This window comes from Antarctobacter sp. (genome assembly GCF_965277915.1).
Classification (GTDB): Bacteria; Pseudomonadota; Alphaproteobacteria; order Rhodobacterales; family Rhodobacteraceae; genus Antarctobacter.
This window is the reverse complement of the sequence record NZ_OZ255849.1, coordinates 4,862,501-4,916,972: the sequence shown is the minus strand read 5'-3', so window position 1 is coordinate 4,916,972 and position 54,472 is coordinate 4,862,501. Positions and strand designations below refer to the sequence as shown.

54 protein-coding genes, 2 tRNA genes, 2 rRNA genes and 1 pseudogene (2 of these 59 cut by a window edge) are annotated in these 54,472 nt (G+C 63.3%); 27 read left to right on the top strand and 32 right to left on the bottom strand.

Annotated features, from left to right (window positions below):
• Nucleotides 1–505, bottom strand: partial view of a LysR substrate-binding domain-containing protein gene (locus ACQY5B_RS24895; RefSeq protein WP_420326881.1) — the 5' portion only. The gene continues 407 nt to the left of window position 1, outside the view; the window shows 505 of its 912 coding nt (coding positions 1–505); it begins with the start codon at nt 503–505; its stop codon lies beyond the left edge, outside the window.
• Between the two features lie 107 nt (nt 506–612).
• On the opposite strand from ACQY5B_RS24895, the gene ACQY5B_RS24890 reads away from it, so the two are divergent.
• Nucleotides 613–1,161, top strand: a complete 549-nt coding sequence (locus ACQY5B_RS24890; protein WP_420326882.1) for a DUF6647 family protein — start codon at nt 613–615, stop codon at nt 1,159–1,161.
• Nucleotides 1,162–1,238: 77 nt separating this feature from the next.
• Here the strand turns inward: ACQY5B_RS24890 and nusG are convergent, their stop codons facing one another.
• Nucleotides 1,239–1,772 carry a transcription termination/antitermination protein NusG gene (nusG, locus tag ACQY5B_RS24885; protein ID WP_305972271.1) on the bottom strand — a complete coding sequence of 178 codons (534 nt, stop codon included), beginning with the start codon at nt 1,770–1,772 and terminating at the stop codon, nt 1,239–1,241.
• Between the two features lie 146 nt (nt 1,773–1,918).
• Nucleotides 1,919–2,122: a preprotein translocase subunit SecE gene (secE, locus tag ACQY5B_RS24880; protein WP_305972272.1), complete on the bottom strand. Its 204-nt coding sequence runs from the start codon at nt 2,120–2,122 to the stop codon at nt 1,919–1,921.
• A gap of 310 nt (nt 2,123–2,432) precedes the next feature.
• Here secE and ACQY5B_RS24875 point away from each other — a divergent pair, with 310 nt between their 5' ends.
• Nucleotides 2,433–2,852: a hypothetical protein gene (locus ACQY5B_RS24875; RefSeq protein ID WP_420326883.1), complete on the top strand. Its 420-nt coding sequence runs from the start codon at nt 2,433–2,435 to the stop codon at nt 2,850–2,852.
• 143 nt (nt 2,853–2,995) lie between these two features.
• On the opposite strand, the gene ACQY5B_RS24870 is transcribed toward ACQY5B_RS24875, so the two are convergent.
• Nucleotides 2,996–3,071 (bottom strand) — tRNA-Trp (locus ACQY5B_RS24870).
• A 464-nt stretch (nt 3,072–3,535) separates the two neighbouring features.
• On the opposite strand from ACQY5B_RS24870, the gene ACQY5B_RS24865 reads away from it, so the two are divergent.
• Complete coding sequence (locus tag ACQY5B_RS24865; protein ID WP_305971657.1) at nt 3,536–3,757, top strand: hypothetical protein; 222 nt, start codon at nt 3,536–3,538, stop codon at nt 3,755–3,757.
• A 50-nt stretch (nt 3,758–3,807) separates the two neighbouring features.
• Complete coding sequence (locus tag ACQY5B_RS24860) at nt 3,808–4,029, top strand: hypothetical protein (RefSeq protein WP_305971657.1); 222 nt, start codon at nt 3,808–3,810, stop codon at nt 4,027–4,029.
• A gap of 216 nt (nt 4,030–4,245) precedes the next feature.
• Here the strand turns inward: ACQY5B_RS24860 and tuf are convergent, their stop codons facing one another.
• The gene (tuf, locus tag ACQY5B_RS24855) at nt 4,246–5,421 is read right to left on the bottom strand and encodes an elongation factor Tu (protein WP_420326874.1); all 1,176 of its coding nucleotides are present in this window, start codon (nt 5,419–5,421) and stop codon (nt 4,246–4,248) included.
• Nucleotides 5,422–5,555: 134 nt separating this feature from the next.
• Complete coding sequence (locus ACQY5B_RS24850) at nt 5,556–6,119, bottom strand: hypothetical protein (protein ID WP_305971659.1); 564 nt, start codon at nt 6,117–6,119, stop codon at nt 5,556–5,558.
• A 119-nt stretch (nt 6,120–6,238) separates the two neighbouring features.
• Here ACQY5B_RS24850 and ACQY5B_RS24845 point away from each other — a divergent pair, with 119 nt between their 5' ends.
• A complete protein-coding gene (locus ACQY5B_RS24845) occupies nt 6,239–7,609 on the top strand; it encodes a cytochrome P450 (protein ID WP_420326884.1) in 1,371 nt (456 codons plus the stop codon).
• A 36-nt stretch (nt 7,610–7,645) separates the two neighbouring features.
• Here ACQY5B_RS24845 and ACQY5B_RS24840 read toward each other — a convergent pair whose 3' ends face one another.
• The 4 genes from ACQY5B_RS24840 to ACQY5B_RS24825 all read right to left on the bottom strand — a co-directional run bounded on the left by ACQY5B_RS24840 (nt 7,646) and on the right by ACQY5B_RS24825 (nt 10,191).
• Nucleotides 7,646–8,221, bottom strand: a complete 576-nt coding sequence (locus tag ACQY5B_RS24840) for a cob(I)yrinic acid a,c-diamide adenosyltransferase (protein WP_420326885.1) — start codon at nt 8,219–8,221, stop codon at nt 7,646–7,648.
• A 1-nt stretch (nt 8,222) separates the two neighbouring features.
• Nucleotides 8,223–8,423: a twin transmembrane helix small protein gene (locus ACQY5B_RS24835; RefSeq protein WP_043137474.1), complete on the bottom strand. Its 201-nt coding sequence runs from the start codon at nt 8,421–8,423 to the stop codon at nt 8,223–8,225.
• A gap of 63 nt (nt 8,424–8,486) precedes the next feature.
• Nucleotides 8,487–9,317, bottom strand: coding sequence for an SDR family NAD(P)-dependent oxidoreductase (locus ACQY5B_RS24830; RefSeq protein ID WP_420326886.1), 831 nt, complete (start codon nt 9,315–9,317; stop codon nt 8,487–8,489).
• Between the two features lie 67 nt (nt 9,318–9,384).
• On the bottom strand, nt 9,385–10,191 hold the full coding sequence (locus tag ACQY5B_RS24825) for an SH3 domain-containing protein (protein WP_306043528.1): 807 nt from the start codon (nt 10,189–10,191) through the stop codon (nt 9,385–9,387).
• Between the two features lie 135 nt (nt 10,192–10,326).
• Here ACQY5B_RS24825 and ACQY5B_RS24820 point away from each other — a divergent pair, with 135 nt between their 5' ends.
• From ACQY5B_RS24820 to ACQY5B_RS24800, 5 genes are all read left to right on the top strand, one after another.
• Nucleotides 10,327–12,750, top strand: a complete 2,424-nt coding sequence (locus ACQY5B_RS24820) for a DNA topoisomerase IV subunit A (RefSeq protein WP_305971664.1) — start codon at nt 10,327–10,329, stop codon at nt 12,748–12,750.
• A gap of 304 nt (nt 12,751–13,054) precedes the next feature.
• A complete protein-coding gene (locus ACQY5B_RS24815; protein ID WP_420326887.1) occupies nt 13,055–14,275 on the top strand; it encodes a YjgN family protein in 1,221 nt (406 codons plus the stop codon).
• Nucleotides 14,275–15,390, top strand: coding sequence for a M48 family metallopeptidase (locus tag ACQY5B_RS24810; protein ID WP_420326888.1), 1,116 nt, complete (start codon nt 14,275–14,277; stop codon nt 15,388–15,390). Before ACQY5B_RS24815 ends, ACQY5B_RS24810 begins: the two co-directional genes overlap by 1 nt.
• Nucleotides 15,391–15,789: 399 nt before the next feature.
• Nucleotides 15,790–16,548, top strand: a complete 759-nt coding sequence (locus tag ACQY5B_RS24805) for an electron transfer flavoprotein subunit beta/FixA family protein (protein ID WP_305971667.1) — start codon at nt 15,790–15,792, stop codon at nt 16,546–16,548.
• Entirely contained in the window at nt 16,548–17,474 is a 927-nt protein-coding gene (locus ACQY5B_RS24800) for an electron transfer flavoprotein subunit alpha/FixB family protein (protein ID WP_420326889.1), read from the top strand. The genes ACQY5B_RS24805 and ACQY5B_RS24800 overlap by 1 nt, the downstream gene beginning before the upstream one ends.
• A 71-nt stretch (nt 17,475–17,545) precedes the next feature.
• Here ACQY5B_RS24800 and ACQY5B_RS24795 read toward each other — a convergent pair whose 3' ends face one another.
• On the bottom strand, nt 17,546–18,376 hold the full coding sequence (locus ACQY5B_RS24795) for a DUF6473 family protein (protein ID WP_420326890.1): 831 nt from the start codon (nt 18,374–18,376) through the stop codon (nt 17,546–17,548).
• 144 nt (nt 18,377–18,520) lie between these two features.
• Between ACQY5B_RS24795 and ACQY5B_RS24790 the strand changes: the two genes are divergently transcribed.
• Nucleotides 18,521–19,396 carry a 3-hydroxybutyryl-CoA dehydrogenase gene (locus tag ACQY5B_RS24790; protein ID WP_420326891.1) on the top strand — a complete coding sequence of 292 codons (876 nt, stop codon included), beginning with the start codon at nt 18,521–18,523 and terminating at the stop codon, nt 19,394–19,396.
• Between the two features lie 79 nt (nt 19,397–19,475).
• On the opposite strand, the gene ACQY5B_RS24785 is transcribed toward ACQY5B_RS24790, so the two are convergent.
• From ACQY5B_RS24785 to ACQY5B_RS24755, 7 genes are read right to left on the bottom strand one after another with little or no spacing between them, the layout of a single operon-like run.
• Nucleotides 19,476–20,354 (bottom strand): lysophospholipid acyltransferase family protein, encoded by an 879-nt coding sequence (locus ACQY5B_RS24785; protein ID WP_420326892.1) that lies wholly within the window; start codon nt 20,352–20,354, stop codon nt 19,476–19,478.
• A 46-nt stretch (nt 20,355–20,400) separates the two neighbouring features.
• Nucleotides 20,401–20,679, bottom strand: coding sequence for an HPr family phosphocarrier protein (locus tag ACQY5B_RS24780; RefSeq protein ID WP_305971672.1), 279 nt, complete (start codon nt 20,677–20,679; stop codon nt 20,401–20,403).
• 34 nt (nt 20,680–20,713) lie between these two features.
• Nucleotides 20,714–21,112, bottom strand: coding sequence for a PTS sugar transporter subunit IIA (locus ACQY5B_RS24775; RefSeq protein WP_420326893.1), 399 nt, complete (start codon nt 21,110–21,112; stop codon nt 20,714–20,716).
• Complete coding sequence (gene rapZ, locus ACQY5B_RS24770; protein WP_420326894.1) at nt 21,109–22,038, bottom strand: RNase adapter RapZ; 930 nt, start codon at nt 22,036–22,038, stop codon at nt 21,109–21,111. The genes ACQY5B_RS24775 and rapZ overlap by 4 nt, the downstream gene beginning before the upstream one ends.
• Nucleotides 22,039–22,040: 2 nt before the next feature.
• Nucleotides 22,041–22,457 (bottom strand): HPr kinase/phosphorylase, encoded by a 417-nt coding sequence (locus tag ACQY5B_RS24765; RefSeq protein WP_420326895.1) that lies wholly within the window; start codon nt 22,455–22,457, stop codon nt 22,041–22,043.
• Between the two features lie 9 nt (nt 22,458–22,466).
• Nucleotides 22,467–24,185, bottom strand: coding sequence for a sensor N-terminal transmembrane domain-containing protein (locus ACQY5B_RS24760; RefSeq protein ID WP_420326896.1), 1,719 nt, complete (start codon nt 24,183–24,185; stop codon nt 22,467–22,469).
• 3 nt (nt 24,186–24,188) lie between these two features.
• On the bottom strand, nt 24,189–24,890 hold the full coding sequence (locus ACQY5B_RS24755) for a response regulator transcription factor (protein ID WP_305971677.1): 702 nt from the start codon (nt 24,888–24,890) through the stop codon (nt 24,189–24,191).
• A gap of 341 nt (nt 24,891–25,231) precedes the next feature.
• Between ACQY5B_RS24755 and ACQY5B_RS24750 the strand changes: the two genes are divergently transcribed.
• Nucleotides 25,232–26,830: a phosphoenolpyruvate carboxykinase gene (locus ACQY5B_RS24750; protein WP_420326897.1), complete on the top strand. Its 1,599-nt coding sequence runs from the start codon at nt 25,232–25,234 to the stop codon at nt 26,828–26,830.
• A gap of 112 nt (nt 26,831–26,942) precedes the next feature.
• Here the strand turns inward: ACQY5B_RS24750 and ACQY5B_RS24745 are convergent, their stop codons facing one another.
• Complete coding sequence (locus ACQY5B_RS24745; protein WP_420326898.1) at nt 26,943–27,440, bottom strand: lactoylglutathione lyase family protein; 498 nt, start codon at nt 27,438–27,440, stop codon at nt 26,943–26,945.
• A gap of 102 nt (nt 27,441–27,542) precedes the next feature.
• Between ACQY5B_RS24745 and ACQY5B_RS24740 the strand changes: the two genes are divergently transcribed.
• On the top strand, nt 27,543–28,433 hold the full coding sequence (locus ACQY5B_RS24740; RefSeq protein WP_420328566.1) for a LysR family transcriptional regulator: 891 nt from the start codon (nt 27,543–27,545) through the stop codon (nt 28,431–28,433).
• A 148-nt stretch (nt 28,434–28,581) separates the two neighbouring features.
• Nucleotides 28,582–29,127 carry a DUF3859 domain-containing protein gene (locus ACQY5B_RS24735; protein ID WP_420326899.1) on the top strand — a complete coding sequence of 182 codons (546 nt, stop codon included), beginning with the start codon at nt 28,582–28,584 and terminating at the stop codon, nt 29,125–29,127.
• A 46-nt stretch (nt 29,128–29,173) separates the two neighbouring features.
• On the opposite strand, the gene ACQY5B_RS24730 is transcribed toward ACQY5B_RS24735, so the two are convergent.
• The 5 genes from ACQY5B_RS24730 to pobA all read right to left on the bottom strand — a co-directional run bounded on the left by ACQY5B_RS24730 (nt 29,174) and on the right by pobA (nt 33,170).
• Nucleotides 29,174–30,004 carry a 3-oxoadipate:acetyl-CoA acetyltransferase gene (locus tag ACQY5B_RS24730; protein WP_420326900.1) on the bottom strand — a complete coding sequence of 277 codons (831 nt, stop codon included), beginning with the start codon at nt 30,002–30,004 and terminating at the stop codon, nt 29,174–29,176.
• A gap of 110 nt (nt 30,005–30,114) precedes the next feature.
• Nucleotides 30,115–30,735 carry a protocatechuate 3,4-dioxygenase subunit alpha gene (gene pcaG, locus ACQY5B_RS24725; RefSeq protein ID WP_420326901.1) on the bottom strand — a complete coding sequence of 207 codons (621 nt, stop codon included), beginning with the start codon at nt 30,733–30,735 and terminating at the stop codon, nt 30,115–30,117.
• 61 nt (nt 30,736–30,796) lie between these two features.
• Nucleotides 30,797–31,525, bottom strand: a complete 729-nt coding sequence (gene pcaH, locus ACQY5B_RS24720) for a protocatechuate 3,4-dioxygenase subunit beta (RefSeq protein WP_420326902.1) — start codon at nt 31,523–31,525, stop codon at nt 30,797–30,799.
• Nucleotides 31,526–31,537: 12 nt separating this feature from the next.
• Complete coding sequence (gene pcaC, locus ACQY5B_RS24715; RefSeq protein WP_420326903.1) at nt 31,538–31,951, bottom strand: 4-carboxymuconolactone decarboxylase; 414 nt, start codon at nt 31,949–31,951, stop codon at nt 31,538–31,540.
• Nucleotides 31,952–32,000: 49 nt separating this feature from the next.
• Nucleotides 32,001–33,170 (bottom strand): 4-hydroxybenzoate 3-monooxygenase, encoded by a 1,170-nt coding sequence (gene pobA / locus ACQY5B_RS24710; protein ID WP_420326904.1) that lies wholly within the window; start codon nt 33,168–33,170, stop codon nt 32,001–32,003.
• A 93-nt stretch (nt 33,171–33,263) separates the two neighbouring features.
• Between pobA and pcaQ the strand changes: the two genes are divergently transcribed.
• From pcaQ to ACQY5B_RS24685, 5 genes are all read left to right on the top strand, one after another.
• Nucleotides 33,264–34,187, top strand: a complete 924-nt coding sequence (gene pcaQ, locus ACQY5B_RS24705) for a pca operon transcription factor PcaQ (protein ID WP_420326905.1) — start codon at nt 33,264–33,266, stop codon at nt 34,185–34,187.
• 181 nt (nt 34,188–34,368) lie between these two features.
• Complete coding sequence (locus ACQY5B_RS24700; RefSeq protein ID WP_305971688.1) at nt 34,369–34,869, top strand: type III secretion system chaperone family protein; 501 nt, start codon at nt 34,369–34,371, stop codon at nt 34,867–34,869.
• 151 nt (nt 34,870–35,020) lie between these two features.
• A complete protein-coding gene (locus ACQY5B_RS24695) occupies nt 35,021–36,418 on the top strand; it encodes a tannase/feruloyl esterase family alpha/beta hydrolase (protein WP_420326906.1) in 1,398 nt (465 codons plus the stop codon).
• Nucleotides 36,419–36,478: 60 nt separating this feature from the next.
• Nucleotides 36,479–37,291 (top strand): pyrroline-5-carboxylate reductase, encoded by an 813-nt coding sequence (proC, locus tag ACQY5B_RS24690; protein ID WP_420326907.1) that lies wholly within the window; start codon nt 36,479–36,481, stop codon nt 37,289–37,291.
• On the top strand, nt 37,284–37,622 hold the full coding sequence (locus tag ACQY5B_RS24685; protein WP_420326908.1) for a tRNA-binding protein: 339 nt from the start codon (nt 37,284–37,286) through the stop codon (nt 37,620–37,622). The genes proC and ACQY5B_RS24685 overlap by 8 nt, the downstream gene beginning before the upstream one ends.
• Here the strand turns inward: ACQY5B_RS24685 and ACQY5B_RS24680 are convergent.
• A complete protein-coding gene (locus tag ACQY5B_RS24680) occupies nt 37,619–37,864 on the bottom strand; it encodes a hypothetical protein (RefSeq protein ID WP_420326909.1) in 246 nt (81 codons plus the stop codon). The genes ACQY5B_RS24685 and ACQY5B_RS24680 overlap by 4 nt on opposite strands.
• Nucleotides 37,865–37,964: 100 nt before the next feature.
• Between ACQY5B_RS24680 and ACQY5B_RS24675 the strand changes: the two genes are divergently transcribed.
• On the top strand, nt 37,965–39,083 hold the full coding sequence (locus tag ACQY5B_RS24675; RefSeq protein ID WP_420326910.1) for a beta-ketoacyl-ACP synthase III: 1,119 nt from the start codon (nt 37,965–37,967) through the stop codon (nt 39,081–39,083).
• Here ACQY5B_RS24675 and ACQY5B_RS24670 read toward each other — a convergent pair.
• On the bottom strand, nt 39,047–40,357 hold the full coding sequence (locus tag ACQY5B_RS24670; protein ID WP_420326911.1) for an MFS transporter: 1,311 nt from the start codon (nt 40,355–40,357) through the stop codon (nt 39,047–39,049). The genes ACQY5B_RS24675 and ACQY5B_RS24670 overlap by 37 nt on opposite strands.
• A gap of 272 nt (nt 40,358–40,629) precedes the next feature.
• Nucleotides 40,630–41,217, bottom strand: a complete 588-nt coding sequence (locus ACQY5B_RS24665; RefSeq protein ID WP_420326912.1) for a thymidine kinase — start codon at nt 41,215–41,217, stop codon at nt 40,630–40,632.
• Nucleotides 41,218–41,421: 204 nt separating this feature from the next.
• Between ACQY5B_RS24665 and ACQY5B_RS24660 the strand changes: the two genes are divergently transcribed.
• Nucleotides 41,422–41,880: a hypothetical protein gene (locus ACQY5B_RS24660; protein ID WP_305971696.1), complete on the top strand. Its 459-nt coding sequence runs from the start codon at nt 41,422–41,424 to the stop codon at nt 41,878–41,880.
• Nucleotides 41,881–41,938: 58 nt separating this feature from the next.
• Here ACQY5B_RS24660 and rimO read toward each other — a convergent pair whose 3' ends face one another.
• On the bottom strand, nt 41,939–43,300 hold the full coding sequence (gene rimO / locus ACQY5B_RS24655; RefSeq protein WP_420326913.1) for a 30S ribosomal protein S12 methylthiotransferase RimO: 1,362 nt from the start codon (nt 43,298–43,300) through the stop codon (nt 41,939–41,941).
• 42 nt (nt 43,301–43,342) lie between these two features.
• Here rimO and ACQY5B_RS24650 point away from each other — a divergent pair, with 42 nt between their 5' ends.
• Nucleotides 43,343–43,591 (top strand): hypothetical protein, encoded by a 249-nt coding sequence (locus tag ACQY5B_RS24650; protein ID WP_420326914.1) that lies wholly within the window; start codon nt 43,343–43,345, stop codon nt 43,589–43,591.
• A 29-nt stretch (nt 43,592–43,620) separates the two neighbouring features.
• Here the strand turns inward: ACQY5B_RS24650 and ACQY5B_RS24645 are convergent, their stop codons facing one another.
• Entirely contained in the window at nt 43,621–44,214 is a 594-nt protein-coding gene (locus ACQY5B_RS24645) for a GcrA family cell cycle regulator (protein ID WP_305971699.1), read from the bottom strand.
• A 118-nt stretch (nt 44,215–44,332) separates the two neighbouring features.
• Here ACQY5B_RS24645 and ACQY5B_RS24640 point away from each other — a divergent pair, with 118 nt between their 5' ends.
• From ACQY5B_RS24640 to ACQY5B_RS24620, 5 genes and pseudogenes are all read left to right on the top strand, one after another.
• On the top strand, nt 44,333–45,142 hold the full coding sequence (locus ACQY5B_RS24640) for an ABC transporter permease (RefSeq protein WP_420326915.1): 810 nt from the start codon (nt 44,333–44,335) through the stop codon (nt 45,140–45,142).
• Nucleotides 45,143–45,264: 122 nt separating this feature from the next.
• Nucleotides 45,265–45,915, top strand: a complete 651-nt coding sequence (locus ACQY5B_RS24635; protein ID WP_420326916.1) for an OmpA family protein — start codon at nt 45,265–45,267, stop codon at nt 45,913–45,915.
• 9 nt (nt 45,916–45,924) lie between these two features.
• Nucleotides 45,925–49,293 carry a caspase family protein gene (locus ACQY5B_RS24630; protein WP_420326917.1) on the top strand — a complete coding sequence of 1,123 codons (3,369 nt, stop codon included), beginning with the start codon at nt 45,925–45,927 and terminating at the stop codon, nt 49,291–49,293.
• 112 nt (nt 49,294–49,405) lie between these two features.
• A pseudogene (locus tag ACQY5B_RS24625) lies at nt 49,406–50,527 on the top strand (IS3 family transposase).
• Nucleotides 50,528–50,791: 264 nt separating this feature from the next.
• Nucleotides 50,792–51,979 carry a recombinase family protein gene (locus ACQY5B_RS24620; protein ID WP_424976726.1) on the top strand — a complete coding sequence of 396 codons (1,188 nt, stop codon included), beginning with the start codon at nt 50,792–50,794 and terminating at the stop codon, nt 51,977–51,979.
• On the opposite strand, the gene ACQY5B_RS24615 is transcribed toward ACQY5B_RS24620, so the two are convergent.
• From ACQY5B_RS24615 to ACQY5B_RS24605, 3 genes are all read right to left on the bottom strand, one after another.
• Nucleotides 51,936–52,012: transfer RNA gene (locus ACQY5B_RS24615), tRNA-Met, on the bottom strand. The two genes, ACQY5B_RS24620 and ACQY5B_RS24615, sit on opposite strands and share 44 nt — an antisense overlap.
• A gap of 98 nt (nt 52,013–52,110) precedes the next feature.
• A 5S ribosomal RNA gene (gene rrf, locus ACQY5B_RS24610) occupies nt 52,111–52,225 on the bottom strand.
• Nucleotides 52,226–52,413: 188 nt separating this feature from the next.
• Nucleotides 52,414–54,472 (bottom strand): 23S ribosomal RNA (locus tag ACQY5B_RS24605) (it continues 796 nt past the right edge of the window).

The following is a 54,472-nucleotide window of genomic DNA, read 5'->3' as shown; positions in this document are numbered from 1 at the left end:
GACTGATGACTGGATAGCGGTGCGATTCCATGATCGGCTCTGTCCGCACACCGGGCGTCAGGTCATCCGCCCACTGGATCACCACATCCGCGTCATTGCTGGCAAAGTCGGTGGACGGCGCCCCTTCGGAGACCCGCAGGCGCAGCCGGTCGCCAAAGGAAAGACGATTCAGCCTTGGCACCAGCCAGCGTGCCGCGAACCCCGGCGTGCAAAGCACCCGAAACGGCCTCCGACCCGCCTCGCATACGGAACGGGTCGACTCCGCGACGCCGTCGAGAAAGACGGTCAGGCTCTGGGCATAACCATGCCCGGTGAGCGTCAGCGACAGCTCGTTTCCACGCCGCTCAAACAGCTGTGTATCCAGATGCCCCTCCAGTGCGCGTATCTGGTGACTGATGGCCGAGGGCGAAAGGCACAGCTCTTCGGCTGCTTTCTTGAAACTCATGTGGCGCGCCGCCGCCTCGAAGGCACGGACCGCCGCGAACGGGGGAAGCTTGCGTCCCATCGCGCGTGAATTCCTTTCAATCGCAGTTGAAAATTCACCTTTTGCGTCGTCCCGACCGAGATCCTACCATTTTTTGCATCAGATCCCAAATTCCGGCGGAGGCTTCCATGTCCTTCACACTGCGCCCCGGCGCACGCGTCGCGTGTGTCCTCTCTCTCCTTTTGTCATTGCCGCCCCTGACCGAGGCCAGCGCGAATGCACGGGCCGAACCGCTGGCCTGGCGCCACGCGGAAACGACATCGGACCTGGTGACACACCTGGAAGACTGGCTGGACGCCCGGACGGAGTTGCCAGGACGCGGTACACCCCCGCAAATCCGGGTGATCGGCGAAACCCGGGCAAGAAACCTCCTTACCCGGCCCGCATCTCGAAAGGGCGGCCGGACACGGGGCCTTTACGATCCCGAAAGCGGCACAGTCTACCTCATCCGGCCATGGGACCCCCGCAATCCCTTCGATGCCAGCGTCCTGCTGCATGAGCTTGTCCATCATCGCCAGGCAAAAGCGGGGCATTGGTACTGCCCCGGTGCACAGGAATTGCCGGCCTATCGCCTGCAGGACGCCTGGCTGCACGAGATGGGGCTGGCGGCGGACGTCAACTGGATTGCCGTCGTGCTGGAGGCAAGCTGCCCGCGCCGCGACATTCACCCCGACTGACAATCACGCCGCCCGAAAACGCGAAAAGCGCGGGACACAGGCCCCGCGCTTTTCGAACTTTGACCGGGTGTCCGGCCTCAGACCTCTTTCGAGACCTGTGTGAATTCCAGTTCCACCGGGGTTTCGCGGCCGAAGATCGACACCGACACGCGCAGGCGCTGGTTGTCGTCGTCCACGCCTTCGACCATCCCGTCGAAGCCCTCGAAGGGACCGTCGTTGACCTTGACCTTTTCGCCCACCTCAAAGTGGATGAGCGTGCGCGGCGTATCCTCGTTCTCCTGCACGCGGCCCAGGATCGCCTCGACCTCGGCATCGCGCATCGGCATCGGGCGGCCTTGCGGGCCAAGGAAACCGGTGACGCGGTTGATCGAGTTCACCAGGTGATAGCCCTGGTCCGACATCTCCATGTGCACCAGGACATAACCGGGCATGAAGCGGCGTTCGGTTGTCACCTTCTTGCCGCGACGAACCTCGATCACCTCCTCGGTCGGCACCAGAACCTCGTCGATCTGGTCCTCGAGCCCTTGCTCCTCGACCGCTGTCCGGATCTGTTCGGCAATCTTCTTCTCGAAGTTCGAGAGGACGCTGACCGAGTACCACCGCTTTGCCATGAGTTACCTTCGATTGTTGAAGCCCCGCACGGGCGTGCCCGAAACAAAAAGGGGCGCGCAACTCCCGTGCGCGCCAACCCTATCGCGGCTCATTATCGGCCTTTGCCGTGTATTGCAAGCGCTTCCCGTCCGTTGTGCGGCGCGGCTCAGGCGCCACCGACCACGGACAGCAGGGTTTGCAGACCAAACCGGATCCCCATGTCGACCAGCGCAAAGAAAATCGCCGTAAGCGTGGCCATGATGAACACCATGACGGTGGTCAGGAAAACCTCGCGCCGGGTCGGCCAGACGATCTTGGCCACTTCGGCCCGGACCTGCTGGATGAACTGAAGCGGATTGGTGGTTGCCATGCTGTTTCTTCCCGTACGTGCGGTGGTTTGCGAGGAAATACGCGGAGAGAGCCATGAATACAAGGCCCGCGCACCGATTGGCGACGCTGGCATAGGGGTCACGCCGGCGTGAGATTTGATGGGAATGTCGTGATGGAACCGGCACGCCCGCTCAACGTTCCGCGTCCGCGCTGCAATTTCCATGACAACCCCCTGTCAAAAAACATGTTTTCCGGATGGAACGGGACGCTCCCCACCCCGTTGATTGCCCAGAACCGCCAGGGCGGCACGCCTTGGCAAAACATGGATCACGAGTAAGGAGTCAGACACGATGACACGCTTTATCACTGCAACCGCCCTTGCAACCGTCGTCGCCACCGGCGCCATCGCGCAATCGCAGGTCGAGACGCAGACCATCGAAAAGTTCTTTCCGAACGTGAATGTCGAAACGCTGACCGAGCTTCAGGTGACGCAGCTGACCAACATCGCCGCGAGCGGCGAGTCGGTGTCCGAGAAACGCGCGCAGATGCGCGCCCTGCTGACCGATGTGAACTTTGAACCGGTGGACTCGGTCGACGTGGACGTCACCACCGGCCTGACCGAGTTCGAGCGTTCGCAGATCAATCTCTACGCGCCGGAACTTGATGTCTCGTCCCTGACCGAGATCGAGATCCAGCGCCTGCAGACCGCGATCACCAGCGGCGACAACAGCGAGATCGACAAGGTTGCGCGCCAGATCATGGCCAACTGATCCGCGCCACCGCTGTTTGAAAGAAGGGGCTGCCGAAAGGCGGCCCCTTTTTTGCGTGCGGGTACGAGTTGTGCGCCCATATGCAGCCGCGCACCACCGCAGGTACAAGTGACGCGCCGGTCCGTCGATGATGTCCGGAAGTTTGGCAGGGGCAGCAGGGTTCGAACCCGCGACCTACGGTTTTGGAGACCGTCGCTCTACCAGCTGAGCTATACCCCTTCAGGCCGTGCCGTGGGGTACGCCAACCCGACAGCGAAATCAAGGGGCCTCGACGCGGGTTTTTCATTCGATTTCCGGGGGTGTGCCATGTTCCAGGCATCTCGCGCGATCACGCCCTGCAGAGAATCCTGAAACATTCGCCCGAGAGTCGGCCAAAACGCGGTGTTCAACATCATGTGAACCCGCTTTTTCGGCCCCTTCTGACCGCCCGCCTCACGCCCCGCGGCGAGCGTGTGAGGGCCTTGAAACCCAGCGTTTTCTGACCCGCACCATTGCCGTGCACTCACGCACAAAACCCTGTCTACTCAACTGTTTTTCAAGAACAAATCGGCGTGACGAAACGCGATCATCCTGTGAGTTCAAATCCGCCAGCCCCTGCCCCAGATAGTCCGGTGTCGGACAGACAGACCGGCGCCAACACAGGGCGGGCCACCCGCCAAACCGTCAACAGAAAGGACACTGACATGAAAACCCTGATCGCATCCGCCCTCGTCGCAACCGCAGCCCTGACCGGTGCCGCGAACGCCATGACCGCCCCCCAGTTGGACAGCGAAGCCAAGTACGTCCTGCCCGGCGCCGATTTCTCGGGCCTCAGCGCAGCCGAAGTGCTCGCCATCAACAACGCTCTCAAGAGCGGAGACAGCAACAGCGAGAAGCAGGCCCTCATCCGCGCTTTCCTGAACTGATCGCCCCTTGGGCAACCACGACAACAACCGTCAACAGAAAGGATACTGACATGAAAACCCTGATCGCATCCGCCCTCGTCGCAACCGCAGCCCTGACCGGTGCCGCGAACGCCATGACCGCGCCCCAGCTGGACAGCGAAGCCAAGTACGTTCTGCCCGGCGCCGATTTCTCGGGCCTCAGCGCAGCCGAAGTGCTCGCCATCAACAACGCTCTCAAGAGCGGAGACAGCAACAGCGAGAAGCAGGCCCTCATCCGCGCTTTCCTGAACTGATGCGCAAGGATGCCCGGCTCTGCCAAGCGCCTCACTCCCGGGCGACTGGCAGAGCCGCTCCACGCGAAAAAGCCGCCCGGACCCCGGGCGGCTTTTAAATTTTGCGGGTTCTGCTTGATCGCGAGTGCCGCCCCACACAAGGACAACACGCAAGGAAAAAGGGCGCCCCGTTCGGGGCGCCCTTCCCTGATTTTGAGCCGAGTGGCGGCGGGCGCCTTACTCGATGATCTTGGAGACGACGCCCGAACCCACGGTGCGGCCGCCTTCGCGGATGGCGAAGCGCAGGCCGTCTTCCATCGCGATCGGCGCGATCAGCTCGACGTTGAACTTCAGGTTGTCGCCCGGCATCACCATCTCGGTGCCCTCGGGCAGTTCAACCGTGCCGGTCACGTCGGTGGTGCGGAAGTAGAACTGCGGACGGTAGTTCTTGAAGAACGGCGTGTGACGGCCGCCTTCTTCCTTGGTCAGGATGTAGACCTCGCACTCGAACTTGGTGTGCGGCTTGACCGAGCCCGGCTTGCAGAGAACCTGGCCACGCTCGACGCCGTCACGGTCGACACCACGCAGCAGCGCGCCGATGTTGTCGCCGGCTTCGCCGCGGTCCAGCAGCTTGCGGAACATTTCAACGCCCGTGCAGGTCGTCTTCGAGGTGTCGCGGATGCCCACGATCTCGATTTCGTCACCGACGTTGATCACGCCACGCTCGACACGGCCGGTCACAACCGTACCGCGGCCCGAGATCGAGAACACGTCTTCGATCGGCATCAGGAAGGGCTGGTCGACGGCACGCTCCGGCTGCGGGATGTACTCGTCCACGGCGGCCATCAGTTCCTTGATCTTCTCTTCGCCGATTTCCGGGTCACGGCCTTCGAGAGCGGCCAGCGCCGAACCGGCGATGATCGGAACGTCGTCGCCCGGGAAGTCGTACTCGGACAGCAGTTCGCGGACTTCCATTTCCACGAGCTCCAGCAGCTCCTCGTCGTCGACCTGGTCGACCTTGTTCAGGAACACGACCATGGCGGGGATGCCGACCTGGCGGCCCAGCAGGATGTGCTCGCGCGTCTGCGGCATCGGGCCGTCAGCGGCGTTCACAACCAGGATCGCGCCGTCCATCTGGGCGGCACCGGTGATCATGTTCTTGACGTAGTCGGCGTGGCCGGGGCAGTCGACGTGCGCATAGTGGCGGTTGTCGGTCTCGTATTCCACGTGCGCGGTCGAGATGGTGATGCCGCGGGCCTTCTCTTCCGGCGCGCCGTCGATCTGGTCGTAGGCCTTGAAGTCACCGAAGTACTTGGTGATCGCCGCCGTCAGCGTCGTCTTGCCGTGGTCAACGTGACCAATGGTGCCGATGTTGCAGTGCGGCTTGCCGCGTTCAAACTTTTCCTTTGCCATCTCTCAGACGCCTCACGTTAGAGGGGGCCGCCGACGCGCCCCGAGTTTCATCGCGCGCCGTTTATTGAGTCGGGCAGCGAAAATCAAGCACCTAGTGGGCCCTGGCCCGTGTCGGGCCAAGGCCGGGACCTGTCTCAGCAGGCCCCCTGCACGCGCTTTGCATTGGCGGGCGGCGTATAGTCCTCGGTGAACCAGTCGTCGCTCTCCTGCATCTCGCGCAGCCATTTCTCCATGTCCAGCGCGGCGGCTTCGGCCAGCTTCTGCATCTGCTCTTCACGGGTCAGCTGCAGGCGCGATTCGAAGACCTGGATGACCATGATGTCATGCGCCTTGTTGTTCATCTTGACGCAGTTGCCATCGTCAAAGACCGTCACCGCGACATGCAGGGCCGATTTGCCCGGCACCACCGGCGGCGGCAGCGAATAGGCGATGACCTTGATGCCGAGGTGATAAAGACGCTCGCCCTCGAACCGGGTAAAGCGCTGTTGCATCGCACCGTCCACGGTTTCGATCCATTCCTCCGGCGTCGCGTCGCGCGACACCAAGAGCTTGGCCGGCTCGGGTTTTTCGGTCACGACGGCAACATAGCCCAGCGAGAAATCCCCCAAAGGCTCTGTCGGGCCGGCGAGGTCCTTCGTGGCATCCGTGCAGGCGGCCAACCCCAGGGCCAGCAGCAATACGGCAGCGATCCGGATCATAGACATCCCTCCTTGTCGGCGCTTGCGATAACGCGCCACCCGTCTGCGTGCAATCGGACGGGGGTTTTGTCGACCCCCACGCGGCCCCTATCTTTGCAACAGCGACCGTGGAGCCACAGATGACCCGATCATCCCCAGCACAGGATCCGGACCGCCTGCCCGTCCGTGTCCCGCTTGTCACCCGCCCGCTGGGCCTGTGGGACAGCCTGCGGGCCACGCGCGAAAACGTGCTGTCGATCATCCCCGAGGTGGCGCTGCAACGCCGGATCGTTTCCGGCAGAACCGGTCGGCGCTGGCACATGGTGATGGACCCCGGGGCGATCCGGCGGGTCCTGCTGGAGAATCTCGACACCTATCCCAAGTCCCTGGTGACAAAGAACCTTCTGCGTCCGGCCGTTGGCGATTCCCTGTTCATCGCCGAGGGCGCGCACTGGCGGTGGCAACGGCGCACGGCCGCCCCCGCCTTTTCGCATCGCAACGTGCTCAACCTTGCCCCGGTGATGACCCGCGCCGCGGAGCGGTCCGTCGCAAGGATCGCGGAGGCCGGGCCGCGTGCCGTCGAGATGATGCAGGAAATGGTCACCACCACGTTTGACGTGATTTCGGATGTCACGTTTTCGTCAGGCGAAGGCTTTCAGCGCGACGCCGTCCATCAGGCCATCGACGCCTATATCTCGGAGGCTGGCAAGGTCTCGCTTTTCGACGTTCTGGGCTTTCCCGACTGGGTGCCGCGTCCGGGCCGCCTGCGGGCCGGCGGCGTGACCGAGATGCGCGATGTGGCCGACCGCGCCATCCAGCGCCGTATCGACGAAGGCCCGGGCGACGTGCCGGACCTGCTCGACCTGCTGCTCGCGGGTGAAGATCCGGAGAGCGGGCGCAAGATGAGCCTGCCAGAGCTGCGCGACAACCTGCTGACCTTCATCGTGGCCGGGCACGAAACGACCGCCCTGGCGCTTTCCTGGGCGCTCTATCTCATGGCTTTCGACCAGGAAGCGCAGGATCGCGCCCGGGCCGAGGCGCAGGCCGTGCTGTCGGATGGCCTGGCCCGGGGCGAGGATGTCCCGCGGCTGACCTTTACCCGGCAGGTGGTGGACGAGGCGCTGCGGCTATACCCGCCCGGCGGGCTGGTGTCGCGCACGGCACTGGCAGAGGACAGGCTGTGCGGCACGCGCATCCTGCCGGGCGACACGGTGATGCTGCCGATCTACGCGCTGCACCGGCACGACGCACTGTGGGAGGATCCGCAGGCCTTTCGGCCGGACCGTTGGGCCGGGGACAGGCCGGACCGCTATGCCTATCTGCCTTTCGGAGACGGCCCGCGCATCTGCATCGGGGCCAGTTTCGCCCTGCAGGAGGCCGTGATCATCCTGTCGACCCTGCTGGCCAATTTCCGGTTCACACCCGTGAAGGGGCGCGATCCGAAACCCGTGATGATCCTGACCCTGAGGCCTGAAGGCGGCGTCTGGCTGGAGGCAGAGCGGGTTCTCTAGACACACGCTCCACCAAGCTCGCAAAGGACACCGGTCTTACGACCGGTTCGCGCCCGGAACCCACAAGACATCCGCCTTGCCGTCGTCATTGGCGATCCGCGACGCAACAAAGAACCAGTCGGACAGGCGGTTGAGGTATTTGACCGCTTCCGGGTTCACCGTCTCCATAGTGGCCAGTTCCACCACGAAACGTTCCGCCCGGCGGGCCACCGTCCGACAATGGTGCAGATGCGCCGCAAGGGCCGTGCCGCCGGGCAGGATGAAGCTCCGCAGCGGCTCCAGCCGTGCGTTCATCCCGTCGATTTCGGTCTCAAGCCGCGTCACCTGGCTCGCGTCCATGCGCAGCGGCGGATATTCCCGCTCGGCGTCCTTTTCCATGTCGGGCGTGCACAGGTCCGCGCCCAGGTCGAACAGGTCGTTCTGGATGCGGCTCAGCTGGCCCTCTAGCTCCCCTTCGGCCTGCAGACGTGCCAGCCCGACGACCGAATTCAGCTCGTCCACCGTGCCATAGGCCGTCACCCGCGTGGAAAACTTCGCCACGCGCGCGCCATTGCCCAGCGCGGTTTCCCCGGCATCGCCGGTCTTTGTGTAGATCTTGCTCAGAACAACCATGTCATTTCCCCCGGATCCAGACGAACGCCAGGATCAGAATCACCGCGATGAACTGCGCCGCGATCCGCCAGCGCATCACCTTGTTTGCGTGTTTCCTGTTGAATTCTCCACCCTTGGCAAAGGTCCCGATGCCGAAAAGCAGAATGCCGAGCACCACCAGAACGGCGACACCGACGACGATGAACAATGGATCCTTGGCCATGATATCTCCCGGGTTTTGCGTCTCACATAGCGGACATGTTCGAAAAGGCGACAGGGCGTAGAGTCACCCCTTGGCCACCAGCCAGTCCATCGCCCGGGTCGGCAACAGACGCCGCAAGCCACCCATCAACCAGGTCGCGGTGGTGATGTAGTAGCGCGGGCGCGGGCGCGGGCTTTCCAGAGCGTGGACCAGTTTCGCGGTCACCGCCGATGGCGGCAGTTCAAAGGTATCCGGCCCGCGATCCTCGTACAGGCGTTTCAGCAGCTTCGACTCGTACTGGGCCCTGCGCGGGCTGGTCTGCCAGTCGATCCAGCGTTCGAAATGCGGGATCGCGTTGACCCGGATCCTTGACGTCACCGGCCCGGTGTTCAGCGTGACCACATGGATCGGCGTGTCGCGCATCTCGATTCTCAGGGTGTCGGTCAGGGCTTCGGTGGCGTGCTTGGTGGCATTGTAGGCGGACCGCCACGGCGCCACGACAAGGCCCAGAACCGAACCGTGATTGACGATCCGCCCATGCCCCTGCGCCCGCATGACGGGGATCACCCGCCGCGTCAGGTCATGCCAGCCAAAGACATTCGCCTCGAAGATCTCGCGCAGCGCCTGGACCGGCAGATCCTCCGAGGCGCCCGGCATGGCATAGGCACCATTGTTGAACAGCGCGTCCAGCGTACCGCCCGTGGCGGCCAGGACCTCGTCCAGAGCGGAGGAGACGCTGGCGGGGTCAGTGTAGTCCAGCCGCGGGCTTTCGAACCCCTCGGCGCGCAGCCTTTCGCAATCCGCCTCTTGCCGGCAGGCGGCAAAGACACGCCAGCCGCGCGCCTTCAGCCCGTGCGCCGCGTCGTACCCGATGCCAGAGGAACAGCCGGTGATGAGAATGCTGCGTGTCGTCATGGGCGCGATTTAGGACAGGCCGACGGCAAATGAAAGCGCGTCCGACCAGCGCGCCCCAGCCCGCAACCTAGTCCGCCGCCTCGAGGAAATCGTCGGACATCCAGCCGGTCGCCTCGTCAAGCCCACTCAGCACCCGCAGCCTGACCCAGCCATCGCCGGTGTCGTCCAGCACCTCGACCTCGTCGCCCTCGAACAGCTGGGTGATCACATCATAGCTGGTCGCCGGTCCATCGCGCAGGTTCACCCGCGTGCCGGTCACGATACGCAGGTCACGCTCGTCCGGCGCCACCACGGGCGCCGCGCCATCGCCCACCCGCGATCCCAGCGGCGCACCATCGCCCAGGCCCGCGATCTGCGGAATCGGGTCTTCCGGCCCAACGGACTCGGGGATTACGCCCGGCCCCAGCGCATCCGCTAGCGAACGCGCGAGTTCATCAGCCGGCTCCGCCGCATCGGGCGCTGGCGGCGGTGTGTTGTCCTTGACGATCGCATCGGCCAGTGCGGCGGCGATCTCGTCCTCTGGGTCGGGACTCGCGGCCTCCGGCGCGGGGGTCACGACCTGCGATGCGGGATCGGCAACCTCCGGCTCGGGCTCGGGCGCGCGGACGGTCTTGGACGGCAGCGGATCGCGCGGCGCAAGCGAGCTGACCCGCGGCTCTGCGGCGGGTTCCGGCGCGGGATCGGGGCGGCGCGCGGTCAGGGAATTGTCCAGCGGGCGTACCTGCGGCGTGCTCGGTCTCACGTCCGCCAGGATGGTAACGCCATGCTCTCCGGGTTCGAAATCGCTGCCCCCCGAGAGCTGCCACCAGGCCACGCCCAACAGCAGAAAGGTCATCAGCATCGTGCCGCGGACAATCATTCCCCAGGTCTCCATTCAGTCACCGCCCCACCGACCGGGCGGCATCGTCCGTTGATAGCCGATTTGACGCGCCCCTCGTAGGGTCTTCGGCGCTGTTTTTTCCCATCCGGCGGCTTGCCGCTGCGATGTGGCGCAGGTATCACCACATCTATGGACGAGGACGCCGATATCCCCAACATGCCCGAACGCGATCAAGCAGAGCCATTGCGGCGCGCCATCGGCGACCGTTACCTGACCTATGCGCTCAGCACGATCATGCACAGGGCGCTGCCCGATGCCCGCGACGGGTTGAAGCCGGTGCACCGGCGTATCCTGTATGCAATGCGCAGGCTGCGGTTGAGTTCCACCGGAGGCTTCCTGAAATCCGCCAAGATCAGCGGCGACACCATGGGGGATTTCCACCCGCACGGCGACGCGGCGATCTATGACGCGATGGCGCGCCTGGCGCAGGATTTCACCATTCGTTACCCGCTGGTCGACGGCCAGGGCAACTTTGGCAACATCGACGGCGACAACCCGGCTGCCTCGCGCTACACCGAGGCGCGCATGACCATCATGGCCGAGGCGCTGCTCGAAGGGCTGGACGAAAACTCCGTCGACTTCCGGCCCAACTACGACGGCCGCCTGATGGAACCCTCGGTCCTGCCGGCCTCCTACCCCAACCTGCTGGCCAATGGCTCTTCGGGCATCGCGGTGGGCATGGCGACCAATATCCCGCCGCACAACATCGTCGAGCTGATCAATGCCTCCCTGCACCTGATCAAGTCTCCGAACGCGGTGGACGACACGCTGCTGCAATATGTCCCCGGCCCCGATTTCCCGACGGGCGGCGTCATCGTGGAACCGCCCGAGAACATCGCAACGGCCTATCGCACCGGCCGCGGCAGCATCCGGCTGCGCGCCCGCTGGCACATCGAGGATCTTGGCCGCGGCACCTGGCAGGTTGTCGTGACGGAAATCCCGTACCAGGTGCAGAAGTCCAAGCTGGTCGAACGCATCGCGGAACTGATCCAGACCAAGAAGGTGCCGATCCTCGCCGACGTGCGCGACGAAAGCGCCGAGGACATCCGCATGATCCTGGAGCCGAAGTCCAAGAACGTGGACCCGGATGTCCTGATGAACATGCTGTTCCGCAACTCGGACCTCGAAATCCGGTTCTCGCTAAACATGAACGTGCTGATCGACGGCGTGACGCCCAAGGTCTGCTCGCTCAAGGAGGTGCTGCGCGCCTTCCTCGACTTCCGGCGCGAGGTGCTGATCCGCCGGTCGAAACACCGGATGGCCAAGATCGACAACCGGCTGGAGGTGCTGGAGGGGCTGATCGTCGCCTTCCTGAACCTCGACCGGGTGATCGACATCATCCGCTACGACGATGACCCCAAGGCCGCCCTGATGTACGAGGACTGGTCCAAGCCGCACCAGGACACCGTCGTCCGCGCCACCGATGAGCGCGACTATGTTTCGCCGCTGGCGGGCATCGACGTCAAATCGCTGGACCTGCGCGAAGACCCCGAGGCCATCGCGCGCGGCGTGCTGGCCGATGACGGTACGGACGGCAAGGTGCCCGCACGTTTCGTTGGCCGGTCCGAGGGGCTGTCGGACGTGCAGGCCGAGGCGATCCTCAACATGCGCCTGCGCAGCTTGCGCCGGCTGGAAGAGCTGGAACTGGTCAAGGAACGCGACGCCCTGATGGAAGAGCGCGCGGGCCTCGAGGATCTTCTGGACAGCGAGGACCTGCAATGGTCCCGCATCGGCGAAGAGCTGAAAGAGGTGAAGAAGAAGTTCGGCAAGGGGCTGGACCGCGGTGCGCGCCTGACCTCGCTGGCCGAGGCGGCAGAGGCCGAGGAGGTCCCGCTGGAGGCGATGATCGAGCGCGAGCCGATCACCGTGGTCTGCTCGCAGATGGGTTGGATCCGTGCCATGACCGGCCATATCGCGCTGGACCGCGAGCTGAAGTTCAAGGACGGCGACGGCCCTCGCTTCATCTTCCACGCGGAAACCACCGACCGCCTGCTGGTCTTTGCCTCGACGGGACGGTTCTACACGGTCTCGGCGGCCAACCTGCCCGGCGGGCGCGGCATGGGGGAACCTCTGCGCCTGATGGTTGATCTGCCGAACGAGGCCGAGATCATTGACATCTTCATCCACAAGCCGGGGCGCAAGCTGCTGGTGGCCTCTTCTGCCGGGGACGGGTTCATCGTGCCCGAGGACGAGGTGATCGCCCAGACCCGCAGCGGCAAGCAGGTGCTGAACGTGCGTGCGCCGTCGCGCGCGATGGTCTGCAAACCCGTCGATGGCGATCACGTTGCGGTGGTTGGCGAGAACCGCAAGGTGCTGGTCTTTGCGCTAGAAGAACTGCCCGAGATGGGCCGCGGCAAGGGTGTGCGCCTGCAAAAGTACAAGGACGGCGGGCTGTCGGACGCGCGGACCTTTACCCTGGCCGAGGGCCTGAGCTGGCAAGATCCGGCGGGGCGGACCCGGACCGAAACGGCGCTGGAGGAATGGACCGGCAAGCGCGCAGGGACGGGCCGCATGGCGCCGCGCGGCTTCCCGCGGGACAACAAGTTCACCTGACCCGTTTCGCGCGCGAAACATTACGCCTTAACAATAGGTTAACCAGACGACACCTTTCCAGGCCCGTGCAGTCCCGGGTGCAGGAACACCGTAAATGCGTCCTTGGGCCAAGCCTGCTCTGGCGGGATCAGGGCGGGCACCTTCGCTCGCAAGCACACCCGCCGCAGTGTTCTGACGTTAATCAGCCACAGCGCCCGAAGGGCAGGCATTCCCGACTTTACGCCTCTTTGCACTGGCAGCATCCTAGCGCCATGTTCCGCGCACCCGCTCCTGCGTCCGTTTCCGCCAAAGAAAGACAAGCAAAATGCATACCGATCAAGATTTGATGGACATCCGCTATACCGGCGAAAAAGGCCCATTGTTCGGCCTCGCCTTGAAAACCGGCCTTCTGACCGTCGTAACGCTGGGCATCTACCGGTTCTGGCAAAAAACCCGCATCCGCAAGTACATCTGGTCCTCGGTCGACGCCGGGGGCGACACCTTCGAATACACCGGCACCGGGGTCGAGAAGTTCCTCGGCTTCCTCGTCGCCATCGTCTTTCTGGCGATCTACGTCGGCATCATCCAGATGGTGCTGTTCTACGCCGGACTGAACATCATGGTCGATCCGGAAACCGCCTCGACACAGGAGGCCATCGCGCAGGTCGCGGCGATCTACATCACCTTCTTCGCGGTGCTGCCCTTTGTCCTGTACGCCATGTACCGCGCCCGCCGCTACAAGATGGCCCGCACCCGCTGGCGCGGCATCCGCTTCGGCATGGAAAAGGGCGCCTGGGGCTACGTCCTGCGCGCCATCGGCTATGGCCTGCTGGCCGCGATCACGCTGGGGATCCTGCTGCCGCTGCAGACCTTCAAGTTGGAAAAATACATGGCCGACCGCAGCTACTACGGCAGCGCGCGGTTCCACCAGGAAGGCAAGTGGAGCGACCTCTACAAGGCCATGACCCATATCCTGATCGCCATCGGCATCATGGTCGTCAGCGGCATCGCCCTGGCCGGCGCCGCCAGCGGCGAGACCGTCGGACTGGCCGTCATGGGCGGGATCGGCATCTTTGTCGGCTACATCTGGTTCTTTTTCGGCTCTGTCCACTACAGCGTGCAAAGCTTTGGCTACCTCAGCCGCAACAAGGTGCTGGGGGACGAGATCCGCTTTGACGCCCAGCCGCGCACCGGCTTTGTGATCAAGACCTACATCCTCGGCGGCCTGCTGCTCAGCCTTCTGGCCTCGGTGGCCTTCGGGATCGTCGGCGCCGTGGCGGCCGGGTTCATCCCGCTGATGCAGGACGGGTCCGGCGTGGCCATCGCGATGTTCGGCGTCGTCATGGCGATCGGCTATATCGTCGCGCTGGTAGTGGTGCAGGCGCTGAGCATGATCCTGATCACACAGCCGATCCTGGGCCACTATGTCGAGACGCTCAAGATCCGGAACGCAGGCGCGCTCAACCGCATCGCCCAGCGCGAGGCCGAGACCGGTGTCGATGCCGAAGGCTTTGCCGATGCGCTGGACGTGGGTGGCGCGATCTGATGCAAAAGACCGAGGCGCAGTTCTTCGATGGCCTCACGGCAGGGCGGCATGATGTTCATGTCGCCCTTTCCGACGACCGGCAGGCCATGATCATCACCGGCGACACCCTGCCCGAACCGCTGCGCTGGAACCTGATGGACCTGCGCGCGCTCAGCGATACCGGCCACAAAGACCGGCTGACCCTGACGCGCCACGCCCAGACCGACGACGAGGCGCCGCGCGATCCCGCCCGGCTGATCCTGCTGGACCCCGAGCTGATCGCCTGGATGCACCGCACCCGCCCCGGCCTGTTCCGCGCCGACATGCACAAGGGCACCTGGCGCAAGATCGGCATCTACACCGGCGGGGCGGTGGCGGCCGCCGGCCTGATGCTCTTCGTGATCCTGCCCGCGATGGCCAATACGTTGGCCCAGATCATCCCGATCGAACGCGAGATCGCCTTTGGCAAGGTCGTCGTGCGCCAGATGGAGCGGGTTCTGGGCAGCGGCAGCGGATCGCTGCGTTGCACCGATCCGGCGGGCGTTGCCGCGCTGGACAAGATGATCACGCGGCTGACCGAAACCCGCGAGATGCAGTACCAGATCAGCAGCCAGGTCCTTGACCACGATATGGTCAACGCCTTCGCCGCCCCCGGCGGGCAGGTCGTCGTCCTGCGCGGGCTGCTGGAGACGGCGGAGAGCCCCGAGGAGGTCGCCGGGGTCCTGGCGCATGAGATCGGCCATGTCGAATCGCGGGATGCCACGCGGCACGCCCTGCGCACCGCGGGGTCGGCGGGCCTGCTGACCATGATCATCGGCGACTTCTCCGGCGGCGCGGCCATCGCGCTGGTGGGGGAAAAGCTGATGACCGCCGCCTATACCCGCGAGGCCGAGGCCGCCGCCGATCTCTTTGCGCTGGATATGCTGCAACAGGCGGATGTGAGCGCCGATGGTTTTGCCCGCTTCTTTGACGCGCTGGACGACATGCAGGGCATTGAAATCCCGGCTTACCTGTCGACTCACCCGATCACGTCGGAACGGGCCGACCAGGCGCGCGATTTTGCACGATCACAGAGCGGAACTCGCCCGATCCTCAGCGATGCAGAGTGGCGCGCGCTGCAGAACATCTGCCGTTAGGGCATGAAACGGAGCACAAAAGGGGCTTTCAACACTCGAATACCGGTCTAGCCACCTGAGGGAACGGCAAGCCATATCCGGTCGGCCTCGACCCCAGGGAACGACGCTTCGCCTCGAGTGTTTCGAACACAAGACCTGACATTGAACCACCCGCGGGCGCGAATCCGTGCCGCGTAACGATGCAAATTTGGCCAAAGGTGTCGTAGCGGCACCTTGGCGTGCGCCCGGATTGCAATGGATTCGATTGTATACCGGAAAACGTCCCGTCATTGCGACGCGTATGGGCGCTAACGCGACGATTTTTCGCTGTTTCCCCAAGGCACGGCAGGCTACACAACCCGACGAGGAAGTCTCGCGGGTCCGCCCGCGGCAATGGTAGACCTGAGGAGAGACACGCAGATGAAGGTCCTTGTGCCCGTCAAGCGCGTGATCGACTACAACGTGAAAGTCCGCGTGAAGGCGGATGGCAGCGGTGTCGATCTGGCGAACGTGAAGATGTCGATGAACCCCTTCGACGAGATCGCCGTGGAAGAGGCGATCCGCCTGAAGGAAGCCGGCAAGGTCGACGAGGTCGTCGCCGTCTCGATCGGTGTCAAGCAGAGCCAGGAAACCCTGCGCACCGCGCTGGCCATGGGCGCCGACCGCGCCATCCTGGTCGTGGCCGCCGATGACGTGCACACCGACATCGAGCCGCTGGCCGTTGCCAAGATCCTGGCCGCCATCGTCAAGGAAGAAGAGCCGGGGCTCGTGCTCTGCGGCAAGCAGGCCATCGACAACGACCTGGGCGCCACCGGCCAGATGCTGTCCGCCCTGCTGGGCTGGTCGCAGGCCATGTATGCCAACAAGGTCGACGTCGAGGGCGACCACGCGGTTGTCACCCGAGAGGTCGACGGCGGCCTGCAGACCGTCAAGGTCAAGATGCCGACCATCATCTCGACCGACCTGCGCCTGAACGAGCCGCGTTATGCCTCGCTGCCCAACATCATGAAGGCGAAGAAAAAGCCGCTGGATGAGAAGACCGCCGAGGACTACGGCGTCGACGTCAGCCCGCGCCTCGAAATCGTCTCGACCGGTGAACCGGCGGCACGTGCCGCAGGCGAGATCGTTCCGGACGTCGATACGCTTGTCGCCAAGCTGAAAGAAAAGGGGATCGTGTGATGGCCGTTCTGCTGATTGCCGAGATCAACGACGGCGCGCTGGCGATGGACGCCACCGCCAAGACCGTCTCCGCCGCCAAGGCCCTGGGCGACGTGACCATCCTGGCCGCCGGCGCCTCTGCCAAGGCCGCCGCCGACGAAGCCGCCACCATCGAGGGCGTTTCCAAGGTGCTGGTCGCCGAGGATGACCTCTATGGTCACCGCCTGGCAGAGCCGGTTGCCGCGCTGATCGCCTCGCTGGCCGGCGACTACAGCCACGTCGTGGCGCCCGCCACCACCGACGCAAAGAACATCCTGCCCCGCGTCGCCGCGCTGTTGGACGTGATGGTGCTGACCGACGTGACCGAGGTCGTGGACGCCGACACTTTTGTCCGCCCGATCTACGCCGGCAACGCGATGCAGACGGTCAAGTCCAAGGACGCGACCAAGGTCATCACCTTCCGCACCTCGACCTTCGACGCGGCCGCCACCGGCGGTTCGGCGGCTGTCGAAGAGATCGCAGCGGGCGACAACCCCGGCCTCAGCGAATGGGTCGAGGACAAGGTGGCCGAAAGCGACCGCCCCGAGCTGACCTCGGCCGGTGTCGTGGTCTCCGGCGGCCGCGGTGTCGGGTCCCAGGAGGATTTCGCCATCATCGAGAAGCTGGCGGACAAGCTGAACGCCGCTGTCGGTGCCTCGCGCGCCGCGGTCGACTCGGGCTTTGCGCCGAACGACTGGCAGGTGGGCCAGACCGGCAAGGTCGTGGCGCCGGACCTCTACGTCGCGGTCGGCATCTCGGGTGCGATTCAGCACCTTGCCGGCATGAAGGACTCGAAGGTCATCGTCGCCATCAACAAGGACGAAGAGGCCCCGATCTTCCAGGTGGCGGACTACGGTCTTGTCGCCGACCTCTTCGAGGCCGTCCCGGCCCTGACCGAAAAGCTGTAAGCAGGCGTTGGGTGCAAGGCACCCCCCGCAACATACATCAAGGCCCGCCGGACAGGCGGGCCTTGTTCATGTCAACGCCGAACCATTGCGCCCAGCACCGGGGTCAGCGCCTCACCGACTTCGTGGTGGGCAAGCGGGCCCATCAGTTCGGCCGCGGCGCAGGCCTCGAAGTCGCCGAAGACCATGCCGCGCGTACCTTCGGTGAGGGCCGCGCCCGACGCCACGACCTCGACAACCTCGTTGACCCGGGGGCGCAGCGTCTCGATCATTTCGCGGTTCACGAACAGTGGATCGCCATCCAGCCGCCCGGGCAGTTCACAGGGCACGGGATGGTCCGCGAACCACAGCAGCACCGTATCCCCGTGCAGATGCGCAAGCAGTTGCTTCATGCGTGACGTCCAGGCCTTCCGCAGTTCTTCCTGAACCTCGGCAAACCGGTCGCTGGAGACATCGGCAAGCCGCCCCAGCATGTGACGGACAAAATGAAACTCCGTAAAATCGATCTCGGGATAGAGCACCTGAAGCTTTTCCGAGGCACGCAGGAAACGATCATTGCGGCGCGGATGCACGGTATAGAATCGGTTCGACAGGTTCTGCGCCCCCATCACCTGCACCACCTTGACGGCGGCCCCGGCCGCAAGGTCCAGCACGCCGGGATCGTTCAGGTACAGGTCCACGCCGGCGTTGATCACGCCGAAATTCGCGCAGGCCAGCCTGATCCGCTGTTCCAGCAGCGCCGGAAAGGGCTGCTCGATGAAGCGACCGTATGTTTCCGTTCCGCCGAGGAACGCAAAGTAAAGTCCGTCGAGTTGCCGTCGCGGACCGCGGAACAGCACGCGTGACGTGCCGTAGCGGCACGGATAGTATTCCAGGGTCGCATGGCCCCCGCCATGTACAGACATTTTCCCACCTCATTTTTCACCCAAAGGCGAGAATCGGGCAAAGCCCTTGCCATTTTGCTAATGTGACAATGCGAGACGAATCCGACACTCTTGCAGCCCCGCCAAAGCCGGTTCATGGTGGCCGCGGCAAAAGGGGATCGGGACATGGAAATCAAGTCTATCGGGGTCGTTGGCGCGGGGCAGATGGGGAACGGAATTGCCCATGTCATGGCGCTGGCAGGCTACGAGGTACGTCTCAACGACATCAGCCAGGAGGCGCTGGACAAGGCCGTTGCCACCATCGGCAAGAACCTTGACCGTCAGGTCACCCGCGAGAAGATCTCGGCCGAGGAACGCGACCGGACGATGGCGCGCATCCGCACAACGCTTCACCTGCCCGAAATCGCCCAGACCGACCTGGTGATCGAGGCCGCGACCGAGCGCGAAGAGGTCAAGGACAAGATCTTTGCCGCCCTGCTGCCACACCTGAAGCCCGAGACGATCCTGACCTCGAACACTTCGTCCATCTCGATCACGCGACTGGCCAGCCGGACCGACCGCCCCGAGAAGTTCCTGGGGTTCCATTTCATGAACCCGGTGCCGGTGATGAAGCTGGTCGAGCTGATCCGGGGCATCGCCACCGACCACGAAACCTATGAGAGCTGCCTCGCGGTGGTCGAGAAACTCGACAAGACCGCTGCCAGCGCCGAGGATTTTCCCGCCTTCATCGTCAACCGCATCCTGATCCCGATGATCAACGAGGCCTGCTATACGCTGTACGAAGGCGTGGGCAACGTGCGCTCGATCGACATGGCGATGAAGCTGGGCGCCAACCACCCGATGGGTCCGCTGGAACTGGCCGACTTCATCGGGTTGGACACCTGCCTTGCGATCATGAACGTGCTGCACGACGGGCTCGCCGATACCAAGTACCGCCCCTGCCCGCTGCTGACCAAATACGTCGAAGCCGGCTGGCTGGGCCGCAAGACCGGTCGCGGTTTTTACGATTATCGCGGGGATGAACCGGTTCCGACGCGCTGATCCCGACCGCCCTGTGCCCCGGGATGCGTGCAGATGCACCTGAACGGGCACGGGCCCACCGCGGCGCCAGACTGTAACCTCAGCTTTCGCGCAGGGCCAGAGTCTGCTCGCGCAGCCAGGCGACGAACTCGCGCTGGCCGCCCGCAAAGGCCTTGACCTGTTCGGGGGTGATCGGCTCACCGACGACCGGCTTTTGCGGCCGCTTGCAGGCGTGCACGACCTCGTGGATCAAGAGACCCTGGCGGATCGTGGCGGACAGCTTGTTGGCGATCTGGTAGGCACGGCTGTTCTGGCCCGGAAAGAAGATCGGCACTACGGTTGCGCCCGATCTCTGGATCATCTTGGCGGTAAAGGGGTTCCAGCCCGCCTCTTGCGCCGTGCCGAACCAGGTTTCGGACGACGCCACGACGCCGGAAGGAAACAGGACGATCACGCCCCCGGACTTGAGGTGATCCATTGCCCTTGCCCGCATTTCCAGGCTCTGCTCGCGCGCGTCTTCCTCATGCGGGAAGGGCACCGGGATCATGAAGGGTTCCACCTCCTTGACGCCGGTCAGAAGCGAGCGTGTCAGGATCTTGTAGTCTGTGCGTACACGGCCAATGAGTTCCGCCAGCACCATCCCGTCGACCAGCCCGTGCGGGTGGTTGGCCACGATGATCACCGGGCCATCCTTGGGGATGCGGGCAATCTGTTCGGCCGGCGTCATCAGGTCGATGCCCATGATGCCCAGGGCCTGGCTCCAGAAGGCCTGCCCCTCGACCGGGCCCATGCGTTCGAACCGCCGCACCATGCGCAGCAGGGGGATCTTGCCGGTCAGCCATTCCAGCGTCCGGATCGTGTTTGCCTTCCACGGGTTTCTGAACGTGTTGGCGTAACTGACCTGACGCTTGTCATAGGGTGCAGGATTCCTGGACACGCTCCGCCCCCTCAGGGATGTCGATTGGGTGCTTTCGACCATGCGCCTGCTACAGTCCCGTTTTGCACGTCAGCGCCGGGCACCGGCGCTAACAGTCTTCCCCGAAACGGTCGGCCACCAAGGCCTCGACCGCATCGGCCAGCGCCTCGGCATCCGGCCCCGAGGTTTGGACTTCAATAGTGCTTCCTTTCGCGGCTGCCAACATCAAAAGCCCCATAATACTGTCTCCGCTGGCGGACATCCCGTCGCGGCTGACCTCGGCCATTGCGTCAAAGCCTTCGACCACCTCGACCAGTTTGGCAGAGGCGCGGGCATGCAGCCCCTTCTCGTTGATGATCTTCAGCGCGCGTTGAACGGAGTTGGTCATGGGAACCCGGCTTTCTCGTGGCAGATCAAGGCATTCAAGTTGGATCCGCCGGAATGTTCTGACTGTCAATGTACTTCCGCCCGGCCTCCAGGGCCTGGCGTACCGCTTCTGGAACGGTCAGGTTACGGCTTTTGGTCAGCTTGATCAGCATCGGCAGATTCGCGCCGTACAGAATACGGCGGTTTTCGGGGCGGCAGGCGTTCAGCGACAGGTTGGAAGGAGAGCCGCCGAACATGTCGGTGACGATCACCACCCCGCCGCCACTGTCGACCGCATCGGCCGCGGCGCAGATCTCGTCCTGCTTGTCGGCGCGGTTGGCATCCGCCTCGATGGAAATCGCCTGCATCGCCGGCTGCGTGCCAACCACATGCTCGACCGCCGCGAGATACTCGCGGGCCAGTCCGCCATGCGCGACGATCACGATACCGATCACCCGGACACCTTTCCAACCAAGCCAACGCCGCGTTCGGAAACGGGCGTGCCGCCGCGACGTTCCAGTTCGCGGTGCCTAATTGACACCCGCCAGCCTTCCTGCGCAAGAGCGGCCGCGACGTTTTCCGTGACGGCAACCGACCGGTGCAGGCCACCGGTACAGCCAAAGCCGATGGCGAAATGGGCCTTACCCTCGGCCACCACCGCCGGCAGCATCAACAGGACCAGGCCGGTCAACCGGTCCAGGAAATCCTCGTAGCGGGGATCTCCTGCCACGAAGGACGCCACCTGCGGGTCCAGCCCGGTAAAGGCGCGCAAGTCAGGTTCCCAATGGGGGTTGCGCAGGAACCGGCAATCGAACACGACATCCAGTCCCTGTGGCAGCCCGCGCTTGTAGGAAAAGCTCTGCACCGAGACGGCCGTGCCCTGGCCCGTCACCTCGCCAAACCAGCCTTCCAATTCGGCCCGCAGGTCGTGTACCGAAAGTTCTGATGTGTCGATCAGGATATCGGCGCGCGACCGCACGTCGGTCAGCAGGGCCTTTTCGCGCACCACCCCGTCCACCGGCATCTCGTCCGGGGCCATCGGGTGACGGCGTCGGGTTTCGGAATAACGCCGCACCAGCACCTCGTCGGTGCAATCGACATACAACAGGTCGACGGGGGCGCGCATCTGGTCCGTCAGGATCTCGTAGAGCTGCAACAAGCCCTCGGCACTGAAATCGCGGTTGCGCACGTCGATGCCCAGCGCAAGTGGCCGGGCCGGGGGCGTGTCGTGATCGACCAACCGCGGCACCAGGCTGAGCGGGATGTTGTCGATGCTCTCGAAACCCAGGTCCTCGAGCACGTTGATCGCGCTCGACCGCCCGGCGCCCGAGGGGCCGGTGACAAAGACGATGCGCGCGCTGCCAGTTTCCTTGTGGTCCATCTCTACTCTCGCCGTCCCGACTTGAGATAGTGAACGAGTCCTGCGGGGAAATATTCAGACGCGGAATTGTGAAGCAATGGCACATCCACCCCCAGCAGCCGGGTGGACCTGTTAGGCGGCAAGCGATGCCTTTCGGCCACATCCATGTCCAGAATGGCGGCCAGTGGAATGTCGGTGACATGGGCTGCGTGCAATAGGCCGAGGGCGCGCGCCTCGATCATGCCTGCCAGCGCGGCGGGGACCGTCAGGATCAGCTGCGTGTCTTTCCGCGTGACGATCGTGCGATCATCGGCGATCAGCTGCGCACCGCGCGCCATCATTTCCAGCGCCATGCCCGATTTGCCGCTGCCCGAGGCGCCGCGGATCAACAGCCCGCGGCCACCCAAGGCAACCGAGGTGGCATGCAGGACCTTCCGCATGGGATGAAATCAGACCGGCAGGCCGACGACGAAGCGTGCGCCCAGCGGCTCCGAGGTTACATCGGCCTCGGTCGGGCGGATGTTCTCGGCCCAGATGACGCCGCCATGCGCCTCGATGATCTGCTTGGATATGGCAAGACCGAGGCCCGAGTTGTTGCCGAAATCCTGTTGCGGGCGCGATGTGTAGAAGCGCTTGAAGATCTTTTGCAGCGATTCCTCGGGGATGCCCGGGCCGGTGTCCTCGACCACCACCAATACGCGATTGTCGCGACGCCGCGCCCAGACACGGATCGCGTCGCCATCCTCGCAAAAGGAGATCGCGTTTGTGATCAGATTGACGAAGACCTGTGCCAGGCGTGGCTCCAACCCCGTGATCGTGACCGGCTTTTTCGGCAGGTCGGTGATGAACTCGATGCCCTTCTTGCGCGCGTCCTCGCCCAGGAACTCGGTCAGATTTCCCAGCATCTCCAGCAGGTTGAATTCCTGCTCTTCTTCCTTGACCAGCTCGCTGTCCAGCCGCGAGGCGTTGGAAATGTCGCTGACCAGCCGGTCCAGCCGGCGCACGTCATGTTCGATCACGTCCAGCAGCTTGGCCCGGTGATCCTCTTTCTTGACCATGCGCAGGCTGCCCACGGCAGAGCGCAACGAGGCCAGCGGGTTCTTGATCTCATGCGCCACGTCGGCGGCAAATTGTTCGTTCTGGTCGATCCGGTCGTAAAGCGCACCAACCATGCCCCGCAGCGCGCCCGACAGGCGTCCGATCTCGTCCGGGCGGGCGGTCAGGTCGGGGATGCGGATACGGCCCGGGGTACGCGCCTTGCGATTGCGGTCGCGCCCGATCTCTGCCGCGTCGGCGAGGTCGGAAATCGGATTGGAAATGGTCGAGGCCAGCACCAGGCTGAGACCGATCGAGACCAGCGTGGCGATCACGAACATCTGCAGCACGCGCTCCCGCTCGGCGCTGACGGCGGCGTCGATCTCGGTCGCAGGCGACACCAGCGCAATCGTCCCGACCAGCGCGTCGCCCTGCCGGATCGGGGTCAGCGCAAAGAAGACGGTGGCGCCGTCGGGACCACCAGCTTCGACACGGGTCAAGGATGGATCGCCGGATTCGATGGCCCGGCGTAGCCGATCCTCCAAGTCAAGATCGGGCTCGGTCTCGAAATAGCTGAACAGGCCCGCTACGCCGTCCCAGATGGTGTTCAGGAAATCGGAGATCAGCGTCGGCTTGTCCCCTTCGACCGGGGGGATGATCGGCGGCACACGCCCCCGTGTCTCGCCGACAAGGAAACTGGCGCTGTCAAAGACCAAGAGCCGCGCGCCGTCTCGCAGGTCGATGCCCTCGACCGTGCGGGCCACGTCAATGCCGTCGCCCGAGCCAAGGCTGACGGGCGCGCCGCGCGGCAATTGTGCCTCGAACACGTCTGCAACCAGTTCGACCTCGGCCTGAAGCGCGTTGACGCGCTGCACCGCCAGCGTGTCACGGGAGGAATTCAACCAGAGGATTCCCGCGACCAGCACGTTGAGCGCGATCAGGTTGAAGGTGATGATCTTGCGCGTCAGTGGCGAACGGTTGAGCGTGAACAGCCCGCGCCGCGCGCGGCTGTCGCGCAGTTCCTTTTCGACCGTGCTGTCGGGTGCGACCCAGTCGTCGCCCAACACGACATCCGCATCACGCCGTCCGCCTTGGCGGTCTTTCTGCACCGGGAGATGTTCGGCCAGGGCCATCCCTTACTCTTCGTTGTAGCGGTATCCGATACCGTAAAGCGTTTCGATGGCCGAAAAATCGGAGTCGACCGTGCGCATCTTCTTGCGCAGGCGCTTGATGTGGCTGTCGATCGTGCGGTCGTCGACATAGACCTGATCGTCATAGGCGACGTCCATCAGCTGATCCCGCGACTTCACGAAACCGGGGCGCTGCGCGAGGGCCTGCAACAGAAGGAATTCCGTCACGGTCAGCGATACGTCCTGTCCTTTCCAGCTGACGGCGTGGCGCAGCGGGTCCATCGTCAGGCTGCCGCGGGTCATCAGCTTGGTCTCTTCGGTGTCGCCCACGACATCGCCGGCCACCGCCTCCTGGCGGCGCAGCAGTGCGCGGATGCGCTCGACCAACAGGCGCTGGCTGAAAGGCTTTTTCACATAGTCGTCGGCGCCCATGCGCAGGCCCAGAACCTCGTCGATCTCGTCGTCCTTGGAGGTCAGGAAGATCACGGGCATCTTGGATTTCTGGCGTACCCGTTGCAGCAGGTCCATGCCGTCCATGCGCGGCATCTTGATGTCGAACACGGCCATGTCTGGCATCTTCTTGTTGAAGGCATCTAGCGCCGCCTGGCCGTCGTTGTAGGTTTCGACCTCGAACCCTTCTGCCTCAAGAGTCATCGACACAGACATCAGGATATTCCTGTCGTCGTCCACAAGGGCGATCTTAGACATTTTGCTGACCTTATACTGCTCTGGTTGCCTGTTTTTTTCCGCACTATCGGCGATTTTCCGCTTTACAGCAACGATTAACTGCGAATCGGGCATGCCGCCTGACTCCATCGGACGCGAATTTGGCAAAGGAATGGCTAAAATGCCTCACCGGCTTGCGTCGCATTTAAGTCAGATCCGCAGTCGCCCGCGGTGGTATCGCTAAACCCGCGATTGGTAGCGCAAACTGCGCTTTTGCGTCCTGTTCATGTCGAAAAGCGGCATGTTAAGACATCCTGCATCGGCGCAGTATGTCGTCGCATGCAACTATACTTTGATCAGCGCGATCCACAGGAGCAAGGCAAATGACATTTGGACGGGTGAACCCTCAGTTCCGGCTTGAAGACCAGGGCATCGAAGGGCTCGGAAATGTCTATTACAACCTCATGGAGCCAGCGCTGATCGAAGCGGCGCTCAAACGGGGGGAAGGCACACTTGGCAAGGGCGGCTCCTTCCTCGTGACTACCGGCAAGTACACGGGCCGTTCGCCCAAGGACAAGTTCGTCGTCCGCACCCCATCGGTCGAGGAGAGCATCTGGTGGGAGAACAACCAGCCGATGGCGGCCGAGGCCTTTGACCGGCTGCACGCCGACATGCTGGAACACATGAAGGGCGGCGACTACTATGTGCAGGACCTGGTCGGCGGCGCCGATCCCGCCAATGCCATCGACGTGCGCGTCATCTCGGAACTGGCCTGGCACAACCTCTTCATCCGCCACATGCTGCGCCGCCCCGACCGCGAGGATCTGGACAGCTTCACCGCGGACTTCACCATCATCAACTGCCCGACCTTCAAGGCCGACCCGGAAAGGCATGGCTGCATCACGGAAACGGTGATCGCGCTGAACTTCGACAAGAAGCTGATCCTGATCGGCAACACAGAATACGCCGGCGAGAACAAGAAATCGGTCTTCACGCTGCTGAACTACATCCTGCCCGGCAAGGGCATCATGGCGATGCATTGTTCGGCCAACCACGCGCCCGGCAACCCGGTTGACACAGCCGTCTTCTTTGGCCTGTCGGGCACCGGCAAGACCACACTTTCGGCCGACCCAGAGCGCGTCCTGATCGGCGACGACGAACACGGCTGGTCGGACCGCGGCACCTTCAACTTCGAAGGCGGCTGCTATGCCAAGACCATCAACCTCTCCCCCGAGGCAGAGCCGGAAATCTACGCCACCACAGAGATGTTCGGCACCGTGATCGAGAACATGGTCTACGACGAGGAGACCTTCGAGCTCGACTTCGAGGATGACAGCCTGACCGCAAACATGCGTTGCGCCTACCCGCTGCACTATATCTCGAACGCGTCGAAGACGGCACTGGGCGGCCACCCCAAGAACATCATCATGCTGACCTGCGACGCTTTCGGTGTCCTGCCGCCGATCGCACGGCTGACCCCGGCGCAGGCGATGTATCACTTCCTCTCGGGCTTCACCTCCAAGGTTGCCGGGACCGAACGCGGCGTGACCGAACCGGAACCGACCTTCTCGACCTGCTTCGGCGCGCCCTTCATGCCGCGCCGCCCCGAAGCCTACGGCAACCTGCTGCGCGACAAGATCGCCAAGCACGGCGCGACCTGCTGGCTGGTGAACACCGGCTGGACCGGCGGCGCCTATGGCACCGGCTCGCGCATGCCGATCAAGGCCACCCGCGCGCTGCTGCACGCCGCCCTGGAAGGCAAGCTGAACAACGCCACCTTCCGCAAGGACCCGAACTTCGGCTTCGAAGTCCCGGTCTCGGTCGAGGGCGTGCCGGAACTGCTTCTGGACCCGCGCAAGACCTGGGATGACAAGGAAGCCTATGACGCGCAGGCGGAAAAGCTGGTGCAGATGTTCGCGGACAATTTCGAACAGTATGTCCCCTACATCGACGACGACGTAAAAGCCGTCGCCATCGGCTGATCCAGTCAGGCCGGACAAGAAAGCCCCCCGGTTCCGCCGGGGGGCTTTTTCATTGGAACATCCGCAAACCGTTGCGCAAGGCCCCCGAGTCACAAGAGGCCGCGCCGTCGCGCTACTCGTAGGCGCCGGCGGAATAGGTCAGCTCGTAGCTGTGGCTATAAAGTTCGAAGACGATGCCAAACGGGTCTTCGACATATACCATCCGATAGGGTTTGGATCCCGGAAAGTATTCGCGCACCGGCATCCGCTGGCGCCCGCCGGCCTCGACGATGCGTTGCGCAAGGCCCTCGACGTCCGGATCCTGTACCGCGAAATGAAAGGTGCCGTGGCGCTTGTGTTCGAGCTTGTCCTCGGGTGCGTAATTGCCGGGGAATTCGAATATCTCGATTCCGATGCCATCGGCGGTCGACAGGTGCGCAATCCTGAGCGAGCCCCATCCGGGGCCGAACACGTCCGTGCACATGATGCCAATAGCACTGTCGTCCTCGACGGCCTCGGAGGGCCCCATCACGACGTAGAAGCCAAGCACTTCGGAGTAGAAGCGCACGGCGGCATCGAGGTCAGGTACGGACAGTCCGATATGGGAAAACGTGCGGGGAGTGGGGGTCATTTCTTGTCTCCTTCAGCGATCTGTTGACGCTGATATGGACCCCGGGAGCGCTTTCTGGAAATTATCATTTTGCATGAATACAAGAACGTGGTGTTATCGATCATGCTCAACGCGACCTGGCTCGAGACTTTTACCACGCTGTGCGAAACCGGGCACTTCACCCGGGCGGCCGAGCGCCTGAACATGACCCAGCCGGGCGTCAGCCAGCACCTCAGAAAACTCGAGCGGCAGATGAATCAACCGCTCATCAGCCGGCAGGGAAAGAGCTTTACTCTCACGCCGGCGGGCGAGGCGGTTTTTGCGCTCGGCCTTTCACGTCGCGCCGAGGAGAAACGCCTGCGCGATGCGATTGCGACCGACGATCGGGACACAGGCCCGATTCACGTCGCCTGCTCGGGCAGTTTCGCGATGCTGCTGTACCCGATCCTGTTGCCTTGGATGCGCGCCGCGCCGGGTCTTAGCGTCCACCTCGAGGCGGCGCCGCAGGCGGGCATCCTTGCGGGACTGCTCGAGGGGCGCATTGACCTTGGCATCCTGGGAGCAGACCCCGACCACGCGCGGATGGAGGCGCAACACCTCGGACGCGAAGAGCTGTGTCTGGTCCTGCCTGCGGATGCTGCGGGCAAGCCAGTGACATTTGCCGATCTGGAGGCCCGTGGGTTCATCGCGCATCCTGACGGCTTCGGATATGCCGATGACCTGCTGAAGCCGAATTTCCCTGACGACTACCCCGGCGCAGACCGGTTGAGCGTGCGCGGTTCGATCAACCAGATTGGCCAGATCCCCGCACCCGTAGCCAGGGGAATCGGCTACACGCTTCTGCCCCGAAGCGGCGTTGAGGCCTTCGCTGGCAAGGCAAGCCTGTCTGTTGCGCAGCTTCCGAAACGCCGTTGGCATGAACTCTGGCTGGTCTCCCGGCGCGGTCGCACCCTGTCTGCGCGGGCCCGCCATGCACGGAGCCTGATCGAGGACGCCGCCGCAACGCTCCGATGAGCGCGTTTTCGCCCGCAGCGCTGAAGGACGCGCGCGAAACCCCGACACAATTCCCTTTCAAGGGGGCAAACCGGGTAGGCAAATCCTGCCCCTGTGCCTACCCTGAGCCCGTGCTAGACTGTGGTTTCAGTTCCCGGGAGATGACGACATGCACGCCAAACCGCTTGCCCCCCTGATTGCCGCCGCTCTGATCGGGGCGCCTGCCCTGGCCGATGTCGGGGCCTTCGTCGAACCACCCCTGACGCTCGAAGCCTTCGGCGTCATTTGCGAGGTCGAATTGCAGGGGACGCGGCCGGCGCCGGACACGCTTTCCGGCCTTCTGAACCTTGTCGACCAGGATCGTCCCATCGATGTCGAGACGGTGCAGGTGCCCGCCGAGATGGGCCTCAGCTTTGGTATCCGCTCCAGCCTGACCGCCGGTGCCTCTGTCCCGGAGGTGACGATCGTCGTCACCCATCCGCCGATGGGTCCGAAGGGGCGCACCGTCGAACGTTGGGTGACACCGATGAATTTCGGGGATGTCTCGCTGAACCTCTTTACCTTCGAACGGGAATACGAACTGGTCGAAGGGCCGTGGATGTTCCAGGTGGAACGGGACGGCAAGGTGCTGCTGCAACAACCCTTCGAAGTGACCGCCCCGGGCACGATACCTGCGGTTCAACAGGCCTGTTTCGCTGCCGAAGCCATCTCTTGACCCCGGAAAGGGGCGCGCGGGGTTTGCACGCCGCGCCCCCGGATGCTCAGGCCGCCCGCAACCCAAGGATCTCGCGCGCCTGCTGCCAGCTGGCCACCGGGCGCTCGTATTTCTCGCACAGGTCCACGGCCCGCTTGACCAGCGCCGCGTTTGACGGCGCGAGGGTTTCCTTGTCCCAGCGCACGTTGTCCTCCAGCCCGGTACGCGTGTGCCCACCTGCCGCGATGGACCATTCGTTGACCTCGACCTGGTGCCGCCCGATCCCGGCCGCACACCATTCCGCTTGCGGGGCCAGCCGCTTGACCGTTTCGATGTAGTAATCGAACACGTTCCGGTCGCAGGGCATCGCGTTCTTCACCCCCATGACGAACTGAACGTACAGCTTGCCGGGTATGCGCCCGTCGCGGTTCATCTCGGCCGCCTTGAAAATATGGCTGAGGTCAAATGCCTCGATCTCGGGCTTGATCTCGTAGGTGCGCATCTCGGCGGCCAGCCAGTCCACCAGATCCGGCGGGTTCTCGTAGACGCGGGTCGGAAAGTTGTTCGATCCGACCGACAGAGAGGCCATGTCGGGCCGCAGCGGCAACATCCCGCCGCGTGTCTTGCCAGCGCCGGATCGACCGCCGGTCGACAACTGGATGATCATGCCGGGGCAGTGCTTTTTCAGCCCCTCGACCAGCCGCGCAAAGCGGTCCGGGTCCGAAGTCGGTGACTCGTCCTCCATTCGTACATGGGCGTGGCAGATGCTGGCCCCCGCCTCGAAGGCGGCTTGCGTGCTTTCGACCTGTTCCTCGATCGAGATCGGCACCGCCGGATTGTCCTTCTTGCGCGGGACAGAGCCGGTGATGGCCACACAGATGATACAGGGTTTGGTCATGACGGGCGCTCCCCTCGCTGGCGTCGTGTCGGGTGACGGCAGGATAGTGGCTGTTTTGGACAGGAAAAAGCCGGGGCGGTGACGAAACCGACCCGGCCCCGGGTATCATTTCATACGTCGAAGAAGACGGTTTCGTCCTGGCCTTGCAGCTGGATGTCGAAGCGATAAACGGCCTTGCCGTCCTTCTCGGTACGCTTCGCCAGCAGCGTGGCGCGGCGGCGTTCCCATTCGATGATGTTCATCACCGGGTCCACGGCGTTGGCCTCTGCTTCGTCCTCGAAATAGATCCGGGTGTTGAGGCCAAGGTTGATGCCGCGCGCCACCACCCACAGGTTGATGTGCGGCGCCTGAGTGCTGCCGTTGCGGCCAGGGGTCGTGCCCGGCTTCACCGTGTCAAAACCCCACTCTCCGGTGTCGAAATCGGTGATGACCCTACCCCAGCCGCGAAAGCCCTCCTCGACCTCTCCACCGCCCTCGGGATGGGCATAGATGCCCTTGGAATTGGCCTGCCAGGCCTCCAGCAGCACGTCCTTGATCGGCGAGCCGGTGCCGTCGATCACAAGGCCTTCAACCCGGATGCGCTCTCCCTCGGCATTCGGCCCGGCGATGTCCCTGCCCAGTTCGCGTTCGTAGATGTCAAAGCCGGCAGCCCCCGGCGCCAGCCCGATGTGGACGTAGGGACCGGCGGTCTGCGAAGGTGTTTCCTTGAGGTAATTCAGCTTCTGGACCATTGTCATTCTCCTTGCGCATCTTCCGGGCGGAAAACCGGTTCCCACTTTTCCTGAAGATGCATCAATTCCCCTCCAGACGGTTTTCGAACAACGTCGAGCGGCGCCCGCGCAGGACGATGTCGAACTTGTAGGCGATGGTATCCAGCGGAATGGTCGAATTCATGTCCAGCGCCGCCACCAGGCTGTCGATCGCTTCCTGGTTGGGGATGCTCCTGACGATGGGACAGAGCGGGATCAGCGGGTCGCCCTCGAAGTAGATCTGCGAAATCAACCGCTGCACAAAGCCCGAGCCGAAGACCGAGACGTGGATATGCGCCGGGCGCCAGCTGTTGACGTAGTTGCGCCAGGGATAGGCGCCGGGTTTCACGGTACGGAAAAAGTAATAGCCGTTCTCGTCCGTCAGGGTCCGTCCGCAGCCCCCGAAATTCGAGTCGATGGGCGCAAGATAGGTGTCCTTCTTGTGGCGATAGCGCCCGCCCGCGTTGGCCTGCCAGATCTCCACCAGCGTGTTGGGCACGGGCCGGGCGTTCTCGTCCAGCACCCGGCCATGCAGGATGATCCGTTCGCCAATCGCGCTTTCGCCGGCCTTGGCATAGTTGTGGATCAGGTCGCGGTCCATCGGGTCGATATCGTTGTGACCGAATACCGGACCGGTGATCTCACCGACCGAGTTCTGCAGGCTGATGAGCGAATATTGCGGCGACCGAGCGACGCTGGTCTTGTAGTCCTTGACGTAGGCGGGCGGGTGCCAGTCCCGGTCCCGCTGGTAGAATTCACCTTGATCGGGCATGTCGGTCTCTCCTCACTTGTCCCCGGACTGCGCGTTTGCCTGCCCTGTGTCAGGGCCCTCCATCTCGGCATATGTCTGTTTGGCCAGTTTCAGCGCGTGGTTGGCGCGCGGCACGCCGGCATAGATCGCGACATGCTGAAAGGCCTCCAGCACATCCGCCTTGCTGGCCCCCGTGCGGGCGGTGGCGCGGATGTGCATGGGGATCTCGTCGAAATTGCCCAGCGCCGCCAGCAGCGCCAGCGTCAGCATGGAACGCTCGCGGTCACTGATCCCGTCCGAGGCCCAGACCGTGCCCCATGCGCCTTCGGTGATGAGGGTCTGGAACGCCTCGTCAAAGGGTGTCTTGGCCGCCTCGGCGCGGTCGACATGGGCATCCCCAAGCACATGGCGACGCACCTTCATGCCGGTGTCGTATCGGTTGGTCATGCGGTTCCCCCTTCGGGCCTGTTCCGGGTTCGCGTCGAAACCCGGGCCATCAATAGGGCAGCCCGATGTAGTTCTGCGCCAGCACCGACTGCGCCTCGCGATTGGAGCGCAGGAACTCGATATCGGCAAGCTGGATCTTCAGATCGAATTCGTTCTGGTCGGGGAACCTGTGCAGCAGAGTGGTCATCCACCAGCTGAACCGCTCCGCCTTCCAGATCCGCGCCAGCGCCTTTTCCGAGTATGTGTCGATGCCCTCGCTGTCGCCGGTCTGATAGTATTGCACCAGCCCGTTGTAGAGGTAGTTGATGTCGCTGGCCGCGGTGTTCAGCCCCTTGGCACCGGTCGGCGGCACGATATGGGCGGCATCCCCACACAGGAACAACCGCCCCCAGCGCATCGGTTCGGTCACGAAGGACCTCAGCGGGGCGATGCTCTTTTCGATCGACGGGCCAGTGACGAGGCGTTCTGCAGCCTCTGTCGGAATGCGCCGCTTGAGCTCTTCCCAGAAGGCCGCGTCTGTCCAGTCCTCGGGACTGTCCGACAGCGAACACTGGATGTAGTAGCGGCTGAGGTTGGCATTGCGCTGCGAACAGAGCGCAAAACCGCGTTCGGAACTGGCATAGATCAGTTCGTCGTGCACCGGCGGCGTTTCGGACAGGATGCCCAGCCAGCCGAAGGGGTAGAGCTTTTCGTACTCCTTGCGGATGCTCAAGGGCATGGTCTGACGGCTGACCCCGTGGAACCCGTCGCAGCCGGCCACGAAATCGCAGTCGATGCGGGCCTCGGTGCCGTCGACCTCGTAGGTGACGTAGGGCGCATCACTGTCGGCGTCGTTGATCTGCACGTTCTCGACGTTGAAAATGATCTTGCCATCCGCCTTTTCGCGCGCCTCGTACAGATCGCGCGTCACCTCGGTCTGGCCGTAGACAACCACATGGCTGCCGGTCAGCTCGGTGAAATCGATGCGGAACTCCTCGTCGCCGTAGGAGATCACCGTGCCGTCGTGGACGATGCACTCTTGGTCCATCCGTTCGCCGACACCTGCCTCGCGCATCAGGTCGACCATCCCGGTTTCAAGGATGCCCGCGCGAATGCGCCCCAGGACATAGTCCTTGGTCTTGCGTTCAAGAACGACGCTGTAGATGCCCTTCTTGTGCAGCAATTGGCTGAGCAACAGTCCCGACGGGCCGCCGCCAATGATGCAGACTTGAGTACGCATGATGTCCTCCCATTTGCGGCAAGACTAGAATGAACCCAAGGGCTATGTAAAATGACGCTTTCGGGCGAATACTTGTCAAAAAAGGAAAGTCACTTGCTGGACCGTCGGATCAAACTGCGCCACCTCGAAACGGTCACCGCCATAGCCCGCCAAGGCAGCCTCAAGGGCGCCTGTGCAGAACTGAACCTGACCCAGCCCGCCCTGTCGAAAACCCTGAAGGAACTCGAAGAAATCCTCGGCGCCCCGCTGATGACGCGCGACCGCGGTGGCGTGCGATTGACCCCCGAGGGCGAGGTGTTCCTGGAATTCGCGGGGCAGAGCCTTGCCGCGCTGCACCGCGGGGTCACCGGCGTGGCCGAACTGCGCGAAGGCGGGGCGGAGGTTCTGCGCGTGGGCGCCCTGCCCTCGGTCGCGGTGCGCCTGATGCCGCGCGTCGTGGCCCGGTTCCGAGAGTTGTCGCCCGGCACGCGGCTGGTGCTGCGCGACGGGGCACACGGGGCGCTGACGCGCGACCTGCAATCCGGCGCGCTCGATCTGGTGATCGGGCGCATGGGGGCGCCGGACAGCATGGCGGGGGTCAGTTTCACGCAGCTTTATCACGAGGGCGTCGTCTGTGTCGTGCGCAGCCAGCACCCCCTGCTGACCCGTCCCGCGCTGGCGCCCCAGGACCTGGTGGACTGGCCCGTGCTCTACCCGCCCGAAGGCGCCGCAATTCGCCCACTGGTGGACCGCTGGTGCCTGGCGCAGGGGCTGGGCCCCTTCCGTGACAGGATCGACTGTGTCTCCGGCGCCTTCGGGCGGCGGTTCCTTCGGCAGTCCGACATGCTCTGGTTCATTTCCGAGGGGGTCGTGGCGCCGGAGATCGACGATGGCGCCCTGGCCGCGCTGCCCCTGGACCTGGGGTTGACCGCCGGCCCCGTTGGCCTGATGACGCGCCCCGACAGCGCCGCTTCTCGCTCGCGCCAACTGTTCGAACGCGCACTCAGACACGAAGCAGAGTCTTTACCCACAAGTTGACGCCGAATCGAACTCGTCCACAACTTAATGCGATGTTCACCAAAATATCGCTTTACACACCCCTCTTTAGGCAGGCACCATATCTGGTAAGGGCGCGGGGATAGCCCGCAGACCCTTGAGCAGGCAGCAAGCGCTGGGGGTGTATCACCAAGTACGGCGCTATAATCAAAGGGGTGTCCTTATGGCCCTGTCCGAGCAGTATCTCAACGACGAATTGCATCCGATCGACCTTGTCGAGCATATCGCCGAGTTCAACGATTGGGATTTCGACCGCATCGCGGACGACCAGATCGCGATGGCGGTAGAAGGTCAGTGGCGCACCTACTCGATCACCCTCGCGTGGTCTGCCTTCGACGAAACCCTTCGGATGATCTGCACCTTCGAGATGGAGCCGCCGGAGTCCCGCTTGCCGGAGCTCTACGAAGGGCTGAACCTGATCAACGATCAGTGCTGGGCCGGCGCCTTCAGCTACTGGCCCGAGAACAAGCTGATGGTCTACAAGTACGGGCTGGTCCTCGCCGGTGGCAATGTCGCCAGCGCCGAGCAAATCGACACGATGATCGGCGCCGCCGTCATGAGCTCGGAGCGCTATTACCCGGCCTTCCAGCTGATGGTCTGGACCGACAAGAGCGCAAAAGAATCCATGCAGGTCGCCATTGCCGAGGCCTACGGGCGGGCCTGAGGACCGGATATTCTCTGGCTCTCGCAAAATGACAAAACACAGGGGCGGCGCAATTGCGGCGCCCTTTTCCGTTTCGCCCGGGATTTCCCTTGAGTGGAATCAGGGGGGCAGCAATTCTGCCCTCACAAGAAAATCCCAGGGAGGACTATCCATGAAAACCCGCCTTTCGGCGCTGGCACTTCTATTAGCCGGCGCCAGCCCGGCCTTGGCCCAGCAGGACGCCGAGTCCTGTGCTGCCCTGCGCGAGACCGTCCTGAGCGCCGCCCATGTCCAGACTGCCCGCGTGGTCGAGGCAGAGGGCCTGCCCGCCTATTGCGAAGTGCGCGCCACCGCCCTGCCCGCAATCAACATCGAGGTGCGCCTGCCGCTGGACGGCTGGAACGGCAAGTTCTACCAGGCCGGCTGCGGCGGGTTCTGCGGCATCCTTGGCCGCGCCGATGCCGGCGGCAGCTGGATCAACGCCATGCGCCCGGGGCTGGAGCGCGGCTATGCCACGGCCACGTCGGATAGCGGGCACCACGGGCTGACTGTGGTCGATGCGGGCTGGGCGCACAACAATCCCCACGCCGAACGCGACTGGGGCTGGCGGTCCATCGGAGAGACCAACCGCGTGGCGCAGGCACTGATCGGGGCATTCTACGGCAGCGACCCGGAACAGGCGATCTTTCAGGGCTGTTCCACCGGCGGGCGCATGGCCCATGTTGCCGCCCAGCGCTACCCGGACATGTTCGACGGCATTATCTCGGGCGCACCCGCGATGGATTACACCGGGCTGGTGGCAACCAAGATGGCTTTCCTGGTGCAGGCCAATACGGCCCCCGATGGTAGCCAGATCCTTGGCCCCGACGAGGCCAAGCTGATCGGCGACGCGGTCTATGAACAGTGTGACGAGGTGGACGGGGCCGAGGATGGTTTCATCGCCGACCCGCGCGCCTGCGAGGTGGACTACAGCGGGTTGGGCCTGACCAACCAGCAAATGGACACGCTGACGAAATGGCGCGAAGGGCCCCGCAATGCCGCCGGAGAGCAGCTCTATCCGGGCGGCATCCCGGAAGGGTCAGAGCCCTTCTGGTGGCTCTGGCTGACCGGCAACGGAAAGGGCGGCGGCAAGCTGGTGCCGGCCTTCGTCACCAACTTCGGACGTTACATGGCCTTTGCCACGGATCCCGGCCCGGAATGGTCGCCGCTGGACTTCGACATGGAGGCCGACCCGGCGCGACTGACGACCATGGCGGAGGTCTATAACGGCGACAGTCCGGACCTGTCCGCCTTCCGCGAGGCAGGGGGCAAGATGATCGTCTGGCACGGCTGGGCGGACAGTATCGTGACGCCCTACAAGACCGTGGACTGGTACGAAAAGGCCGCCGAGGTTGCGGGCGGCGAGGACGTGCTGAAGGAAAACGTCGCGCTCTTCATGCTGCCCGGCGTCGATCACTGTGGCATCCTGCCCGGCCCGGACGGCATCAACGCCGCCGGCCTAGACCCGATGACCCCGCTTGAGGCCTGGCTGAACGAGGGCACCGTCCCCGCCTCGATCATGGCCGAGTGATCTTGTCCCTCTCTTCCGGCGGGCCTAGGGTCCGCCGGGACACGAGACATGGGGGACGTGATGCAGGATACAGACCTCGCCCGGCGCGGGCTTGCACTCTTGGGATGCGGCAAGATGGGATCGGCGATGCTGGCCGGGTGGCTGGCGCGCGGATTGCCGGCGGACAGCGTGCGGGTACAGGATCCGCACCCCTCGGACTGGCTGCAGGCGCAGGGCGTGCATATTAACAAAGGTTTCGGCGACAGTCCCGCCGTCGTGCTGATCGCGGTCAAACCGCAGATGATGGGCGAGGCGCTGCCCGCTCTGCAAACCCTGCCCAAGGGCGACACGCTGTTCGTGTCGGTCGCCGCAGGTACGCCAATCACCACCTACGAGGCGCACCTTGGCGACGTGCCAATCATACGCGCCATGCCCAACACGCCCGCTGCTGTGGGCAAGGGGATCACCGCGATCATCGGCAATGCACGGACCACGGATGCCCACCTGAAAACTGCCGAAGACCTGCTGTCGGCAGTGGGTGAGGTTGTCCGGCTGGAGAGCGAAGGCCAGATGGATGCCGTCACCGGCGTCAGTGGCTCTGGCCCCGCCTATGTTTTTCACATGATCGAATGCCTCGCCAAGGCGGGCGAGGCCGAAGGGCTGGCGCCCGAACTTGCGATGGCCCTTGCGCGGGCCACCGTGGCGGGTGCAGGTGCCTTGGCGCAGGAAACCGGTGAAGACCCCGCACAGTTGCGCCGCAACGTGACGTCTCCGAATGGCACCACGCAAGCCGGGCTAGAGGTGCTGATGAACGAAGACAGTGGCTTGCCGCCCCTCATGCGCGCCACCGTGGCAGCGGCCGCGCGACGGTCGAAAGAACTGGCCAATGGCTGAGATCACATTCGACGATTTCCTGAAGGTCGACATTCGCCTGGGCACGGTGATCCGCGCGGAACCCTTTCCCGAGGCCCGCAAACCGGCGATCAAGCTCTGGATCGATTTTGGCCCCGAGATCGGGGAAAAGAAAAGTTCGGCCCAGATCACCGAACATTACGACCCCGAACACCTTGTCGGCAAACAGGTCATGGCGGTGGTCAACTTCCCGCCGCGCCAGATCGGGCCGATGCGGTCAGAGGTGCTTGTGCTGGGCGTTTCCGACCCGGATGGCGCCATCGTGCTGATCGGCCCGGATCAGGCGGCGCCGAACGGGTCGCGGATGCACTAAAGCTCGGGTCCGTTGGGATCAGGCAGGATGCCTTCAGGTTCACGCCGGTGAAACAGCGGGTCGTTGTCCTTGATGTGTTTGGACACCATCCGTGCCGAAGGCCACGCGGTCACAAGTCCGATCCCGGCGGCAACGGCAATCGCCGTCCAGCTGTACCAGTTGAAGGCGAAGAAAACCACAAGCAGCGCCCCGGCGATGCCGCTGCCACTCATGAGGGTGAGGTAAAGCGCAAGTCGGTCCATTTCGGTCCTCCTTTCGCTACGGTAACGCGCGCCTGCCCCGACGGGTTCCCTTGACCTCGCCCGTCGCTTGCGGTCCTGTCGAGGGCAGGAGGACGCGCCCATGACACAGCCAGCGATCACCGGCCACGGAGTCTTTACCCCGGATCAAAGCATTTCCAACGACGAGCTTGTCACGGCCTTCAACGCATATGTCGACCGATGGAACGCCGATCACGCGGGTCGTATCGCCGCCGGTGAGGTCAAGCCGCTGACCCATTCCAGTTCGGACTTCATCCTCTCCGCCTCTGGCATCGAAAGCCGCTACGTCCTGGACAAGGAGGGGGTTCTGGACCCCGACCGCATGTGCCCCCGCCTGCCCGCCCGGCCGGACGAGTCCCCCGGCATCATGGCCGAAATGGCGGTGGACGCCTGCACCAAGGCGCTGGAGATGGCGGACCGCGACGGGGCAGAGATCGACCTGGTGATCTGCGCCGCCTCGAACCACGAACGCGCCTACCCGGCAATTGCCATCGAGATCCAGCAGCTGTTGGGCTGTGGCGGCTTTGCCTTCGACATGAACGTGGCCTGTTCCTCGGCCACTTTCGGCATCCAGGCCGCTGCAGACATGATCCGCGCGGGTAGCGCGCGCCGCGCCCTGGTGGTGAACCCCGAGATCTGCTCCGGCCACCTCGAATGGCGCGACAGGGACTGCCATTTCATCTTTGGCGACGTCTGCACGGCGGTATTGATCGAACCTGCGGAAGAGGCAAAGGGCGATCACTGGCTGATCCATTCCACCCGCTGTGCCACGCAGTTTTCCAACAACATCCGCAACAACGCGGGCTTTCTGCGCCGCGCGCATGACCAGATGGAGGACCGGCGCGACATGCAGTTCATGCAGAACGGCCGCAAGGTCTTCAAGGAAGTGCTGCCGCTGGTGTCCTCGCACATTCTGGGCCACCTCTCCGATCACGGCTGGCAGGCGGATGACCTGCAGCGGCTCTGGTTGCACCAGGCGAACAAGACGATGAATGATTTCATCGGGAAAAAGGTGCTGGGCCGCGAACCGGAAACGGGCGAACAGCCCAACATCTTGCAGGACTACGCCAACACCTCTTCTGCCGGGTCGATCATCGCCTTTTCCAAGCACTCGAACGACATGGCCAAGGGCGATCGCGGCGTGATCTGTTCATTCGGCGCGGGCTATTCCGTGGGGTCGGTGCTGGTCGAACGGGCCTGATTGGCCTCTTCGGCCTCCAGTGCCTTTTCCAGGGTCTCGGCCTCCTCCTCGCCGCCGGCCAGGGCCGCGGTCTCGGGCGTCAGTACACGCGCCGGGGCCGACACCTGGAAGGCGACCTTGTCCTCTTCCGCCACGGCGGCCCGCTGGACGATGCGCAGCGCGGTGTAGAGGATCATCAGGACGTGCGCCACGACGGTGGTCAGGAACAGCCCCGAGGCGCCCGCCGCCGACATGGCGACACCGGCGATCAGCGGCCCGGCGATATTGCCCAGCCCGTAGACCATCAACAGCCCGCCCGAGACCTGGATCGAGGTGCCCTCGGGCGCGTGGTCATTCGCATGGGCCACGATGATCGGGTACATGGCAAAGATTGCCGCGCCAAAGACCGACACCAGGATCAGGTTCATCATCTGGTCCTGCGGCGACAGCAGGATGAAACCAAAGTCCGCCGCCACCGCCAGCACGGCCACCACCAGCAGGACCTTGCGCCGGTCCATCCTGTCCGAGGCAAAGCCGATCGGCACCTGCGAGAGAGCCCCCGCCAACACCGGGAGCGAGGCGAAGAGAGCAATCGCCCCCAGCGTAAGACCCACCCTGTCGGCGTAGACCGCCGAGAGCGTCCCGAAAGAGCCGTTTGAAATGCCGACGAGGAACACCGCCACCACCGCCACGGGAGAGTTTCGCCACAAGAGCGGCAGGTTCAACCGCACCGAGGTCAGCGGCGCAGGGGACACTGACGTCGACAGCGCCGTCGGGACCAGCGCAAGAATGTAGACGATGGCCGCCACGGCAAAGAACAGGAACCCGCCGGCATCGCCGGTCGCGATGGCCAGTTGCCCGGCGGTCGTCGCGCCAAGGTTCACCATCGTGTAGACGCCAAAGATCGTCCCCCGCGACTGCGGCGAGGCCCGGTCCGACAGCCAGCTTTCCACGATCATCGCCGCCCCGGCAAAGCAGAACCCCGACACCGCGCGCACCGGGATCCAGAATTCGGGCGTAACCAGCAGTGCCTGCAACAGGATGGCGATGGCGGCAAAGGCGCACATGACGCCGAAGGCGCGGATATGCCCCACGGAGCCGACGATGCGCGGCACATAGAAACAGCCCCCCACATAGCCCACCGCCCAGCCGGTTCCCAGAAGGCCTAGCTCGGTGGCTCCGAACCCTTCGGCGGCGCCCCGCACCGGCAGGATCAGACCGTGCATCCCGCCTGCAAAGAGCAACAGGCCGGAACCGAACAAAAGGGCACTGACGGGAAGCAGCTGACGGATCATGGCCGCAGGTTAGTCGATCAGGGGGAGGCTTCAAGTTCCAAGGCGGCGAGACAGGCTCCCTGATCCCGGACGAGGCCCGCGCCCCGCGGCCGTTCCAACCGAGCCCGGCGGCGCCTGGGAATTGTCACTGTCCAAGGGAGGCCCCATGCGTCGCCTGGCCTGCTGGCGCAACAAGTTTATCCTGGCGCCATGAATGGACCCGAAATTTTCCGTGGCATGCGCGAAAGCATGCCCCGGTTGGCGCGCCGTGGCATCGCTGGCGGGATTTCGTTCTAGCCCGCCTTGTCCGCCATCGCCGCACGCCAGTGCCTGCGGCACAGGCTGACGTAGGTCTCGTTGCCACCGATCTGCACCTGGGCGCCGTCCCGCAACACCTCACCGCCCGGGCCCTGGCGGATCACCATCGTCGCCTTGCGGCCGCAATGGCAGATCGTACGCACCTCTCGCATGACATCCGCCAGCGCCAGCAGCGCCGCCGAGCCGGGAAAGAGCTCGCCACGGAAGTCCACCCGCAGGCCATAGGCCATGATCGGCACGCCCAGATCATCCACGACACGCGCAAGCTGCCAGACCTGGTCGCGTGTCAGGAACTGTGCCTCGTCAATGAAGATGCAGGCCACCGGCCCCTTGTCCAGCCGCGCTAAAATCCTTGCAAAAAGATCCGTGTCTGGCCCGAAGGTGTCCGCCGGACGCGCCAAGCCAATCCGCGAGCCGATCTGACCCGCGCCCGCGCGATTATCCACCGCAGCGGTCAGCAGGTAGGTTTCCATCCCGCGTTCGTTGTAGTTGTGCGCCGCCTGCAACAGCAATGTCGACTTGCCGGCATTCATCGTCGAATAGTGAAAGTGCAGCTTGGCCATGCCGGGGGTCATGCCCCAGCCCTGCGGGCATGGCAAGCGTGGCCCGGCCGCCATTCACCCTTGCGAACACGCCCCTTACGTAAGGTCAATCAGTCATGTTGCCTTGACGCCCGAGCCGTTTGCGCATGACATGACAGGACGGGGACAATAATCGAACTGGATATTGGACTGGCCCCGGATCATATGCCGGGGCGAAGGAGACAAATGTCAGTAGTCGGAAGGTACCTGAAGAAACACATCGAGGCCCTGGTAAAGGACGTCGGTATAGAGGCAGCGTGCCAGCTGACCGGCAAATCCAAGGCGACCCTCGGCCGCTACTATTCAGACTATCCCGAACATGCCGACAGGTACATGCCGGTGGATGCGGTCGCCGCGCTTGAAGAGGCCGCCTCTTACCCTCATGTCACCGCCGCACTGGCCGAGCTCAAGGGCATCCAGCTGCAATTCGATGAAAGCCGTCGCAATGCCAAGTCCTCGGGCGGGGTCAATTCCGACGTGATCGCCCTGTCGCAACGGTTTGCCATGCTGATGGCCGAATACAACCAGTCGATCGAGGACGGGGTGATCTCTGCCAACGAGGCCAAGCGCCTGCTCAAGGAGACCGTGGCGCTGCAGAAGGTGCTGATCGACATGAAGCTGCACCTCGAAGACGAATCCGCCTGAGGGCCATGACCGAGGCCGGTCCGGGGACACCCCAGCCACACCCCTGCTTGCGGATGTGTCAGACCAGGCGCCCCCAAAGGTCGTATTCCCCGGTTTCGTCCACCTCGACGGTGACGATCTGCCCGGGCCGCAGATGTGCGGCGCCTTCGTCAATGAACAGGTTTCCGTCGATTTCAGGCGCGTCGGCCTTGGTACGGCAGGTGGCGATGCCGTCCTCGTCCACCTCGTCGACGATCACCTCCTGCCGCGTGCCGAGTTTCGCCGCCAGCTTCGCCTCGGAGATCGCCTGCGCCTTTTCCATGAACCGCGACCAGCGTTCGGCCTTGACCTCTTCGGGGACGTGATCGGGCAAGGCGTTGGCCCGGGCGCCCGCGACATTCTCGTACTGGAAGCAACCGACACGATCCAGTTGCGCCTCGTCCATCCAGTCCAGCAGGGTCTGGAATTCCTCCTCGGTCTCACCGGGGTAGCCGACGATAAAGGTCGAGCGCAGCGTGATTTCCGGGCAGATCTCGCGCCAGGCGGCGATCTCGTCCAGCGTCCGGGTTGCGGCGGCGGGTCGCGCCATCCGGCGCAACGTGTCCGGGTGGGCGTGCTGGAAGGGAATGTCGAGGTAAGGCAGCACCTTGCCCTCGGCCATGAGCGGGATCAGCTCACGCACATAGGGGTAGGGATAGACGTAATGCATCCGCACCCAGGCGCCAAGCGATCCCAGGTCGCGCGCAAGATCCAAGAGCGGAAACTTCGTCTCTCGGTTCTTCCAGTCGGTGCCATAGGCCGATGTGTCCTGGCTGATGACCAGCAGTTCCTGAACCCCGGCCTCGACCAGTTTTTCCGCCTCGCGCAGCACCGCGCGGTGCGGCCGGCTGACCAGTTTGCCGCGCATGTCGGGGATCACGCAGAACTTGCAGGCGTGATTGCAGCCTTCGGAGATCTTGAGATAGCTGAAATGGCGCGGCGTCAGGCTGACGCCCGATGCAGGCAGCAGGTCGACGAAAGGATCGGGATCGGGCGGCACGGCGGCATGGACCGCGTCCAGCACCTGTTCGTACTGATGCGGCCCGGTGACGGCCAGCACCTTGGGATGCGCGCCGGTGATATACTCGGGCTCTGCCCCAAGGCAGCCGGTGACGATCACACGGCCATTTTCGTTCAGCGCTTCTCCGATCGCGTCCAGGCTTTCGGCCTTGGCGCTGTCCAGGAAACCACAGGTGTTGACGATCACCGCATCGGCACCTGAATAATCAGGAGAGATTCCGTAGCCCTCGGCCCTGAGCCGGGTCAGGATGCGTTCGCTGTCCACCAGGGCCTTGGGACAGCCAAGGCTGACCATGCCGATGGTGGGCTGGCCGGGACGGGCGGTTTCGGTCACGCGGGCCCGGGCAAGATCGGGGCGCAGGTCAGGAGGATTCTGGGTCATGGCGCGTCATAGCGCGCACAAGCCAACTGGGAAAGGCGGCAGATGATGGATTGGCGACAGCTTGAACAGCAGGAAAGCGCCGACAGGCGGTCAAGGGTCGAGATGCAGACCGATGCGGCCGGACATTTCCGATACGTTCTTTCGGGCCGGACCGATGCCACGACCAAAGACCAGGGCACCCCAGGCAACGGGAGCTGGACCGTCTTGAAAATCTCGGGGATCTACGGCTGGAAGACCCCCTGTCGCAACGACGCCGCGCGAGCCTTGCGGCTGCGCGGCGCGGGAAGCTGAATCAGTTGGGGGGACAGGCCCCGCAACGGTCACCGACGACGGTCGCGACGTGCGCTCATCGGTTGGAAGGCGACGCCCACATGGGCCTCGCAATAGGGTTTGCCTTGCTGGACGGGCAGACCGCAGAACCAGAAATCCTCGGTTGCGGGGTCGCCGACGGGCCATTTGCAGGTCCGTTCGGTCAGTTCCATCAGGGTCAGTTTCTTGGCCTTCTTTTCGATCTCGCTCACCTTTGCCAGGGCTTCGGGGCTGATTTCATTGGTCGAGGGCTGCGGCGGCAGCGGCTGACCGGCCGGGATGATCTGTTTGCGCGCCGGACTGACCGCCGGGGTCGTGGCGACGGGCTGCGGCTTGGCCTCGGGTGCGGGCTCCGGCTTGTTTGCCGGCGCGGGCTTGGGCTGTGGCTTGGCCTTGGCGGCAGCAGGCTGCGCCTTGGGTTCAGGCTTGGCCTCTGCGGTGGCAGCAGGAGCCGCGCCCGCGCGGTTCGACAGGCCCAGCCGGTGCACCTTGCCGATCACCGCATTGCGCGTCACCCCGCCCAGTTCCTTGGCGATCTGGCTGGCCGACTGGCCTTCCGACCACATCTTCTTGAGCAGTTCAACGCGTTCATCGGTCCACGACATCGGGTTCCCCCAGCGAAAAAAGCGGCCACGTGCAAGGGGCCGCCGAGAGATTGAGTGACGCACCTATACTAATCATAACGGCCCGAGTTACAAGGCGCCGAGCAGAATTGGAGGCACCATGAGCGACACACAGACATTCGCCCCCGGCGACCGCCGTTTCGGCCGGGTGAACTGGCTGGGATTCTGGACCCTGTGCAAGCGCGAGATCCTGCGGTTCACCAATGTCTGGACACAGACCCTGTTGGCGCCGCTGGTCACGGCGGGCCTGTTCCTGATGATCTTCACCATCGCCATCGGCCCGCAACGCGGCGATGTCATGGGCGTGGCCTTCACCACCTTCATCGCGCCGGGTATCCTGATGATGACGGTGATCCAGAACGCGTTTGCAAATACCTCCAGCTCGTTGATGGTGTCCAAGGTGCAGGGCAATATCGTCGATACACTGATGCCCCCCCTTTCGGCAGGCGAAGTGGTTCTGGGGTATGTCATCGGCGGCACCGCGCGGGGACTGTTCGTGGCGGTTGCGCTGCTGGCGATGTTCTGGGCCGTGCTGGACATCGTGCCACAGGCACCGCTGATGACCTTGGCATTCGTCACTCTGGGCGCGGCCTTTCTGTCGGCGCTGGGACTGATCGCCGGGATTTTCTCGCAGAAGTTCGACCAGATGGCAGCGATCACCAATTTCATCATCACGCCGCTGGCCTTTCTGTCGGGCACTTTCTACTCGGTCGAGGCGCTGCCCAAGGGGCTGTACCAGGTCACGCATCTGAACCCGGTCTTCTACCTGATCGACGGCGCCCGCTGGGGCGTGATCGGCGTTTCGGACACGGCCCCCGGCCTGGGGTTCACCATCGCGCTGGCCGCGACTCTTGTCGCCTGCCTGGCCGCGTGGCTTCTGTTCCGCCGGGGGACGCGCCTGAAGTCCTGAAGAAGGGCGGGATTTGCGGACTTGCCAACGCTCCTGTCACGTCAGACACTTTTCGGGTGATTATTGACTGTGACGAGGGCCGGGGGCCGCTTCGGCCTCCGGTGCTTGAGGAGGCTGATGCATTGACCAGGAACTCCCTTTACCTTGCGCTGCTCTTTTTGATTGGCCTGAGCGACCCGCTGGCCGCCCAATCCGTCGAGCTCAAGGGCTTTCGATTGGCCCCGGAGCCCGACGAGCGCGCCCGCGACATGAGCGATTGCCTTGCCGGTATCGCGGAAAAATGCGGCCCGCGCCTGCAGTTGACCCGGCGCAGCATCGATCCCGGCAGCGTCCCCGGCACCAAGCCCGTCGCCACCAACGGGCTGAAACCCCGCCTGTTGATCAAGGACCGGACAGAGGACCGGCCCGGTGCCACCAAGCCCGGCCCGCTGATCAGCGTCGATGTCGAAATCTTCTTTGACTACAACAGCGCGACACCTGCCGCGACCTCGCTGCCGGATATCCAGACGCTGGCCACGGCGATCACGGACGAACGATTCGCCAGCAAGCGGTTTGTCATTCTTGGTCATACCGATGCCCGCGGTTCTGACAGCTACAACCTCGACCTGTCCGAGCGCCGCGCCGAAAGCGTCCGACAAAGGCTGCAAAGCCTCTCGGGCCTCTCCGCTGATCGCTTCATCTCTGCCGGTCGCGGCGAGACCGACCTGAAGGATCCGGCCCGCCCCGAGAGCGAGGTGAATCGTCGGGTTCAGATCATCCTGCTGGACAGCTGAGGACATTTCATGACGCGTTTTCCCGTGACCGTTCTGGCCGCCGCGCTGGCCATGTTCCTGCCCGCAGCTTCGGCCCAGGCCGCAACCTATGGCTTGCGCTCAGACCTCAGCTGCGAGGCCCGCGTCGAGGTCACCGACCGCCTTGCCGGGGAAACGCGCGTCAACCTTTCGGACGACAGTCTGGACGTGGGCGAGCGCCTGTCCATCGATTGGGCGCGGCCCGGCTTTCCGGAACGTGAGCCTATTTTCCTGATGGTCTCTTTCGACCGGCCGGTGCGCCTGTCCGGCGACGGCATGTATGCCCTGCTGCCGGGGGCCAAGGCACCTTTCGACATTTCGTGGAACCGTGATCGGACCCGCGCGGTCATTCCCTACTACGGGCGAGGCATGGCCAAGTCCGGGCAGATCGAGGTCGAACCGCTGCAATCCGGACCGCTACAGGTGGACTGGGCGGTGCTGGGCCACAGCGGCTGCGACGAACATGTCAGAACGCCCGGCAAAGGCAGCGCCACTGTTGCGATCGCCACAGCCAGCCGCCCCACAATCGTGGTCCGCGACAGGGTCACAGGGGCCGCCCCTTCCAGCATCCTGATCAACCGTGACGGCACACGTCACTTGCAGGTGTTCGACGGGCGTTTTCGCCTGACCGATGCCGCCACCGGCGCCGAGATCATGGAACTGGTCGGCACGCCGCATTTCTCGCCCGCCGGACGCTATGTCGTTCTGCCGGGCGGGGACGAGGCCGGGATATTCGACGCGGTGGACGGCAAGCGCGTGGTCGATGCCCAGGACGGCTTCACGGTCAACTCCGACTGGAGCGCGCTGATCTGGTCCCATGACGACAGCTTTGCGCTGCAGATCCTGTCGGGCTACGGCTTTTCCCAATTCCACAATTTCGCCGCGGGGCGGACTGTTCAGGCCACGACGAACGGGTGCCGTATCTGCGGCGGGAACAAGAACCGCTACCTGCTGGAGTTGGAAAACAACGCCTTTGTCGCCGAAGGCTACAACGAAATGGCGGTGTTTCGGCTGAGCGACGGGAACGAGATCTATCGTTTTCGACCGGAGATCACCGGCGGTGCTCGCGTCGAACCCGCGCATCGCAACGCCGCGCTGCAAGAGATTGGGCGCCAACAGGCGGTCGTGGAACCTGCAATCGGGATCGGGCTGCAATATTCCACCGAGTTGGCCATCACCCGGGCGTTTTCGACGCAGTTTTCCCAGTCCTATGCATCCAATGAAAACCAGGTCATCTCGGACGCGTTGATGCCCTATCTGGTTCCTGCACGGAAACTCGAATCGTTGGCCAGCGATGGCGCTGCGTCACCCGCGCTGGCCAGTGGCGCGCTGGCCTGGCGGTCGCTGGGTGTGGATGCCACCGGCTCCGCCGACCGAATGCACAAGAGGCTGCGGGAATTTGGTATTCCGATCATTGCGGGTCAGGTTGTCGATCGGATCGATGTCGACGAAAGACTGCCCAAGTTTGACTTCCAGAAAAATTACCCCAGCCAAGCGGAACGGATCGCGGCGCAGGATCGACATGATGCGGAAGTGACCAAAGCCTATCGGGAAATCTGGGCTGAAATCGCCACGGCAACCGGTGTCGATGCCAGCCGCTTTGGCCGGCGTATGGGCGTGTCCTCCTGCAGTGCCAGTCAGGATGCCCTGCTGGGCGAGTTTCACACCCTTTGGCATTGGTCCTCGGGTGGGGCGGAGCACCGGCTGACAACCTTCCAATGCCATGAAGGGTCCGCGATGTTTGCCTATCCGACGACCTATCTGTTTTCGTCGAACCTGGCCGGGGGCGTTTCCCAGTTCGAACAGCCCTGGGGAACCGAGTTCGGCCTCGACCTGCGCAACGACGGTACGAACACGGCAACCATCTGCCCCTACGCCATCGACGCCTGCTCCTTCCGCCTGAAGGTGTTCGAGGATCTGGCGATCCTGCATTCGCAAGACGCGCTTGGCTATGCTGTGGTCGACCTGCGGACAGGCAAGGTAATCGCCAAGCAATTCGATCTGCCTCGCGGTGATCTGTTTGACAACGTGATGATCACCGAAGACGGTCGCCACCTTGTCACCGTTCAGGAGGACGGCAGCTTTTTCGTCAATCGCCTGTCGGATTCGCGAACGGTTCTCTCCGGCCTCTACGCGGATGACGAAGTGATTGTCTGGACCGAAGACGGCCATTACGACGCGACTTCCGAAGGTGCCTATTTCGTTGCCTACACCTTTCCCGGCCATTTCGGTGAATATACCGCCCAGCAGTTCGAAGGCTTCCTAAAAGTCCCGGGTCTTGCGCAAAGGGTTCTTGCCGGCCTGCCCGCGCCGGATCCCGTCCGTATCACCCCCCCGCCGGTACTGCGGGCCTCGGTCACGGTCAGCGGAAACACGGCGCGACTGGATGCGCGGGCCCAGGCTTCCGTTCCGCTCAAGTCGTTGAGCCTCTTTCAAGACGGTTTGCGGACACATGTCCTGCCCGGAAATGGCCAGGACCATCGTTGGAACGACGACATTGAACTGCTTCCCGGTACGCGCTGGATCAGTCTTGTCGCAACAGACGAAAACGATGTGGCCAGCGTGCCGTACAGCGTCGAAGTCGATGCGCCCGAGGCACAGCGCCAACTGCATATCCTGTCGATCGGGATCAACGACTATGGGGATCCTGCGCTGGACCTGACAGCTGCGGTGCCCGATGCGCGTCTGGTTGCATCAGCCTTGGCCGCGCGAGAAGGACATAGGGTGGGAATCGGCTCCGACACCCTCCTTTTGGACGGAGAGGCTACGGCAAGCCGCATACTGTCGGAACTTTCGGCTATTGTAGACAAGGCCCGGCCCGGTGACACTATGGCGCTCTACTTTGCCGGGCACGGTCTTGACCTGGATGGGGGGTATTACCTCGGCGCATCCGGGACGAGCCTCGAAAACATCGCAGGAACCGCCCTGCCCTTTTCTGCGATCTCGTCGCTATTGGATGGGACGGACCTGCGCATCGCTTTGTTCATTGATGCCTGCCACAGCGGACGCGCCGGCGAAGGCCTCTTCTCGACCAACGACCAGGTCGTCGGCGGGGCGATCAATCAGGTCCCCTCCGGTCTGGTTGTTCTCGCCGCCGCGAAAGGGCGTGAATTTTCACTGGAAGATCCGGAAACGGCGCAAGGTTTTTTTGCCCAGGCTCTTGCCGAGGTGATCGAAGAACAGGCTTTTGATCGTAACGGAAATAGCCTCGTCGAACTCAGCGAATTGTTCCGTGGGACAAAGAGCCTGGTGTCATCACGCGTCCGCGACGCGCAAGAGGGCGTTCCGCGAGAAGACCGCCTGACTCAGACCCCATGGATGGCCCGCAACCTGATGGTCGGGGACTTCGTTTTGTTCTGAAGGTGTACGAGCGCCGGAGTCATGTCTTTTATGCTCTGCCTCCTGGTAACTGGACCGCTTGAAGCTGGAGTTTTCGGCTAAGCTTTCCTGGCTGGGAGAGGAGCGGAAACGCATGAAAGCATCGAAGTTCACGGAGTCGCAGAAGGCGTTCATCCTGAAACAGGGCGAGCAAGGCACGCCGGTTGCGGAGATCTGCCGCAGTTCAAGCGTATAGAAATCGATCCAGTGGATCGATTTTAGCGCCGAACGGGATCAGCCAGGCGACATATTTCAACTGGAAGAAAAGGTACGGCGGCCTGCTGCCGGACGAGATGCGCCGGCTGAAGGCTCTGGAAGATGAGAACACGCGGCTGGAGAAGATCGTCGCGGACCTAACGCTTGACCGCGAGATGTTGCAGGACGTGATCCGGCGAAAGCTCTGAAGCCTGGCCGTTTGCGCGAACTCGTCACCGGGATGTGCGTCGACTGGGGCGTGTCGATCCGGAAGGCCTGTGGGGCCATCTGCTTCGACACGTCCAGCTACCACTACAAGTCCCGGCGCACGGATCAGGCTGCTGTCGAGATGCGGATCAAGGAGATTTGCGAGACACGCGTTCGGTATGGCTACCGGCGCGTCCACGTTCTGCTGCGGCGGGAGGGCTGGACCATCAACATCAAGAAGACACGCAGGATTTACAATGAGTTGGGTCTGCAGTTGCGGAACAAGAGTCCGAAGCGTCGCGTGAAAGCCAAGCTGCGCGAGGATCGCGAAGAAGCTATTGGGCCGAACGACGTCTGGGCTATGGACTTCGTTCACGACCGACTCGCCATGGGAAAGAAATTGAGGATCCTGACCGTGGTCGACACGCATTCGCGGTTCAGCTACCGCGGCGAGGACGTGGTTCAAACGCAGGAAGGGGTCTGCGGCGGGATCGGCTATCCAAACACCATTCGAGTCGATAATGGCAGCGAATTTATCTCTAGCGACCTGGACCTGTGGGCCTACGCCAACGACGTTACGCTGGACTTCTCACGGCCAGGTAAGCCGACAGACAATGGCTTCATCGAGGCCTTCAACAGCAAGCTTCGGTCGGAGTGCCTGAACGCACACTGGTTCATGAGCCTTGCCGATGCTCAGGAAAAGCTGGAAGATTGGCGTAGACACTACAACGAGGATCGTCCCCACAGCGCGATCGGATACAACGTCCCGATTGCCATGCATTATCCCGATGACGTCACCAGCCCGTCATCGTGAAACAGCCGGAAAAATCCAGCTTCCGGTGGTCCAAACATGGGGAGCAGCGCACCAACCCGCAGACTCTCGTTATGATCGAGGGACCAGCGGGGGCAGGTCAGGATCCTCGGGACCTTCGCACAGCTATTCCTGGAAGAGCTTTCGCACAAGACACGCCGCGGCCTCGTCGGCCGCGTTCAGGCCGGCAAGAACACCGGCGGGCGGACCTACGGCTATCGCTCCGAGGCCCTACCGCCTCGAGACGGAAAGTCGGACGGCAGCATCATGCGGATCGACCAGGAAGAGGCTGCGATTATGCGCCTTATCTTCGAGGAATACGCCGCCGGCAAATCGCCGCGACAGATCGCTGCCGATCTCAATGCGGCCGCGGTCCCTGCCCCGCGCGGACGCGGCGAAGGAAGCGGTCACTGGAAGGCCAACACGATCTACGGCCACCGTGCGCGCGGCACCGGGATCCTCAACAACGAACTCTACATCGGGCGGCACGTCTGGAACCGGCAGCGCTACTCCAAGCATCCCGAGACAGGACGCCGGGTCTCCAAGCCCAACCCACCCGAAGAATGGCTCACCACCGAGAAGCTCGACTTGCGGATCATCGACGAGGCGTTGTGGGACAAGGTAAAAGCGCGGCAGGACCTGATCGACACCACGCGCACCCGGGCCGAGGCCGGTGGCAAGACCGGCGCCGGAGCGGCACAGAGCGCGCGGCGGCGCAAGTATCTGCTCTCGGGGCTGCTGACCTGCGGCCAGTGCGGCGGCAATCTCACCGTGGCCGGCAAAGGTGCCCGGCGGCGCTACTATTGCGCCAATGCCAAGGAGAAGGGCGAGGCCGTCTGCACCGGCATGCCCGGTCTTTCGGAGGCCGACGCCGCCGAGACGATCCTCGGTGGCCTGCGCGAGGGGCTGATGCAAGAGAAGGAATACGAGCAATTCCGGTCGAGCTACATCGCCAGGATGCAGGCTGACGAGCAGGAAAGCGGGCAAGTGCTCCAGAGACACGACGCCCGCATCCGCGAGGTCCAGAAGACATACGACAAGATGATGGCTGCCGTGGAGAACGGCGACTATTCGCCCCCGGTCATCAGGCGCCTGAACGCCGCCGACGCTGAACTCACGGCACTCCGGGCCGAGCGCGAGACGCTCATCCCTGCGCCAATCGAACTGCCAGATGATATTCCCGCACTCTACCGGGACCATGTCGAGGATCTGGTGGGGAAGCTCACGGACGCGGCCGTTGCAGGCCCGGCGGCTGACGAGTTGCACACGCTGGTCGAGACGGTGGTCGTGTCTTGGGACGAGGAAGCGGACCGCCACACGCCGGAGATCCGTGGCAAGCTGTTGGAACTGTTGAGTTTCGGAGACAGCAAAAAGGTCGCGACCCTTTCGGGTGCGGCCTGTTCGCTAAAGCTGGTTGCGGGGGCAGGATTTGAACCTGCGACCTTCAGGTTATGAGCCTGACGAGCTACCGGGCTGCTCCACCCCGCGCCAATTCCGGACTTGTTTTCCGGTATCTTGTGCGCCCGTTGTTGGGGCACCATTGGTCGGTACTGGCTGACTGCATAGAGAGGTGTGGTTTTTACTAGGTTTGGCGGCGACCTACTCTCCCACGTCTTGAGACGCAGTACCATTGGCGCGGTGGCACTTAACGGCCGGGTTCGGAATGGATCCGGGTGTTTTGCTCACGCTATGACCACCAAACCGAGGAAAAACCACATCGCTGCGGGGATTGGGTTTGGTGGCAGGCAGCGTTTCGCGAAGCGATACCGCGTTGCCACGCCTTTCCAATCCTGGCGCAACGTCAATCAACATCGTTGTCCGCGTCAGTACACCTATGGTGTATGCCTTGATGTCCGTAACATGGTTTTGGAACCTTGCTGTTACTGGATCAAATCAAGCCTATCGGACCATTAGTACCGGTCAACTGAACACATTGCTGTGCTTACATCTCCGGCCTATCGACGTGGTGGTCTTCCACGGTCCTCAGGGATACCTTGTTTTGAGGGGGGCTTCCCGCTTAGATGCCTTCAGCGGTTATCCTGTCCGATCATAGCTACCCTGCACTGCTGCTGGCGCAACAACAGGTCCACCAGTGGATCGTTCACCCCGGTCCTCTCGTACTAGGGGCAACTCCTCTCAAGTATCCTACACCCACGGCAGATAGGGACCGAACTGTCTCACGACGTTCTAAACCCAGCTCACGTACCTCTTTAAATGGCGAACAGCCATACCCTTGGGACCTGCTCCAGCCCCAGGATGAGATGAGCCGACATCGAGGTGCCAAACACTGCCGTCGATATGGACTCTTGGGCAGTATCAGCCTGTTATCCCCGGCGTACCTTTTATCCGTTGAGCGATGGCCCTCCCACTTGGGACCACCGGATCACTATGGCCGTCTTTCGACTCTGCTCGACTTGTCAGTCTTGCAGTCAGGCTGGCTTCTGCCATTGCACTCAACGAGCGATTTCCGACCGCTCTGAGCCAACCTTCGCGCGCCTCCGTTACGCTTTAGGAGGCGACCGCCCCAGTCAAACTACCCACCACGCAGGGTCCCGGACCCGGATAACGGGCCGCGGTTAGACATCAAGCAGAACAAGGGTGGTATCTCAAGGGAGGCTCCACAGGGACTGGCGTCCCTGCTTCAAAGCCTACCACCTATCCTGCACATGTTGTGCCTGATGCCAGTGCGAAGCTGTAGTGAAGGTGCACGGGGTCTTTCCGTCTAACCGCGGGAAGCCTGCATCTTGACAGGCAATTCAATTTCGCTGAGTCGATGTTGGAGACAGCGGGGAAGTCGTTACGCCATTCGTGCAGGTCGGAACTTACCCGACAAGGAATTTCGCTACCTTAGGACCGTTATAGTTACGGCCGCCGTTTACCTGGGCTTCAATTCGGAGCTTGCACCCCTCCTTTTAACCTTCAGGCACCGGGCAGGCGTCAGACCCTATACGTCGTCTTGCGACTTCGCAGAGCCCTGTGTTTTTAATAAACAGTCGCCACCCCCTGGTTTGTGCCCCCGGTAGTCGTGTACCGGGCCTCCTTCTCGCGAACTTACGGAGGTATTTTGCCGAGTTCCTTCAACATCGTTCTCTCAAGCGCCTTGGTATTCTCTACCAGTCCACCTGTGTCGGTTTAGGGTACGATCTCATGGAGGGCTATTTCCTGGGACTGTCTTGGATACGTGCCAATCCGATAAGGCACGCACGCCGCCACAATCCGTCACATCCTCCTGGCCCAGGAATATTAACCTGGTTCCCATCGACTACGCCTTTCGGCCTCGCCTTAGGGGTCGGCTTACCCTGCTCAGATTAGCTTTAAGCAGGAACCCTTGGACTTTCGGCGAGAGTGTCTCTCACACTCTTTGTCGCTACTCATGTCATCATTCTCGCTAGTGATCTCTCCACCGGATCCCTCACAGGCCGGCTTCACAGAAAAGACTTTCTCCTGCGCTACCGCCTATCGGCTACTTGAGCGCGTTTCCACGCTCCGTACGACCGGCGGCAGTAAAGGATAAGTCCTATATCACACTACGCTCCGCTACCATGCCTTACGGCATCCTAAGCTTCGGCTCATGGCTTGAGCCCCGTTACATCTTCGCCGCAGGACAACTTGTTTAGACCAGTGAGCTGTTACGCTATCTTTAAAGGATGGCTGCTTCTAAGCCAACCTCCTGGTTGTTTTGGTCGTCCCACCTGCTTTCCCACTTAGCCATGAATTGGGGGCCTTAGCTGTAGGTCAGGGTTGTTTCCCTCTCCACTACGGACGTTAGCATCCGCAGTGTGTCTGCCATCTAGTACTCCCGGGTATTCGGAGTTTGGTTAGGATCAGTAAGCCTGTGGGGCCCCATTACCCATCCAGTGCTCTACCCCCCGGGGTATTCGGATGACGCTCTACCTAAATAGATTTCGCGGAGAACCAGCTATCTCCGAGTTTGATTGGCCTTTCACC

Bases quoted from the DNA above. Each gene is read 5' to 3' on its own strand.
- ACQY5B_RS24840 (WP_420326885.1), bottom strand. From the start codon at position 8,221: ATGGTTGTTCTGAGCAAGATCTACACAAAGACCGGCGATGCCGGGGAA.
- proC (WP_420326907.1), top strand. From the start codon at position 36,479: ATGCAGGATACAGACCTCGCCCGGCGCGGGCTTGCACTCTTGGGATGC.
- ACQY5B_RS24825 (WP_306043528.1), bottom strand. From the start codon at position 10,191: ATGGAGACCTGGGGAATGATTGTCCGCGGCACGATGCTGATGACCTTT.
- ACQY5B_RS24815 (WP_420326887.1), top strand. From the start codon at position 13,055: ATGCATACCGATCAAGATTTGATGGACATCCGCTATACCGGCGAAAAA.
- ACQY5B_RS24795 (WP_420326890.1), bottom strand. From the start codon at position 18,376: ATGTCTGTACATGGCGGGGGCCATGCGACCCTGGAATACTATCCGTGC.
- ACQY5B_RS24835 (WP_043137474.1), bottom strand. From the start codon at position 8,423: ATGGCCAAGGATCCATTGTTCATCGTCGTCGGTGTCGCCGTTCTGGTG.
- ACQY5B_RS24730 (WP_420326900.1), bottom strand. From the start codon at position 30,004: ATGACCAAACCCTGTATCATCTGTGTGGCCATCACCGGCTCTGTCCCG.
- ACQY5B_RS24785 (WP_420326892.1), bottom strand. From the start codon at position 20,354: ATGGTCGAAAGCACCCAATCGACATCCCTGAGGGGGCGGAGCGTGTCC.
- ACQY5B_RS24700 (WP_305971688.1), top strand. From the start codon at position 34,369: ATGGCCCTGTCCGAGCAGTATCTCAACGACGAATTGCATCCGATCGAC.
- pcaH (WP_420326902.1), bottom strand. From the start codon at position 31,525: ATGCCCGATCAAGGTGAATTCTACCAGCGGGACCGGGACTGGCACCCG.
- ACQY5B_RS24650 (WP_420326914.1), top strand. From the start codon at position 43,343: ATGATGGATTGGCGACAGCTTGAACAGCAGGAAAGCGCCGACAGGCGG.
- ACQY5B_RS24645 (WP_305971699.1), bottom strand. From the start codon at position 44,214: ATGTCGTGGACCGATGAACGCGTTGAACTGCTCAAGAAGATGTGGTCG.
- ACQY5B_RS24745 (WP_420326898.1), bottom strand. From the start codon at position 27,440: ATGACCCCCACTCCCCGCACGTTTTCCCATATCGGACTGTCCGTACCT.
- ACQY5B_RS24805 (WP_305971667.1), top strand. From the start codon at position 15,790: ATGAAGGTCCTTGTGCCCGTCAAGCGCGTGATCGACTACAACGTGAAA.
- ACQY5B_RS24865 (WP_305971657.1), top strand. From the start codon at position 3,536: ATGAAAACCCTGATCGCATCCGCCCTCGTCGCAACCGCAGCCCTGACC.
- ACQY5B_RS24675 (WP_420326910.1), top strand. From the start codon at position 37,965: ATGACACAGCCAGCGATCACCGGCCACGGAGTCTTTACCCCGGATCAA.
- ACQY5B_RS24665 (WP_420326912.1), bottom strand. From the start codon at position 41,217: ATGGCCAAGCTGCACTTTCACTATTCGACGATGAATGCCGGCAAGTCG.
- ACQY5B_RS24750 (WP_420326897.1), top strand. From the start codon at position 25,232: ATGACATTTGGACGGGTGAACCCTCAGTTCCGGCTTGAAGACCAGGGC.
- pcaG (WP_420326901.1), bottom strand. From the start codon at position 30,735: ATGGTCCAGAAGCTGAATTACCTCAAGGAAACACCTTCGCAGACCGCC.
- ACQY5B_RS24830 (WP_420326886.1), bottom strand. From the start codon at position 9,317: ATGACGACACGCAGCATTCTCATCACCGGCTGTTCCTCTGGCATCGGG.
- ACQY5B_RS24765 (WP_420326895.1), bottom strand. From the start codon at position 22,457: ATGCGGAAGGTCCTGCATGCCACCTCGGTTGCCTTGGGTGGCCGCGGG.
- ACQY5B_RS24850 (WP_305971659.1), bottom strand. From the start codon at position 6,119: ATGATCCGGATCGCTGCCGTATTGCTGCTGGCCCTGGGGTTGGCCGCC.
- ACQY5B_RS24860 (WP_305971657.1), top strand. From the start codon at position 3,808: ATGAAAACCCTGATCGCATCCGCCCTCGTCGCAACCGCAGCCCTGACC.
- rimO (WP_420326913.1), bottom strand. From the start codon at position 43,300: ATGACCCAGAATCCTCCTGACCTGCGCCCCGATCTTGCCCGGGCCCGC.
- ACQY5B_RS24845 (WP_420326884.1), top strand. From the start codon at position 6,239: ATGACCCGATCATCCCCAGCACAGGATCCGGACCGCCTGCCCGTCCGT.
- ACQY5B_RS24780 (WP_305971672.1), bottom strand. From the start codon at position 20,679: ATGACCAACTCCGTTCAACGCGCGCTGAAGATCATCAACGAGAAGGGG.
- ACQY5B_RS24875 (WP_420326883.1), top strand. From the start codon at position 2,433: ATGACACGCTTTATCACTGCAACCGCCCTTGCAACCGTCGTCGCCACC.
- tuf (WP_420326874.1), bottom strand. From the start codon at position 5,421: ATGGCAAAGGAAAAGTTTGAACGCGGCAAGCCGCACTGCAACATCGGC.
- ACQY5B_RS24790 (WP_420326891.1), top strand. From the start codon at position 18,521: ATGGAAATCAAGTCTATCGGGGTCGTTGGCGCGGGGCAGATGGGGAAC.
- ACQY5B_RS24735 (WP_420326899.1), top strand. From the start codon at position 28,582: ATGCACGCCAAACCGCTTGCCCCCCTGATTGCCGCCGCTCTGATCGGG.
- ACQY5B_RS24620 (WP_424976726.1), top strand. From the start codon at position 50,792: ATGCGGATCGACCAGGAAGAGGCTGCGATTATGCGCCTTATCTTCGAG.
- secE (WP_305972272.1), bottom strand. From the start codon at position 2,122: ATGGCAACCACCAATCCGCTTCAGTTCATCCAGCAGGTCCGGGCCGAA.
- nusG (WP_305972271.1), bottom strand. From the start codon at position 1,772: ATGGCAAAGCGGTGGTACTCGGTCAGCGTCCTCTCGAACTTCGAGAAG.
- ACQY5B_RS24685 (WP_420326908.1), top strand. From the start codon at position 37,284: ATGGCTGAGATCACATTCGACGATTTCCTGAAGGTCGACATTCGCCTG.
- ACQY5B_RS24800 (WP_420326889.1), top strand. From the start codon at position 16,548: ATGGCCGTTCTGCTGATTGCCGAGATCAACGACGGCGCGCTGGCGATG.
- ACQY5B_RS24760 (WP_420326896.1), bottom strand. From the start codon at position 24,185: ATGGCCCTGGCCGAACATCTCCCGGTGCAGAAAGACCGCCAAGGCGGA.
- ACQY5B_RS24680 (WP_420326909.1), bottom strand. From the start codon at position 37,864: ATGGACCGACTTGCGCTTTACCTCACCCTCATGAGTGGCAGCGGCATC.
- pobA (WP_420326904.1), bottom strand. From the start codon at position 33,170: ATGCGTACTCAAGTCTGCATCATTGGCGGCGGCCCGTCGGGACTGTTG.
- pcaC (WP_420326903.1), bottom strand. From the start codon at position 31,951: ATGACCAACCGATACGACACCGGCATGAAGGTGCGTCGCCATGTGCTT.
- ACQY5B_RS24695 (WP_420326906.1), top strand. From the start codon at position 35,021: ATGAAAACCCGCCTTTCGGCGCTGGCACTTCTATTAGCCGGCGCCAGC.
- ACQY5B_RS24890 (WP_420326882.1), top strand. From the start codon at position 613: ATGTCCTTCACACTGCGCCCCGGCGCACGCGTCGCGTGTGTCCTCTCT.
- ACQY5B_RS24820 (WP_305971664.1), top strand. From the start codon at position 10,327: ATGGACGAGGACGCCGATATCCCCAACATGCCCGAACGCGATCAAGCA.
- ACQY5B_RS24670 (WP_420326911.1), bottom strand. From the start codon at position 40,357: ATGATCCGTCAGCTGCTTCCCGTCAGTGCCCTTTTGTTCGGTTCCGGC.
- ACQY5B_RS24810 (WP_420326888.1), top strand. From the start codon at position 14,275: ATGCAAAAGACCGAGGCGCAGTTCTTCGATGGCCTCACGGCAGGGCGG.
- ACQY5B_RS24640 (WP_420326915.1), top strand. From the start codon at position 44,333: ATGAGCGACACACAGACATTCGCCCCCGGCGACCGCCGTTTCGGCCGG.
- ACQY5B_RS24630 (WP_420326917.1), top strand. From the start codon at position 45,925: ATGACGCGTTTTCCCGTGACCGTTCTGGCCGCCGCGCTGGCCATGTTC.
- rapZ (WP_420326894.1), bottom strand. From the start codon at position 22,038: ATGGACCACAAGGAAACTGGCAGCGCGCGCATCGTCTTTGTCACCGGC.
- ACQY5B_RS24755 (WP_305971677.1), bottom strand. From the start codon at position 24,890: ATGTCTAAGATCGCCCTTGTGGACGACGACAGGAATATCCTGATGTCT.
- ACQY5B_RS24740 (WP_420328566.1), top strand. From the start codon at position 27,543: ATGCTCAACGCGACCTGGCTCGAGACTTTTACCACGCTGTGCGAAACC.
- ACQY5B_RS24660 (WP_305971696.1), top strand. From the start codon at position 41,422: ATGTCAGTAGTCGGAAGGTACCTGAAGAAACACATCGAGGCCCTGGTA.